The 57,671-nt window shown below is 68.3% G+C and carries 47 protein-coding genes (1 of these 47 running past the window's edge); 24 read left to right on the forward strand and 23 right to left on the reverse strand.

Annotated features, from left to right (window positions below; all coding sequences use genetic code 11):
* Window positions 1–309 precede the first annotated feature (309 nt).
* Window positions 310–2,715 carry a TonB-dependent receptor domain-containing protein gene (locus tag RT688_RS17745; RefSeq protein ID WP_313706176.1) on the forward strand — a complete coding sequence of 802 codons (2,406 nt, stop codon included), beginning with the start codon at window positions 310–312 and terminating at the stop codon, window positions 2,713–2,715.
* A gap of 180 nt (window positions 2,716–2,895) precedes the next feature.
* On the forward strand, window positions 2,896–5,706 hold the full coding sequence (locus RT688_RS17750) for a PAS domain-containing protein (protein WP_313706177.1): 2,811 nt from the start codon (window positions 2,896–2,898) through the stop codon (window positions 5,704–5,706).
* A 150-nt stretch (window positions 5,707–5,856) separates the two neighbouring features.
* Here the strand turns inward: RT688_RS17750 and RT688_RS17755 are convergent, their stop codons facing one another.
* A complete protein-coding gene (locus RT688_RS17755) occupies window positions 5,857–7,329 on the reverse strand; it encodes an alanine/glycine:cation symporter family protein (RefSeq protein ID WP_313706178.1) in 1,473 nt (490 codons plus the stop codon).
* 269 nt (window positions 7,330–7,598) lie between these two features.
* Here RT688_RS17755 and RT688_RS17760 point away from each other — a divergent pair, with 269 nt between their 5' ends.
* On the forward strand, window positions 7,599–8,549 hold the full coding sequence (locus tag RT688_RS17760) for an MYG1 family protein (protein ID WP_313706179.1): 951 nt from the start codon (window positions 7,599–7,601) through the stop codon (window positions 8,547–8,549).
* On the opposite strand, the gene RT688_RS17765 is transcribed toward RT688_RS17760, so the two are convergent.
* From RT688_RS17765 to RT688_RS17780, 4 genes are all read right to left on the reverse strand, one after another.
* The gene (locus RT688_RS17765; RefSeq protein WP_313706180.1) at window positions 8,546–9,397 is read right to left on the reverse strand and encodes an oxygenase MpaB family protein; all 852 of its coding nucleotides are present in this window, start codon (window positions 9,395–9,397) and stop codon (window positions 8,546–8,548) included. The two genes, RT688_RS17760 and RT688_RS17765, sit on opposite strands and share 4 nt — an antisense overlap.
* A gap of 11 nt (window positions 9,398–9,408) precedes the next feature.
* A complete protein-coding gene (locus tag RT688_RS17770; protein ID WP_313706181.1) occupies window positions 9,409–10,578 on the reverse strand; it encodes a TIGR03088 family PEP-CTERM/XrtA system glycosyltransferase in 1,170 nt (389 codons plus the stop codon).
* A 26-nt stretch (window positions 10,579–10,604) separates the two neighbouring features.
* On the reverse strand, window positions 10,605–11,810 hold the full coding sequence (locus tag RT688_RS17775) for a glycosyltransferase family 4 protein (RefSeq protein ID WP_313706182.1): 1,206 nt from the start codon (window positions 11,808–11,810) through the stop codon (window positions 10,605–10,607).
* A gap of 221 nt (window positions 11,811–12,031) precedes the next feature.
* Complete coding sequence (locus RT688_RS17780; RefSeq protein WP_313706183.1) at window positions 12,032–12,439, reverse strand: hypothetical protein; 408 nt, start codon at window positions 12,437–12,439, stop codon at window positions 12,032–12,034.
* Window positions 12,440–12,557: 118 nt separating this feature from the next.
* Here RT688_RS17780 and RT688_RS17785 point away from each other — a divergent pair, with 118 nt between their 5' ends.
* Window positions 12,558–12,758, forward strand: coding sequence for a hypothetical protein (locus RT688_RS17785; protein WP_312553338.1), 201 nt, complete (start codon window positions 12,558–12,560; stop codon window positions 12,756–12,758).
* 4 nt (window positions 12,759–12,762) lie between these two features.
* On the opposite strand, the gene RT688_RS17790 is transcribed toward RT688_RS17785, so the two are convergent.
* The 4 genes from RT688_RS17790 to RT688_RS17805 all read right to left on the reverse strand — a co-directional run bounded on the left by RT688_RS17790 (window position 12,763) and on the right by RT688_RS17805 (window position 17,140).
* Window positions 12,763–14,094 carry an ATP-binding protein gene (locus RT688_RS17790; protein ID WP_313706184.1) on the reverse strand — a complete coding sequence of 444 codons (1,332 nt, stop codon included), beginning with the start codon at window positions 14,092–14,094 and terminating at the stop codon, window positions 12,763–12,765.
* Window positions 14,091–14,753 (reverse strand): response regulator transcription factor, encoded by a 663-nt coding sequence (locus tag RT688_RS17795; RefSeq protein ID WP_313706185.1) that lies wholly within the window; start codon window positions 14,751–14,753, stop codon window positions 14,091–14,093. Before RT688_RS17795 ends, RT688_RS17790 begins: the two co-directional genes overlap by 4 nt.
* Window positions 14,754–14,799: 46 nt before the next feature.
* A complete protein-coding gene (locus RT688_RS17800) occupies window positions 14,800–16,323 on the reverse strand; it encodes a DegQ family serine endoprotease (protein ID WP_313706186.1) in 1,524 nt (507 codons plus the stop codon).
* Window positions 16,324–16,675: 352 nt separating this feature from the next.
* On the reverse strand, window positions 16,676–17,140 hold the full coding sequence (locus RT688_RS17805) for an Hsp20 family protein (RefSeq protein ID WP_313706187.1): 465 nt from the start codon (window positions 17,138–17,140) through the stop codon (window positions 16,676–16,678).
* Between the two features lie 227 nt (window positions 17,141–17,367).
* On the opposite strand from RT688_RS17805, the gene RT688_RS17810 reads away from it, so the two are divergent.
* Both RT688_RS17810 and RT688_RS17815 read left to right on the forward strand, forming a co-directional pair.
* Window positions 17,368–19,281: a peptidase M61 gene (locus tag RT688_RS17810; protein WP_313706188.1), complete on the forward strand. Its 1,914-nt coding sequence runs from the start codon at window positions 17,368–17,370 to the stop codon at window positions 19,279–19,281.
* Between the two features lie 26 nt (window positions 19,282–19,307).
* The gene (locus RT688_RS17815) at window positions 19,308–19,658 is read left to right on the forward strand and encodes a hypothetical protein (RefSeq protein ID WP_313706189.1); all 351 of its coding nucleotides are present in this window, start codon (window positions 19,308–19,310) and stop codon (window positions 19,656–19,658) included.
* A 183-nt stretch (window positions 19,659–19,841) separates the two neighbouring features.
* Here the strand turns inward: RT688_RS17815 and RT688_RS17820 are convergent, their stop codons facing one another.
* Genes RT688_RS17820 through RT688_RS17835 form a run of 4 tightly spaced genes read right to left on the reverse strand, consistent with a single transcriptional unit; the run spans window position 19,842 to window position 23,588 of the window.
* Window positions 19,842–20,606, reverse strand: a complete 765-nt coding sequence (locus tag RT688_RS17820) for an alpha/beta fold hydrolase (RefSeq protein ID WP_313706190.1) — start codon at window positions 20,604–20,606, stop codon at window positions 19,842–19,844.
* A 17-nt stretch (window positions 20,607–20,623) separates the two neighbouring features.
* Entirely contained in the window at window positions 20,624–20,941 is a 318-nt protein-coding gene (locus RT688_RS17825) for a metalloregulator ArsR/SmtB family transcription factor (protein WP_313706191.1), read from the reverse strand.
* A 37-nt stretch (window positions 20,942–20,978) separates the two neighbouring features.
* Window positions 20,979–22,190: an MFS transporter gene (locus RT688_RS17830; RefSeq protein ID WP_313706192.1), complete on the reverse strand. Its 1,212-nt coding sequence runs from the start codon at window positions 22,188–22,190 to the stop codon at window positions 20,979–20,981.
* Between the two features lie 54 nt (window positions 22,191–22,244).
* Window positions 22,245–23,588, reverse strand: a complete 1,344-nt coding sequence (locus RT688_RS17835) for an NAD(P)-binding protein (RefSeq protein WP_313706193.1) — start codon at window positions 23,586–23,588, stop codon at window positions 22,245–22,247.
* Between the two features lie 275 nt (window positions 23,589–23,863).
* Here RT688_RS17835 and RT688_RS17840 point away from each other — a divergent pair, with 275 nt between their 5' ends.
* From RT688_RS17840 to arsH, 4 genes are read left to right on the forward strand one after another with little or no spacing between them, the layout of a single operon-like run.
* Entirely contained in the window at window positions 23,864–24,199 is a 336-nt protein-coding gene (locus RT688_RS17840; protein WP_313706194.1) for a metalloregulator ArsR/SmtB family transcription factor, read from the forward strand.
* Window positions 24,200–24,242: 43 nt separating this feature from the next.
* Entirely contained in the window at window positions 24,243–24,740 is a 498-nt protein-coding gene (locus RT688_RS17845; protein WP_313706195.1) for an arsenate reductase ArsC, read from the forward strand.
* 9 nt (window positions 24,741–24,749) lie between these two features.
* Entirely contained in the window at window positions 24,750–26,030 is a 1,281-nt protein-coding gene (locus RT688_RS17850) for an arsenic transporter (protein ID WP_313706196.1), read from the forward strand.
* Between the two features lie 11 nt (window positions 26,031–26,041).
* Window positions 26,042–26,758 (forward strand): arsenical resistance protein ArsH, encoded by a 717-nt coding sequence (arsH, locus tag RT688_RS17855; protein WP_313706197.1) that lies wholly within the window; start codon window positions 26,042–26,044, stop codon window positions 26,756–26,758.
* Window positions 26,759–26,848: 90 nt separating this feature from the next.
* On the opposite strand, the gene pbpG is transcribed toward arsH, so the two are convergent.
* Window positions 26,849–27,766 carry a D-alanyl-D-alanine endopeptidase gene (gene pbpG / locus RT688_RS17860; RefSeq protein ID WP_313706198.1) on the reverse strand — a complete coding sequence of 306 codons (918 nt, stop codon included), beginning with the start codon at window positions 27,764–27,766 and terminating at the stop codon, window positions 26,849–26,851.
* A 371-nt stretch (window positions 27,767–28,137) separates the two neighbouring features.
* Here pbpG and RT688_RS17865 point away from each other — a divergent pair, with 371 nt between their 5' ends.
* Together RT688_RS17865 and RT688_RS17870 are read left to right on the forward strand one after the other, a co-directional pair.
* A complete protein-coding gene (locus RT688_RS17865) occupies window positions 28,138–28,800 on the forward strand; it encodes a response regulator transcription factor (protein WP_313706199.1) in 663 nt (220 codons plus the stop codon).
* The gene (locus tag RT688_RS17870; RefSeq protein WP_313706201.1) at window positions 28,776–30,125 is read left to right on the forward strand and encodes an ATP-binding protein; all 1,350 of its coding nucleotides are present in this window, start codon (window positions 28,776–28,778) and stop codon (window positions 30,123–30,125) included. Before RT688_RS17865 ends, RT688_RS17870 begins: the two co-directional genes overlap by 25 nt.
* A gap of 22 nt (window positions 30,126–30,147) precedes the next feature.
* Here the strand turns inward: RT688_RS17870 and RT688_RS17875 are convergent, their stop codons facing one another.
* Window positions 30,148–31,629: a DNA polymerase Y family protein gene (locus RT688_RS17875; protein WP_313706202.1), complete on the reverse strand. Its 1,482-nt coding sequence runs from the start codon at window positions 31,627–31,629 to the stop codon at window positions 30,148–30,150.
* On the reverse strand, window positions 31,559–32,266 hold the full coding sequence (gene imuA / locus RT688_RS17880) for a translesion DNA synthesis-associated protein ImuA (protein ID WP_313706203.1): 708 nt from the start codon (window positions 32,264–32,266) through the stop codon (window positions 31,559–31,561). The genes RT688_RS17875 and imuA overlap by 71 nt, the downstream gene beginning before the upstream one ends.
* 257 nt (window positions 32,267–32,523) lie before the next feature.
* Between imuA and RT688_RS17885 the strand changes: the two genes are divergently transcribed.
* From RT688_RS17885 to RT688_RS17905, 5 genes are all read left to right on the forward strand, one after another.
* A complete protein-coding gene (locus RT688_RS17885; RefSeq protein ID WP_313706204.1) occupies window positions 32,524–33,768 on the forward strand; it encodes a putative Na+/H+ antiporter in 1,245 nt (414 codons plus the stop codon).
* Between the two features lie 10 nt (window positions 33,769–33,778).
* Entirely contained in the window at window positions 33,779–34,210 is a 432-nt protein-coding gene (gene hepT / locus RT688_RS17890; protein WP_313706205.1) for a type VII toxin-antitoxin system HepT family RNase toxin, read from the forward strand.
* A gap of 161 nt (window positions 34,211–34,371) precedes the next feature.
* The gene (locus RT688_RS17895) at window positions 34,372–34,980 is read left to right on the forward strand and encodes a DUF2760 domain-containing protein (RefSeq protein WP_313706206.1); all 609 of its coding nucleotides are present in this window, start codon (window positions 34,372–34,374) and stop codon (window positions 34,978–34,980) included.
* Window positions 34,977–36,848, forward strand: a complete 1,872-nt coding sequence (locus tag RT688_RS17900; RefSeq protein ID WP_313706207.1) for an Hsp70 family protein — start codon at window positions 34,977–34,979, stop codon at window positions 36,846–36,848. Before RT688_RS17895 ends, RT688_RS17900 begins: the two co-directional genes overlap by 4 nt.
* Entirely contained in the window at window positions 36,845–39,697 is a 2,853-nt protein-coding gene (locus RT688_RS17905; protein ID WP_313706208.1) for an Hsp70 family protein, read from the forward strand. The genes RT688_RS17900 and RT688_RS17905 overlap by 4 nt, the downstream gene beginning before the upstream one ends.
* A gap of 141 nt (window positions 39,698–39,838) precedes the next feature.
* On the opposite strand, the gene RT688_RS17910 is transcribed toward RT688_RS17905, so the two are convergent.
* Entirely contained in the window at window positions 39,839–41,971 is a 2,133-nt protein-coding gene (locus RT688_RS17910; RefSeq protein WP_313706209.1) for an NHL repeat-containing protein, read from the reverse strand.
* Window positions 41,972–42,713: 742 nt separating this feature from the next.
* Between RT688_RS17910 and RT688_RS17915 the strand changes: the two genes are divergently transcribed.
* Window positions 42,714–43,331: a PRC-barrel domain-containing protein gene (locus tag RT688_RS17915; protein ID WP_313706210.1), complete on the forward strand. Its 618-nt coding sequence runs from the start codon at window positions 42,714–42,716 to the stop codon at window positions 43,329–43,331.
* Window positions 43,332–43,753: 422 nt separating this feature from the next.
* Here the strand turns inward: RT688_RS17915 and hrpA are convergent, their stop codons facing one another.
* On the reverse strand, window positions 43,754–47,980 hold the full coding sequence (gene hrpA / locus RT688_RS17920; protein WP_409521940.1) for an ATP-dependent RNA helicase HrpA: 4,227 nt from the start codon (window positions 47,978–47,980) through the stop codon (window positions 43,754–43,756).
* A gap of 162 nt (window positions 47,981–48,142) precedes the next feature.
* Between hrpA and argA the strand changes: the two genes are divergently transcribed.
* Window positions 48,143–49,456, forward strand: coding sequence for an amino-acid N-acetyltransferase (gene argA / locus RT688_RS17925; RefSeq protein WP_313706212.1), 1,314 nt, complete (start codon window positions 48,143–48,145; stop codon window positions 49,454–49,456).
* Window positions 49,457–49,492: 36 nt separating this feature from the next.
* Window positions 49,493–49,765: an oxidative damage protection protein gene (locus RT688_RS17930; RefSeq protein WP_313706213.1), complete on the forward strand. Its 273-nt coding sequence runs from the start codon at window positions 49,493–49,495 to the stop codon at window positions 49,763–49,765.
* Here the strand turns inward: RT688_RS17930 and RT688_RS17935 are convergent, their stop codons facing one another.
* The 4 genes from RT688_RS17935 to rpiA form a co-directional block, all read right to left on the reverse strand.
* The gene (locus tag RT688_RS17935) at window positions 49,766–50,320 is read right to left on the reverse strand and encodes a DUF488 domain-containing protein (protein WP_313706214.1); all 555 of its coding nucleotides are present in this window, start codon (window positions 50,318–50,320) and stop codon (window positions 49,766–49,768) included. It abuts the gene before it with no gap.
* 78 nt (window positions 50,321–50,398) lie between these two features.
* On the reverse strand, window positions 50,399–51,118 hold the full coding sequence (locus RT688_RS17940) for a hypothetical protein (protein ID WP_313706215.1): 720 nt from the start codon (window positions 51,116–51,118) through the stop codon (window positions 50,399–50,401).
* 163 nt (window positions 51,119–51,281) lie between these two features.
* On the reverse strand, window positions 51,282–51,608 hold the full coding sequence (locus tag RT688_RS17945; RefSeq protein WP_313706216.1) for a hypothetical protein: 327 nt from the start codon (window positions 51,606–51,608) through the stop codon (window positions 51,282–51,284).
* A 48-nt stretch (window positions 51,609–51,656) separates the two neighbouring features.
* Window positions 51,657–52,334, reverse strand: coding sequence for a ribose-5-phosphate isomerase RpiA (gene rpiA / locus RT688_RS17950; protein WP_313706223.1), 678 nt, complete (start codon window positions 52,332–52,334; stop codon window positions 51,657–51,659).
* Between the two features lie 518 nt (window positions 52,335–52,852).
* Between rpiA and RT688_RS17955 the strand changes: the two genes are divergently transcribed.
* Window positions 52,853–54,487, forward strand: a complete 1,635-nt coding sequence (locus tag RT688_RS17955; protein WP_313706217.1) for a methyl-accepting chemotaxis protein — start codon at window positions 52,853–52,855, stop codon at window positions 54,485–54,487.
* Window positions 54,488–54,498: 11 nt separating this feature from the next.
* Here the strand turns inward: RT688_RS17955 and RT688_RS17960 are convergent, their stop codons facing one another.
* Window positions 54,499–55,419, reverse strand: coding sequence for an alpha/beta hydrolase-fold protein (locus RT688_RS17960; RefSeq protein WP_313706218.1), 921 nt, complete (start codon window positions 55,417–55,419; stop codon window positions 54,499–54,501).
* A 150-nt stretch (window positions 55,420–55,569) separates the two neighbouring features.
* Between RT688_RS17960 and RT688_RS17965 the strand changes: the two genes are divergently transcribed.
* From RT688_RS17965 to ampC, 3 genes are all read left to right on the forward strand, one after another.
* Window positions 55,570–56,694, forward strand: a complete 1,125-nt coding sequence (locus tag RT688_RS17965) for a histidine kinase (RefSeq protein WP_313706219.1) — start codon at window positions 55,570–55,572, stop codon at window positions 56,692–56,694.
* Window positions 56,695–56,698: 4 nt separating this feature from the next.
* Entirely contained in the window at window positions 56,699–57,463 is a 765-nt protein-coding gene (locus RT688_RS17970; protein WP_313706220.1) for a LytTR family DNA-binding domain-containing protein, read from the forward strand.
* Window positions 57,464–57,557: 94 nt separating this feature from the next.
* Window positions 57,558–57,671 carry the start of a class C beta-lactamase gene (gene ampC, locus RT688_RS17975; protein ID WP_313706221.1) on the forward strand. The gene runs 1,065 nt beyond the window's last position, so only the first 114 of its 1,179 coding nucleotides appear in the window; the start codon lies at window positions 57,558–57,560; its stop codon lies off the right edge, out of view.

Here is a 57,671-nt window from a genome sequence, read left to right on the forward strand (position 1 = left end):
GGCTCTTCCGGCCTGACTCACACTAACCGGCCTCTACGAAAGCCGGGGCGGTTCAAAACCGCAGCATGGACACTCGTAGGGTGGGTTCTCGAACCCACCATCACAAGGTTTGACTATTCGCAATACACACCGCGAGACCGCCCAAATTCAAGCATCCACCCGATAAATCCCTTGATTTTCACGCATCCTGCATAGACAAGCTCACCATCACCCACCCCATTTTGGTGCATTCGTTGTGTTTCAGTCACACCCAGTAGTTGAGCCTGTAAATATTGATTAGCATGAAATTTTTCTCACTGGAGATGTTTCGTGGTTAATCCAACTCAGCTGCGCCGCGCGGTGCTGCTTGCCCTGTATGGCGGCGGCGCGCTGGCCGCTTTCGTTCCACCGGCCCTTGCCCAGACCGAAGCGCCCGCCACGCCCGCCACCGCCGAGGCAGCCGCGATGCAAAGCGTGCACGTGGTCGGCACGCGCCGCACCGGCGCCACCTCGACCACCGACACGCCGGTCCCGGTCGACGTCATCCCGATGACGCGCCTGGCGGAACAAGGCAGCCAGTTCGACCTGGCGCAGACGCTGACCAACATCTCCCCCTCGTTCAACTCGACGCGCCAGAGCGGCGCGGACGGCGCCGACCTGGTCGATTCGGCGGCCCTGCGCGGCCTCGGCTCGGACCAGACCCTGGTGCTGGTCAACGGCAAGCGCCGCCACACCACCGCGCTGGTCAACCTGTTCGGCGCGCGCAACCGCGGCAACACCGGCACCGACCTGAACGCGATCCCGATGATGGCGATCCGTAACGTGCAAGTGCTGCGCGACGGCGCCGCCGCCCAGTACGGCTCGGACGCGATCGCCGGCGTGATGAACATCGAACTCAAGAAGAACCTGGGCTGCGAAGCGGTCGCCGGCTGGGGCCAGTACACCGAAGGCGACGGCGACAACTACCTGGCATCGGCCTACTGCGGCATCGCGCTCGCCGGCGGCACGTTCGGCGTGACTGGCGAGTACCTGAACCGCGGCCGCTCGAACCGCGCCGAGGAAGGCAACCCGCGCATCATCGGCGACAGCAAGACCGAAAACCAGACCGTGTACATCAACGGCGACTTCGCCCTCGGCGGCGGCAAGGCGTATCTGACCGCCGGCGTCCAGCGCCGCGACGCCTCCTCGGCCGCGTTCGCGCGCGGCGGCATCGGCTCGGACGACATCCCGTCGCGCAACTCGGCCGCCATGTATCCGGACGGCTTCGTCCCCTTCATCAACGGCGACCTGAAGGACCGCTACGCTACCCTCGGCTACCGCACCAAATTCGGCGACTGGAGCGCCGACTTCTCGCAGACCTACGGCTACAACCGCCTCGACTACACGATCGCCAACACGCTCAACGCGTCGATCGCCCAGCTCGACTTCATCCGCGGCGGCCAGGGCATCAGCCCGAGCTCGTTCTCGGCCGGCGGCTTCGACTTCCGGCAACTGACCACCAACGCCGACTTCAGCCGCTACTACGGCGGCATCTTCAACGGCCTGAACGCGGCCTTCGGCTTCGAGTACCGCAAGGAGAACTACCGCATCTTCGCCGGCGAACCGGGCTCGTACATAGACGCCGACGGCGTCGGCGTTGGCGGCAATGCCGGCAGCCAGGGCTTCCCGGGCTTCCAGCCGGGCGACGCCACCGACCGCGGCCGCCACAGCAGCGCCGCCTACCTCGACCTCGAGGCCGACCTCACCGAGCGCCTGAAGCTGCAGGCCGCGCTGCGCCACGAGCGCTTCTCCGACTTCGGCTCGACCACCGACGGCAAGCTCGCCGCCGCGTATAAACTCGGCGGCGACGTGCTGCTGCGCGGTTCGCTCAGCACCGGTTTCCGCGCGCCCTCGCTGCAGCAGGTGTACTTCTCCTCGACCTTCACCGACTTCGTGGGCGGCCAGCCGCTCGACGTGGTGCTGGCGCCGAACGGCGGCGCGGTCGCCAACGCGGCCGGCATCCCGAAGCTGACCGAGGAAAAGTCGAAGAGCGCTACCTTCGGCGCCACCTGGACGCCGTCGCCATCGACCTCGGTCACGGCCGACCTGTACCGCATCGACATCGACGACCGCATCGTGCTCTCGGGCCGCTTCGACGCCGAGAACTACCCGGCGCTCGGCGCCACCCTGCAGGCCCTGGGCGTGGGCCAGGCCCAGTTCTTCGTCAACTCGGTCGACACCGAAACCAAAGGCCTGGACATCACGGCCTCGCACCGCATGCCCCTGGCCGCTGGCCGCCTGAACACCTTCCTGGCGCTGAACTTCAGCAAGACCGAAGTGACCGGCGTGCATGCGCCAAGCGCGCTGGCCGGCTTCGAGGACGTGCTGCTGTCCGAACGCGAGCGCCTGTTCATCGAACAGGGCGGCCCGCGCCGCAAGGCCACGCTCGGCTTCGAGTACACGCAAGGCAAGCTGGGCACGGATTTCCGCATCATCCACTTCGGCCCGCAGACCCTGGGCACCTTCTCGGGTCCGCCGGTGCCGAACGCCTACTACGAGCCGAAAACCTCGGCCGACCTGGCCTTCACCTGGTCGTTCAACGATAAGACCAAGCTGACCGTGGGCGGCACCAACATCTTCAACGTCAAGCCGACCGAACAGGATCCGAACGAGACCGACAACGGCTTCAAGTACGAGAGCGTGCAGTTCGGCCTGAACGGCGCGGCGTACTTTGCGCGCCTGTGGCACAAGTTCTGACGGACAGGCGCGGCAGCAGCCCGCGCCCGACCGCTTGACGGGCCTGCCTGCGCTGCGCGCGCAGGCAGGACCGTTCCCACCAGCAACCGGCAATGACGAAATTGATTTTTGCTGTTCAGCAGCAAACGCATTGATCGACCTATATAATCCAGGTTTATCGGAAATGCCGAAGGAGTTTTCATGCACGCCGGTCAGAACTCCTCGCAGCAAATGGCGCAGGAAGCTGTCGCCATCCTCGAAAGCATTTCGGACGGCTTTTACTCGGTCAACCGTGACTGGCAATTCACCTATGTGAACCGGGAGGCCGAACGGCTGCTCGGCGTGGCGCGCGAGCAGATCCTCGGCCGCTCGATCTGGGAGGCCTATCCTCCCCTGTGCGGCACCCCCTTCGAAACCGCCTACCGCAAGGCCATGCGCGAGCAGGCCGCCGCCCAGGTCACCTCGTATTACCCGGACCACCAGAAATGGTACGAGGTGCGGATCGCGCCCGTGGCCAGCGGCCTGACCTTCTACTTCCGCGACGTGAGCGCGCAGGTGAAAACGGAACAGGCGCTGCGCGAAAGCGAACGCAACTTCCGCCAGATGGCCGAATCGATTCCGCAGATCGTCTGGATCGTCGACGCGTCGGGCCGCGGCGTGTACTTCAACCACCAGTGGGAAGCCCATACCGGCGTTCCCATCGATTCGACCACGCCGGCGCACGTGGCCGAGGAGTTCGTCCACCCCGAGGACCGCGCCGCGACCATGGCGGCCTGGAACATCGCCTACGAGGAGCGCAGCGGCTTCCATGTCGAACACCGCATCCGCTCGGCCGCGGGCGACTACCGCTGGTTCCTGGTGCGCGCCGAGCCCTACCTGGGCGAGGACGGCAGGATCGAGCGCTGGTTCGGCACCTCGACCGACATCCACGAAGAAAAACTGGTCAAGATCGCGCTCCGGGAAAGCGAAGAGCGCCTGCGCTCGCTGCTCGAATCGGTACGCGCGGCGGACCGGCGCCACTCCTTCCAGCTGGCGCTGGCCGACCGCATCCGTCCCCTGCTCGATCCCGAGGAAGTGACGGCGGTGGCCAGCGAGCTGCTCGGGAAATCGGTCGGCTGCGGCCGCGTCGTCTATGGCGAGGCGGACCAGACGGTCGGGCACCTTTCCCTCAAGCGCGACTGGACCGACGGCAACCTGGTGTCGATGAGCGGCACGCGCCTGCACCTGGACGACTTCGGCTGCGCCATCGTCGACGTGCTGCGCGCCCGACGCAACGTCGTCATCGACGACATCCTGGCCGATCCGGTCGGCGCGCGCCATGCCGCGGCCTACCTGCCGGCCGGCATCCGTGCGGTCCTCGCCATTCCCCTGATGAAGAACGGCCGCCTGCGCGCCGTCCTGAGCCTGCACCATGCCGAGGCGCGCCGCTGGACGCCCGAACAGATCGCGATGGCGGAGGACATGGTCGACCGCACCTGGTCGGCCGTCGAGAGCGCGCATGCGCAGGCCGCACTGCGCGCCGAGCGCGACCAGAGCCGCCATATCTTCGACAGCATGACCGAAGGCTTCGCCCTGCTCGACAGCGACTGGACCGTCCTGCAGGTCAACGAGATCGGGGCCAGGCTGTCCTACATGACGCGCGCCGAACTGCTCGGCCGCAAGCTGTGGTCGGCGATGCCGGACCTGGCCGGCGGTCCGGTCGAAGCGCTCTACCGGCGCGTGCAGTCGAGCAGGCAGCCGGACAATCTCGAATACCTGCAGCTGATCCCGGACGGGGCGACCTGGCTCGACATCCGCGCCTATGCGCTGCCGGAAGGCCGGCTCGCAGTATTCTTCCGCGACATCAGCGAACGCAAGTCGGCCGAGGACAAGCTGCGCGACGCCGACCGCCGCAAGGACGAGTTCCTGGCGATGCTGGCGCACGAGCTGCGCAACCCGCTGGCGCCGATCGGCGCGGCGGCGCACCTGCTACGCATGGGCAAGCTGGACGAAGACCGGGTGCGCCACACCAGCCAGATCATCGGCCGCCAGGTCGATCACATGAGCCACCTGATCAACGACCTGCTCGACGTCTCGCGCGTCACGCGCGGCCTGGTCGAACTGGACAATGCGGCGGTCGACATCCGCCAGGTCGTGCACGAGGCGATCGAGCAGGTGGCGCCGCTGATCCAGGCACGGCGCCACCGCCTGCACGCGCAGATCGCGCCCGGGTCGTCCCTCGTCATGGGCGACAGGAAGCGGCTGGTGCAGGTCGTCAGCAACATCCTGAACAACGCCGCCAAGTACACCAGCGAGGGCGGCACCATCACGCTGAGCGCCGACATATCGGACGCCCTGGTGTGCATCGAGGTGGCCGACAACGGCATCGGCATGGCGCCCGACCTGGCGGCGCATGCCTTCGACCTGTTCTCGCAGGCCGAGCGCAGTTCGGACCGCTCGGCCGGCGGCCTGGGGCTGGGCCTGGCGCTCGTCAAGAGCCTGGTCGAGCTGCACGGCGGCAGCGTCACCTGCGCCAGCGCGGGGCTGGGCGAAGGCAGCGTGTTCCGTGTCTGCCTGCCGCGCCTGGCCGGCGACGCCGCGGCCGGCGGCCCGGACGGCAACGAGCGCGCGGCGGGACCGGCCGGCGGCGGCCTGCGGGTCCTGGTGGTCGACGACAATGCCGATGCGGCGGCGATGCTGGCCATGGTGCTGGAAAGTCTGGGCCACCGCGTCGCGGTCGAGCACAGTTCGCTCGCCGCGCTCGAGCGCGCGCGCCGCGAGCGGCTTGACGCGTGCGTGCTCGACATCGGCCTGCCCGACATCGACGGCTACGAGCTGGCGCGGCGCCTGCGCGCGCAGCCGGAATCGGCCGATGCGGTGCTGGTCGCCGTCACCGGCTACGGCCACGAGAGCGACCGCCGGCGCTCGCTCGCCGCCGGCTTCGCCCATCACCTGGTCAAGCCGGCCGACACCGGCCAGCTGATGGCGATCCTGGCGGAGGTCGGCAAGGCGCGGGAACTGCGCAACCAATAAAAAGTAGGGTGGGGTCTTCGAGGCCGGGGGCCTTGAAGACGAACGTGCCCACGCGTGAACGGTGAGCAGTGTTGGCCTGCTTTTCGCGCCAACACTACGCAAAGGTCACGCGTGGGCACGGGGCGCCCACCCTACTTTTTCTACCAGGCCTTAACCGACGACCTTCTCGGCCTCGCCGGCGGCGCGGTCCTTGCCCAGACGCTGCTCCCAGTAATGCGCATTCTTGATCCCCAGCGCCACCGGATCGAACTGCGGGTCCTTGCCCGCGGCCTTTTGCGCCTCGTAGTCGCGCAGGCACTTGAAGGCGACGTTGCGCATCAACAGGATCGCGACCAGGTTCAGCCAGGCCATCAGGCCGACGCCGATGTCGCCCAGGGCCCAGGCCACGTCGGCGGTCTTGACGGTGCCGTAGACGGTGGCGGCGATGATCGCGACCTTCAGCGCGAACTTCATCCACGGATGGCGCGCATGGCGGTCGATGTAGGCGATGTTGGTCTCGGCGATGTAGTAGTAGGCGACGATGGTGGTGAAGGCGAAGAACAGCAGCGCCACGGCCACGAAGATGGCGCCGAAGCCCGGCATCGTGTTCTCCAGCGCGGTCTGCACGTAGCCGGGGCCGCTGGCCACGCCCTGCACGCCGGTGTACATCGCGACGCCGTTCGGGCCCTCGACGTTGTACTGGCCGGTGATGAGCAGCATGAAGGCGGTGGCCGAGCACACGAACAGGGTGTCGACGTAGACCGAGAAGCCCTGCACCAGGCCCTGCTTGGCCGGGTGGCTGACTTCGGCGGCCGACGAGGCGTGCGGGCCGGTGCCCTGGCCGGCCTCGTTCGAGTACACGCCGCGCTTCACGCCCCACTGGATGGCCATGCCGATGATGGCGCCGAAGCCCGCGTCGAGGCCGAAGGCCGAGCTGAAGATCAGTTTCAGTACGCCGGGCAGCTGTTCGATGTGCAGGAAGATGATGACGCAGGCGACGATGATGTAGCCCAGCGCCATGAAGGGCACGATCAGTTCGGCGAAGGTGGCGATGCGCTTGACGCCGCCGAAGATAATGAAGCCCAAGGCGATCGCCAGCAGGGCCGCGGTGACGTTCGGGTCGATGCCGACGGCGGTCTTCAGGCCTTCGGCGATCGAGTTGGCCTGCACGCCCGGCAGCAGCAGGCCGGTGGCGAGGATGGTGGCGAAGGCGAAGGTCAGCGCGTACCACTTCATGCCCAGGCCCTTCTCGATGTAGAAGGCGGGGCCGCCGCGGTATTCCTTGGCGATCTGCTCCTTGTAGACCTGGCCCAGGGTCGATTCGACGAAGGCCGAGCTGGCGCCGAGGAAGGCCACCGCCCACATCCAGAACACGGCGCCGGGGCCGCCGAAGGTGATCGCGGTCGCCACGCCGGCGATGTTGCCGGTGCCGACACGGCCGGCCAGGGTCATGGTCAAGGCCTGGAAAGACGAGACGCCCTGCTCCGAACTCTTGCCCTCGAACATGATGCGTGTCATTTCACGGAAGTGGCGCAACTGGAGGAAGCGCGAGCGCAGCGAGAAATACAGGCCCGCGCCCAGGCAGAGCACGATCAGTGCCGGGCTCCAGATAATTCCATTGATGGTACTGACCAACTCATTCATCTACATGTTCCCCATTGCATGTGCGGCGACGCGGCTGTCGCCTGGATGTTGTCGTTCATGACCGGAAACGTTGCCCGATCTTCAAGAGCCACACGATACCTCAAGCTTTGGGCGATTCCTATTTTTTTGTTGCGATTGTTTCCGGCTGCACCGGCACAGGGCGTGCGGCGGCATGGGGAGCCGTTCGCCGCCCACCCGTGGGGCATTCGCGCACCAGTCTCAAAGCCAGTATCATTCGGGCCGAGAAATCGATAAAGAAGAGGAATTCCATGGTCATCGTGACCCACAATGGCAAGTTCCATGCGGATGACGCATGGGCTTGCGCCGTACTGAACATCCTGTATCCCGAAGCCGAACTGGTGCGCACGCGCGACACGGCCACCATCGCGGCGGCCGATTTCGCGGTCGACGTCGGCGGCATCTGGGACCCGGCCCGCGGCCGCTTCGACCACCACCAGAAAGGCTTCGACGGCGCCCGCGCGACCGGCGTCCCGTATGCCAGCGCCGGGCTGGTCTGGCGCGAGTACGGCGCGCGCTGCGTGGCCGCGCTGGCCGCCGCCCACCTCGGCTGCCAGCTGAAGGACAGCACCGCGCTCGAGATGGCGTATTCGATCGACGCCGACATCGTCCAATACCTCGACCTGTCGGACGTCGGCGCGGCGAAGAACGCGCCGGGCGGCTACGGCCTGTCGGCCATCGTCTCCGGCTTCAACCCGAACTGGCTGGACGAGGAGCGCATCGGCCACGGCGCGCCGACCGAAGCCTATCGCCTGCAGGAATTCCGCCGCGCGATGGCCCTGCTGACCGACATCATGGTCAATGCCGTCAAATACCGCGTCGGCGCCCTGCTCGCGGTGGAACAGGTGCGCGCCGCCGAGCCGCTGGACAACGGCCGCCTGCTCTACCTGCACAACAGCGCCCTGCCCTGGTCGAGCGTGGTGCGCAAGGAAATGCCGAAGGTCCTGTTCGTCGTCAGCCACAGCATCGGCGAAGGGCGCTACATGCTGCACACGGTCTCGGTCAGCCCCGAGAGCTTCGAGGCGCGCGCCGACCTGCCCGCGTCCTGGGCCGGCCTGCGCGACGCCGACCTGGCGGCGGTGACCGGCGTGCCGGATGCGACCTTCTGCCACAACGGCAGGTTCATCGCGGCGGCCAAATCCTACGAGGGGGCGCTGGCGATGGCGCGGCTGGCGCTGGACGCGGTCGACGGCGGCCGCTAGCCGGACCTTGCCAGCCGGCGCGCCGCCTGCTTCGCCGGCGTATCCCCCAGCGGCAGCAGCCAGGCCGAGCGCGCGAAGGCGCGCACCAGCGCCGCTTCGCCGCGGCGCAGGCCGCGCCCGCGCAGCTGCGGCAGCGAGCGCACCGGTTCCGGGCTCATCTCCACCGCGGCGCGCACCAGCAGGCGCTGCAGCGGCCGCAAGGGCGCGGGCACGATCGGCGCCCCGGCCATGATCGTCAAAAACTCGTCGAGGATGTGCGATCCTTCCAGGCCGGGCGCGGTCGCGGCGAGCAGCGCTTCCCACTGTGCCCATGTGTGCGGCAGGCCGGTCGCGCCATACAGCCGGGCGGCGGCCTGGCCTTCGGCAAAGGCGGCGTCCTTCTCCTGCGCGGACAAGGGCTGGACGTAGCGGTGCCAGGCCTCGGTGAAGCCGTAGACGGCGGTCGCCTGCACCCAGTCGAGCAGGCGCGGATCGTTGGCGCGGTAGGCCAGCCCCTCGGGCGTGGTCCCCGTCACCTGGTCGTGCAGGCGCACGACGCGCGCGATCATCCGCTCGGCCGCCGAGCGCGGGCCGTAGACCGTCATCATGGCGGCGAAGCCGGTGCGGCGCAGGCGCATGCCCGGGTCGCGCCGGAAACCTCCGTGGTCCCAGACGCCCGCGCGCACCGAGGGCTCGGCCAGCTCGAGCAGCACCGCCGCCACGCCGCCGACGAACAGGACGACCGGGTTGGCGAACACCCGCCAGGCGACGCCGTCCCTGGGGGCCAGCGCCGGCTCGCCGGGCGGTTGGCTGAAGTCGAATTCCATGCCCGCGGGCGGGCGCATCAGTTCCTGGATCGCCTGCAGCATCGTCGCTCTCCTCAGGCGCCGGCGCCGCCCGGCGCCAGGCGGCAGCCCTTGCGCGCCAGGTGCCGCGTGTAGAGCGCATCGTAGCCGGCCACCATCGCATCGACGCTGTAGCCGGCCTGGACGTGCGCGCGGCCGGCGGCGCCATGCGCCGCGCGCAGCCCGGCATCACCCACATAGGCCGCGATCGCGTCGGCGAACGCCTGCGGCTCGGACGGATCGGCCAGGAAGCCGGTGCGCCCCTCCAGCACCAGTTGCGGCACGCCGCCGACGCGGCTGGCCACCACCGGCAGGCCGCTCGCCATCGCTTCCAGGATCACCACCGGCGTCGCCTCGGACAGCGAGGGCAGCACGAACACCGACCAGGCGCGCAGGATGGCGGCCACGTCGCCGCGCGCGCCCGGCAGCCATACGCGCTCGCTCCAGCCCGCGGCCGCGACGCGTTCGCGCAGGGGTTCCAGCAGGGGCCCGTCGCCGACGATGACAAGGCGCAGGTCGAAGCGCGGCGGCGGGAAGCGCGCCAGCAGCAGCGCGAAAACGTCGAGCAGCCCGGCGTGGTTCTTGATGCGGTCGGCGCGCCCGACGGTGCCGATCCAGATCGGCTGCGGCGCGGCCACGGCAGGGGCAGCGGCGGGCGCCGGCGCGTAGCGCGCCGTGTCCACCCCGTTGGCGACCATCGCGATCTTTGCGCCGGGGATGCCGATCGTGTGGCGCAGCCAGCCGGCCAGGTCGCCCGAGACCGGCACGTAGGCGTCGATCGCCGGCGCCAGCAGGCGCCGCAGCAGGTTGTAGCGGCGGTGCCTGCCGTCGATCTCGACGCTGTCGCGGCCATGCTCGGCATGGATGCGCACCGGCACGCCCGCCAGCAAGGCGGTGGCGTTGTATTCGATGGCGCCGACGTTGTAGGTATGCAGGATCGCCGGGCGCAGGCGGCGCAGCAGGCGCCACAGTTGCAAATGGGTGGCCGGGCTCTTCCCCGGCGGCTTGTGCAGGTCGTGGAAGGCGACGTCCGCGCGCTCGATGCGCTGCGCGCCATCCCGGGTGGGGGTGAGGCAGATGACGGCGTGGCGATAGTGCTGCGCGGGGATGCGGTTGATGCATTCGGCCAGCAGGGTCTGCAGGCCGCCGCAGCCGAAGCTGTAGACGAGGTGGGCGACCAGCGGGACCTCGTCCGGCATGGGCATGGCTGCCGTAGGTTCCAGGTCCGCCATCAATGGCGCAGCACGGGAGCGTGCGCCGGGACGCCCTGGGCCGCCTGCTGGAATAGCCGGATCTGGCCCTGGATCGTCTCGTCCCAGCCGAAATGCTCGGCGTAGGCGCGGGTCGCCGCGTGATCCGGATAATGGGCCATCAGCCGCCGCACGCCGTCGACGATGTGGGCGGGCGTCGCGCTCGGCATCAGCACCCCGGCCGGCGGACTGCCCACGACCTCGGCCGTCCCGCCGACGTCGCTGGCGACCACCGGCGTGCCGCAGGCCATCGCTTCCAGCAGGACGTTGGCCCAGCCCTCGCGGCAGGAGGCCAGCACCAGCGCATCGGCCGCGCCGTAGTAGTCGCGCAGCCGTTCCTGGGGCAAGGGGCCGAGGAAGGCGACCCGGTCGGCCACGCCGACGGCCGCTGCCAGCGCCTCGAGCTTCTTGCGGTCGGGCCCGCTGCCGGCGATCATCAGGCCAACGCCGGGCAGCTCGGCCAGGGCGGCAATGATGTGGTGGTGACCCTTGAGCTGCTCCAGGTGCCCCACCGACAGCAGGGTGAAGCCCTCCATGCCCAGCTGCCGGCGCATGGCTGCGCGCTCGACCGGCCGGAACAGCGCGAGGTCGACGCCGTTGCGCAGCGGAATGATCCGCTCGCCGTCCATCCCGAACGCGACCATCCGGGTCTTCAGCGCCTGGCACACGGTGATCATCGCGGCCGCATGCTGGGCGGCCCAGAGCATCATCGGGCGGGCCACCGGATCCTGCAGGATCAGGTTGATGTCCGAGCCGAGCGCCGAGATCACGACCGGCTTGTGGAAGTATTTGCCGAGCAGGACGGCGGCAACGCCGTCGGGATAGAAATAATGGGCGTCGATCAGGTCGAAGTCGTAGCCTTCGTCCAGCAGGCGGCCGATGATGGCCTTGGCGAAATATGCCATGCTAAAGGGCGCGACATACATGTTCATCCTGGGTATCGCCATGTAGCGCGGATGAAACACGTCGACGCCGACCCGGGTCTCGACCCGCGGCGCCCGGGCAAAGACGCCGTAGGCCCCGAACACGTCGTGGGGAAATGGAAACCAGGGAATCGGGGCGACCACCTTGGCCTCGACCTCGCCGGTGGCGAGCTGATGCCGCAGCGTCGTTTCGGTGAAAATGCCATGGTGGGGCTTGGCGGCATTCGGAAACAGCGTACTGAAGGTGAGCACTCTCGTAGGCATGGTCCTGGCGACAGCAAGCGCAAGTAGTGTGTTGCCGCGTATGCTCTCATCGCTTCGGCTTTATCGCAAGCGAGAAGACGATCAAAAAAGACACTTTTTTCGCAGTCCGGTGGCCGATGTTGGCAAGGTGCTTATCACACTTTCTTACAGGTATACCTACCAAAAGAAACAGCCCCGGCATGCCGGGGCTGTTTCCAACAAATCTTCTGACGGCCGATCGATTACTTCGAGGCGTCCTGGATCTTTTCGCCGGCGCGTTCGACGGCACGGCCGGTGGCCGCGGTGGCGTTGGACGCGCCTTCCTTGACGTCCTGGGCGGCTTCGCGCGATTCCTGGCGCACTTCGGCGCCCGCTTCGCGCATCTTTTCGCCGGCACGGTCGGTCGCCTGGTCGATGTTTTCGCCGGCGCGGTCGGCGGCGTTCTCGATGCGTTCGCCGGCGCGGTCGGTGGCGGCGTCGACGCGCTCGGCGGCTTCACGGGATTCGGCGGCGGCCTTGGCGCCGGCGTTGTCGATGGCGGCGCCGGCTTCCTGGGCCGGGCCCATGTTCGGGTTGTCGTCGGCTTTCTTGCAGCCGGTGGCGACCATGGCAACAGCAAGCATCAGGGCAGGAATGGTGATCTTTTTCATGGTGGGCTCCTTTGTTTAAAAGTTGTAATTTAGATTACATCTTTCCGCAGAAGCACGTCACACAATTGGTGTAACGGGTGTTGCGAAATGTAAGCGGGCGCCGTGTTAGGATTTGTGCATGGACCGCCGCACCGACTACAAGACCGCCCTGCTCATCCACACCATCGTCAACGCGCCGCTGGCGCTGGGCCAGCCTTCCCCTGCGCGCGAACTGGCGCGCCTCGGCGTGCCCTTCGACGTGGCGCGCCGCGTGCTCACCAAGCCTGCCGAGCGGCGCCACCAGTTTCCGTCGCGCGAGTTGCCGACGGACCTGCGCTGAGCCTTCACGCTTTTCCCAGCGGGAAACGCACCAGCGCCGCCAGCCCGCCCAGCCGTTCCGACTTGTCGAGCTTGAGCGTCGCCCCGTGGCGCTCGGCGATGGCCTTGATGATCGCCAGGCCCAGGCCGCTGCCGGCGGCCTCGCTGCCGGCGACGCGGTAGAAGCGGTCGAACACGCGCTCGCGCTCGTCGGGCGGGATGCCCGGGCCGCTGTCCTCGACCGTGATCTCGGCCGCATCCTTTTGCAGGCGCACCGCGATGTCGACCGTGCCGCCGCCCGGCGTGTACTTCACCGCGTTCTCGACCAGGTTGCGCAGCAGGATGTGCAGGGCGTCGGGCTGGCCCGCGATGCTGACCTCGTCGGCGTGCTGCAGGCCGAGGTCGATTCCCTTGGCCTGGGCCAGGCCGGCCAGGTCGCCGATGGTGCGGCGCGCCAGCTCGGCCAGGTCGACCGGCTTTGCCGCCGCGCCGTCGCCGGCCGAGGCTTCCTGGCGCGCCAGCACCAGCAATTGCTCGACCAGGCGCGTGGCGCGGTCGATGCCGGCGGTCAGGCGCGCCACCGCCAGCTTGCGCGCCTCGACGGTCTCGGCGCGGTCCAGGCTTTGCGCCTGCAGGCGCAGCGCGGCCAGCGGCGTGCGCAGTTCGTGGGCGGCGTCGGCGACGAAATGCTGCTGGGCGTCGAACGCCGTCCGCACGCGGTCGAACAGCAGATTCAGTTCGTGCACCAGCGGGCGCACCTCGTCCGGCAAACCGGCTTCCGACACCGGCGACAGGTCGTCGGCCTGGCGCGCCGCCACCTGCTTGCGCACCCGCGCCACCGGTTCGAGCGAGCCGCTCACCACCCACCAGACGACCAGCATCAGGATCGGCATCATGACCGCGATCGGGCCCAGGGTGCGCAGCGCCAGGTTGCCGGCCATGTTGCGGCGCACGGCCAGGTCCTGGGCCACCTGCACGGTCTGGCCGGCGGTCTGGATCGAGAACACGCGGTAGGTGGTGCCGTTGGCGCGCACGTTGGAAAAGCCGAGCACCGCGCGCTGCGGCAGGCGCGCGCGCGAGACGCTGTGGAAGACCTGCACGCCGTCCGGGGACCACATCTGCACCACCAGGTCGTCGTTGCCCGGCGCGTCCTCGATGCGCTCGCGCGCCTCGGTGTTCGACAGCGGGGTACCCGAGCGCAGCGAGAGCGCCATCTGCTGCATGTGGTAGTCGAAGATCTGGTCGGCGTCGGACAGCGCCGTGTTGTAGGCGATCGAGGCTTGCGCCAGCGCCGCCAACGTGATTGCCGCCAGCAGGAACCAGAGCAGGCGCCCGCGCAGCGAATGTGTCACCTTCATGCCTTGGGTACCATGTAGCCCACGCCGCGCACGTTCTGGATCAGGTCGCTGCCGAGCTTCTTGCGCAGGCCGTGGATGTAGACCTCGACCGCGTTGCTGCTCACCTCGTCGCGCCAGCTGTAGAGCTTTTCTTCGAGTTGAGCACGCGAGAGCACGGCGCCCGGACGGGCGACCAGCGCTTCCAGCACCGCCCATTCGCGCGCCGACAGCGAGACCGGTTCGCCGTCGACCAGGGTTTCGCGGGTGGCGGGATTGACCGAGATGTTCTTGTATTCGAAGACGGGTTCGGCGCGCCCGGCGGCGCGCCGCAGCAGCGCGCGGATGCGCGCCAGCAGTTCGTCGAGATCGTAGGGTTTCAGGACGTAGTCGTCGGCGCCGGCGTCCAGCCCGGCGATGCGCTGGGCGACCGAATCGCGCGCGGTGGCGACCAGCACCGGGGTGCGGTCCTTGCGGTTGCGCATCGAGCGCAGGACGTCGAGCCCGTCCTTCCTCGGCAGCCCGAGGTCGAGCAGGACCAGGTCGTAGTTCTGGTTCTGCACCAGGGCCGTGTCGGCCATTTCGCCGTCCTTGACCCAATCGACGGCGTAGTGCTCGGCCCGCAGCAGGTCGAGCACCACCTCACCGATCATCGTATCGTCTTCCACCAGCAGCAGCCGCATGTTTGCACCTTTTTGAGTGTTACCCGGCTGCGCTGGCGAAGCTGTTTCAGCCAATCCGCACCGGAATGAAGATTCTGTCATTCCCGCGCTGGATCAGCAAGGCGACCGACTTGGTGGACTTGCCGACCACGTCGCGCACCTGCTCGACGCTGGTGACGGGCTTGCCGTTCACCGACAGCAGCACGTCGCCCGGCGCCACGCCGGCCAGCTCGGCGGCGCCGCGCGCGTCCTCGATCACGAGGCCGGAGGCGATGCCGCTCTGGCGGCGCTCGACAGGGTCGAGCGGACGCAGGACCAGGCCCAGCTTGGCGCCCTTGTCGGCAGCGGCCAGCTCTTCGCGCTCGCTCGGCATGGCCCGGTCGGCCGCATTGCCCAGGGTTGCGTTCAGGCGCACGATCTTGCCGTCGCGCCAGACGTCGAGCGCGACCTTGTCGCCCGGCTTGGCCACCGCCAGCGAGCCCGGCAGGTCGCCCGAGCCGATGATCGGCTGGCCGTTCACCTTGCGCACGATGTCGCCCGCCTTCAGGCCGGCCTTTTCGGCCGGGCTGCCGCGTTCGACGTTGGCGATCAGCGCGCCTTCCGGCGAATCGAGGTTGAAGGAATCGGCAAAGCCCTGGTTCACGTCCTGGATCGAGACACCCAGCTTGGCATGCTCCACCTTACCGGTGGCCATGATCTGGTCCTTGATGCGCGAGGCGACGTCGATCGGGATCGCGAACGACAGGCCCTGGTAGCCGCCGGTCTGGCTGTAGATCTGCGAGTTGATGCCGACCACCTCGCCGCGCGTGTTGAACAGCGGACCGCCCGAGTTGCCCGGGTTGACCGCGACGTCGGTCTGGATGAACTGCACGTTGCCGTCGCTCGGCAGGCTGCGCCCGGTGGCGCTGACCACGCCGGCGGTGACGGTCGACTCCAGTCCATAGGGCGAACCGATCGCCAGCACCCATTCGCCGGTCTGCAGGTTGCGCGCATTGCCCAGCGGGACGGTCGGCAGGTTCTTGGCGTCGATCTTCAGCACGGCGACGTCGGTGGCCGAGTCGGAACCGAGCACCTTGGCGCGGTATTCGCGGCGGTCGGCCAGCTTGACCGTGACTTCGCTCGCGCCTTTTACCACGTGGGCGTTCGTCAGGATGACGCCGTCCGGGCTTACGATAAAGCCCGATCCGGCGCCGAAAACGGGAGTGTCGCGTTGCGGACCGCGCGGGTCCTGGAACTGGCGGAAGAACTCGTAGAACGGATGGCGCGGGTCCATCTGCGGCATGGCGTTCGTACTGGTCTTGGTGGTGCCCATGACGCGGATGTTCACCACCGCCTTGCCGTTCTGCTTGGCGATGCGGGTGAAGTCCGGCAGGGTGACGGTGGCGGCGGGAGCGCCTGCCGCCACCGCGGGGGCCTGGGCCGGCGCGGCCGGAGCCGCAGCCGTGGCAGCGGCCGGCGGCGTGGCCTGGGCGGTAGCGTTGTTGTGGTTGACTGCAACCGCACCGACCGCGCCGCCAATAACGCCCGCCGCGCACAGCGCCAGCGTGAGACGTTTTGCGGTGATGGCAGTGATTGCACCTTCGTTTTGCATGGACGTGCTCCTGGATGTTGGTGTTGGCCGATGACGGATCATCGATGGTTGTAGTGTCGCCGATCTGTCTTAGAACATGCTTAAAGCTCATCCTTGGGGGCGGTACGGCAACGTGAGCGATGCCCCTACGGTTCGCACGGGACGTAGGGTGGGCACCCCGTGCCCACGCGTGAACGATGCACATTGTTGACCTGGTATACGCGCCAACAACATGCAAGCGTCACGCGTGGGCACGTCATCGATGCCCCCAGCATCAATGACCCCACCCTACTCCCTACCGGACAATTCTGTCCGCCCCGGGACGTAAAAAAGGGCGCCCGATGGGCACCCTCTTTCGCTACTGCCTGATACCTTAGGCTGCCTGACGCTGTTCCAGTTGCTGGACGTTGTCGATGGTGCCGTTTGCGTCGCCAATCGCGATCTTGCGCGGCTTGAGGGCCTCGGGCACTTCGCGCACCAGCTCGATGGTCAGCATGCCGTTGTCGAACGAGGCGGTGGTGACCTTCACGTGGTTCGCCAGCTGGAAGCGCTGTTCGAAGTCGCGGGCGGCGATGCCGCGGTGCAGGTAGGTACGCTGGGTCTCGTCCTTCTGCTTGCGACCGGTCACGTGCAGGGTGTCGCGCTCGGCGACGATTTCCACTTCGTCGCGGGTGAAGCCGGCAAGGGCCATCACGATGCGGTATTTGTCCTCGGCGACCAGCTCGATGTTGTACGGCGGGTAGCTCGGCTGCGACTCGGCGCGTTGCTCGAGCAGGCTGGCCAGGCGGTCAAAACCGATGGCGGAACGGTACAGGGGAGTCAGATCGAAAGTACGCATGATAAATATCCTTTTCAAAGTTAAGCGATATGTTGACGGACCTCATCGTGAGCATCCGTTGAGACCAATCTAATGCCACCCCAAGCCGTTTTCAAGATATACGAAATACGGATTTTTAGGCTATTTTGCAAATTTTATTTGAAATGATGTTTCAGAGTATTTCGTCGGATTTCCCTCTGGGCCGCGTGCTACACTCGTCCGGTTTTGTCACCCGAACACACCGAAAGATGAGCGCTCACGCACCGTTTTCCTTCGCCACCAAGGCGGCCTCCACCCTCGCCCTGGCGCTCGCGCTGGCCTTCCCCGCACAGGCCGCCGTGCCGGCGCCCGTCGACCAGCCCTACCCCGGCACCATCGTCCTGAAGGTCGATGCGACCAACCTCTCGCAGCAGATCTTCCGCATGCGCATGACGGTGCCGGTCAAGCCCGGCCCGATGACCTTCCTGTACCCGCAATGGCTGCCGGCGAACCACGGCCCGAGCGGCCCGCTGACGCAACTGGCGGGCCTGAAGTTCACGGCCAACGGCAAGCCGGTCGAATGGACGCGCGACCCGGTCGAGGTGTTCGCCTTCCACGTCACCGTGCCCGAGGGCGCGTCGACCCTGGACGTCGAATACCAGTTCCTGTCGCCGCTCGACCCTGGCCAGGGCCGCATCGTCATGACCGACGACATCATCGGCCTGCAATGGCCGTCGGTGACGCTCTACCCGGCCGGCTACGTGGCGCGCCGCATCACGGTCCAGCCTTCGCTCACGCTGCCCGCCGGCTGGCAGTACGGCACCGCGCTGGAGACGGCCGAACGCCAGGGCGACGAGATCCGCTTCAAGCCGCACGACCTGGAAACGCTGATCGATTCGCCGCTGTTCGCCGGCCGCCACTTCAAGCAGTACGACCTCGACCCGGGCGCCAAGGTGCGCGTGTCGCTGAACGTGGTCGCCGACAATCCGGAAAGCCTGGAAGCCAGGCCCGAGCAGATCGCCGCCCACCGCGCGATGGTCCAGCAATCGCTCAAGCTGTTCGGCTCGCACCACTACAACCACTACGACTTCCTGCTGGCGCTGTCGGACGAATTCGGCGGCATCGGCCGCGAGCACCACCAGTCGAGCGAGAACGGCGTCAAGCCGGGCTACTTCACCGACTGGGCGCGCGGCGAGGCCGGCCGCGACCTGCTGCCGCACGAGTACACCCACTCCTGGAACGGCAAGTTCCGCCGCCCGGCCGGCCAGGACGTCCCGAACTTCAACACCCCGCTGCAGAACAGCCTGCTGTGGGTCTACGAGGGCCAGACCCAGTACTGGGGCGGCATCATCGCCGCGCGTTCAGGCCTGGTGTCGAAAGCCGGCGCGCGCGACGCGCTGGCCGCCACCGCGGCGCGCTACGACAATACGCAGGGCCGCGCCTGGCGCGCGATGCAGGACACGGTGAACGACCCGATCATCGCCGGCCGCCGCGCGCTGGCCTGGAGCAACTGGCAGCGCAGCGAGGACTACTACTCGGAAGGCGCGCTGGTCTGGCTCGACGTCGACACCAAGATCCGCGAGCTGTCCGGCGACAAGCGCTCGCTCGACGATTTCGCGCGCGCCTTCTATGGCATCGACAACGGCAGCTTCCTGCCGGCCTTCTACACCTTCGAGGACGTCGTCGCCACGCTGAACAAGGTACAGAAATTCGACTGGGCGCCCTTCCTGCGTGCGCGCGTCGACGGCCACGGCCCGGGCGCGCCGCTCGACGGCTTGCAACGCGCGGGCTGGAAGCTGGTCTACACCGACACCCCGACCGACGCCGTCAAGGCTTCCGAGGAGCGCAGCAAGTCGGCCGACTTCAGCTACTCGCTGGGCTTCTCGGTGCGCGCCGACGGCAGCGTGAGCAACGTGATCTGGGACGGCGTCGGTTTCCGCGCCGGCCTCGCCGGCAACGCGACCATCGTGGCCGTGAACAACCGCGTGTACAAGCCGGACGTGCTGAAGGCGGCGGTAAAGGCGGCCAAGGGCACGAAAGCGCCGATCGAACTGCTGGTCCGCAAGGGCAACAACCTGCGCACCATCTCGCTCGACTACCACGACGGCCTGCGCTACCCGCGCCTGGAACGCATCCCGGGCACGCCGGACCGCCTGGAAGCGATCTACAAGGCGCTGAAGTAAATCGGGGTCGGTGGTATGCTGGCTGTATGACTACCGACTCTTCAGACATTGAACTGTCCGGGCCTTTCAAGGCCGCGGACGGTAACGGCCAAACCCACGACGTCAAGGCGATCCGCATTTTCGACGAGGGTTATGGGATCATCGACGTGTACGTGGACTTCGCCAAGCCCATCGATGCGGGGCTCTACAAGGACAAGGTCCTGGTGAAGCAGATCATCGACCGCCTGCGCGCGCTCGGTTACAAAGGGCCGGACTTCGGCCACAGCGATCCGGGCCTGCAGGACCGCAAGCTGATCGTGCTCGAAGCGCCCGAGGAGTTCGCGGCGTTTGCCAAGAGCCGCGGCTGGAAGAACCTGGCGGAAGACTTCGACGAATAACGCGTAGGGTGGGCGGCTCCACCCGAATGTGGACATTTCCGCGCCTTCGTCGCCGCCCACGCGGTGATCGTTATCGGCTCCGCCACCGGGCTCGATGACCTTGCCGCCAACCACCACCGCGTGGGCGGCGCACACGCGGGTGAGGAACAAACATCCGGGTAGAGCCACCCACCCTACGGGACATCACACCTTCTCGGCATACCGCGCGCTCCACGCCGCGATCATTGCCGCCACCTGCGCGGCATCGTCCCTCCCCGTCACCAGGTGATCCATCCCGTCGAGCGAGACGAAGCTCTTCGGATACTGCGCCAACTCGAAAATGCGCTGGCCATTGGCGATATCGACGGTATCGTCCTGCGGCGCATGCATCACGAGCAGCGCGCGGCCGAGTCCCGCGATCCGCTCACTCAATGCGTGCTGCGTCGCATCCTCGACGAACTGCTGGCGAATCCAGAAATCGCGTCCCGCCAGCTTGACCCGCGCCTCGCCCGACCGGGCCAGCGTGTCGAGGTGTTCGGAGAACAGCTTGTCGACGACGTAGTGCGGATCGCTCGGCGAGGCGATCGTCACCACGGCTTTCGATTCCGGAATGCGGGCCGCCGCGGCCAGCACCGCCGTGCCGCCCATGCTGTGGCCGACCAGCAGGCGCGGCGCCTCGAAATGTTCGCGCAGGAACGCGGCGGCTGCGACCAGGTCTTCCACGTTCGACGAAAAATTGGTGTCGGCAAAATTGCCGGCGCTGGCGCCGAGGCCGGCGAAATCGAAGCGCAGCATCGCCACGCCGCGCTCGGCCAGGCCATGGCAGATGCGGTTCGCCGCCAGCACGTCCTTGCTGCAGGTGAAGCAATGGGCGAAGACGCCGTAGGCGCGCGGTGCGCCGTCGGGCATGTCCAGCTTGGCCGCCAGCTTGCCGTGCGGGCCCTGGAACTCGACGCGTTCTGTGAGCATATATCCTTCCTGTGTTTCTACAGCGCCGCGGTCATGCGCTTGAACTGCCGCAGCCGGTCCTGGTTGACGCAGTAGCAGACCCGCTGCACGTCCGACGAGCCCTCGATCAGCCCGGCCTCTTTCAGGATCGAGACGTGCTGGGAGATCGTCGACGGCGCCAGCGGCAGCACGTCGGCCAGGCTGCCGAAATAGCAGTCGCCATGCGCGATCAGGTGCCGTAGCAGTTGCAGGCGCGCGGGATGCGCAAGGGCCTTGCACATGCGCGCCAGGTCCTCGGCGTCGATCTCGTCGGCGGGAGCGCGGGAGGTGGATGGAGGGCAGCAGGATGTGGACATGGCAGGCATTCGTCGTTTGGCGAACGAAGAATAGCCGTCAGGCGGTGCGCTTGTCAAAAGCCTCGCCCGGCTCCGGTGCGCAGGCGGACGAGACCGCCCGCAGGTAGAAGGCGAAGGAGACGACCGACAGCGCCAACAGCGCCCACACGAGCAGCGCCGGATCGTCGTCATGACCGAGGAGCGCCGCCGCCACCAGGGGGCCGGCCGCCTTTGCCAGCAGCGACGGGCCGGCCATGGCGCCGGCGATGGCGCCGTAGTGCGCGCGCCCGAACAGAGCCTGGGGCAGCGAACCGCGCAGGATGGTGAGGATGCCGTTGCTCAGGCCATACAGCACGCAGAACAGCGCGGCCGCCCAGCCCTGGCCGCCGGCCAGGACCAGGACGAGCAGGGCCGCCGGCAACATCGCGAAGCTGAGCTTGCCGACGGTGTGCGGCGCCGTGTCGCGCGCCAGCGTCATTTCCCCGACGCGTCCCGCCACCTGCATCGGGCCGATCAGCGCGGCCAGCAGCAGCGCCGCCGCCGGCGCCTGCCCCAGGCGTCCGAGCAGCGCGATCAGGTGCACCGCCATGGCCGAGAAGATGAAGGTATTGGCCGAGAAGGCCAGTGCCAGCGCCCAGAATGCCCGATGGCGCAGCGCTTCGCCCAGGGTATGGCTGCGCCGCGCGCCGCCGGCGCCGGTCCTTGCGCGGGGCGGATCGCCACCGAGCCACAGATGCAGCGGCAGGCACACGATGAGCTGCGCGAGCCCGTACCACAGGTAGGTGCCGCGCCAGCCGAGCAGCGCATGGAGCTGCGCGGTCAGCGGCCAGAACAGGGTGCTGGCGAAGCCGCCGAACAGGGTCAGCGTCGAGATCGACCGTCGCGAGCCGATAGCGAGCTTGCGGTTGATGGTGGCGAAGGCGGCTTCGTAGAGCGTCATGGCCATCGCCAGCCCGACCAGGGTCCAGGCGAGATAGTAGGAGACGATCCCGTCGCAGCGGCCGAGCCAGGCCAGCCCGAGGAAGCACAGGAGGGAGCCGGCCGCCATCACGTAACGCCCGCCGTGGCGGTCCAGCAGCACCCCGACCGGGGTTGCGGCCAGCCCCGCGACGAGCAGGGCCCAGGAGAAGGCGCCAAACACCTCCGCCGGCGCCAGGCCCAGCTCACGCCCGATGTCGGGCGCCAGGATGGCGAAGGCGTAGTACAGCGAGCCCCAGGAAACGATCTGGGTGACGGCCAGGATGCCGATGGTTTTCGATGGCTGGTGCACGGGAACTCCGGAAAGTGGCGTCCGCCGCCTGCGCCGGCGGCGGGATCGTGCCGTTCAGGCGCAGCAGGAAGCAGGCGCCGCGGCGGGAACGCCGCAGCACGGTGCCGCCGCGGCCGGCGCTTCCTGGTAGGCCAGGCGCGTATTGCAGACGCCCGTTTCCGGCAGGTCGAGCTGGACCTCGTCGGCCGCCGCCAGGTCGCCGGCCAGGGCGGCCGCCACGGAACGCACCTGCTCGTAGCCGGTCGCCAGCAGGAAGTTCGGAGCGCGGCCATAGCTCTTGGCGCCCACGGCGTAGTAGCCGGGTTCCGGGTGCGCCAGTTCGCGGTGCCCATGCGGGCGGACGGTGCCGCAGCTATGCTCGTTCGGATCGATCAGCGGCGCCAGCGCATCGGTGCTCTCGAGCCAGGGATCGTGGCGCACGCGCAGCTCCCGCGTCAACGCGAGGTCGGGGCGCGCCCCGGTGGCGCAGACGATGCGGTCGATACCGTCGATCACGGGCGCCACGACGTCGCGCGCTTCCCCGGTCACGCGCAGGCGGCCTTCGATCTCGGCCACCTCCTCGATGCGGAAGTCCTGGCGCAGCGCCAGGGCGCCCGAATCGCGCAAGGCTTTCAGCCGCATTCCCAGCTCGCCGCGCGCCGGCAGGCCATCGGCTGCGCCGCCGCCGAAAACGCGGGCCAGCTGGCTGCCGCGGGTCGCCCACACGATGCTGGTTCCTGGATGAACCTGGGCCAGTTGGGCCAGCGCGAGCAAGGTGCCGGCAGCGGAGTGCCCGGCGCCGACGACCAGCACCCTGCGGCCCGCGAAATGCGCGCGGGCGGCGCCGAGCACGTCGGGCATGCCGTAGTCGATGCGCGCGGCCAGCGCCGCTTCGCCGAGGGCTGCGATGCCGTCCGCGCCCAACGGATTCGGATGCGACCAGGTGCCGGTGGCATCGATCACGGCGCTGGCCAGGTACTGGCGCGGTCCCTCGGCCGTTTCCGCGCGGATGAGGAAGGGAGCGCCGTCGCGGCCTCGGGTCCTGACCTTGTCGAAGCCGAGGCGGGTAATGGCGGTGACGCGGTGGCCGAGCCGCAGGTTGGCGCCGATCGCGGCCAGTCCCGCGAGCGGCACGAGATAATCGTCGAGCAGTTCGCCGGCAGTCGGCAGGCCGTCGGCGGCTGGCGCCTTCCATGCCTGGGCCTGCAGCAGGCGCCGCGCCGCCTTGTCGATGTTGTAGCGCCATGGCGAGAACAGGCGCACGTGGCGGTAGGCGGCGAGGTTGGCGCCCACGGCGGCGCCTGCTTCCAGCACCAGCGGAGCCAGGCCGCGTTCGATCAGGTGCGCCGCCGCGGCCAGCCCGACCGGCCCCGCGCCCAATACCGCGACCGGCAATGCTTGTCCATCCTGCGTTTTCATCTCGTTCTCCTCGTGTAGACCGGCGTCCGCCGGGCATGCGTGTCCGGCTGCACGGCGCAGCCATTCTTAATTCGTCGAATTACGAACAACACACAACGACGACGTTGAAAAAGGCAGCACCAGCGGCGCTTATTCGTTGTTCGACGAATACAGAATATTTGCAGCGCTATCGCTCTGTCAAGACATTTCGATAATTGTGGAATCGTCGTATTGAACTTGTCGAGAGGGACTCGATTCGACTATACTCGAAATATCGAATCAACTCGGAAGCAGGCATGGACAACAAGGATGCAGTATCGGCCCTGGCCGCCCTCGCACAGGAGTCGCGGCTGGCGGTGTTCCGGCTGCTGGTGCAGGCCGGCCCCGAAGGCCTGGCCGCGAGCAGGATTGCGCAGGCGCTCGGCATGCCGCCCTCCTCGCTCTCGTTCCACCTGAAAGAGCTGTCCAACGCGCATCTCATCGTGCCGCGCCAGGAGGGCCGCTTCGTCATCTATGCCGCGCAGTTCGACACGATGAACGCCTTGCTTGGCTTCCTGACCGAGAACTGCTGCGGCGGCAGTCCGTGTTCGCCAACCGGCGGCTCCGCGTGCGACGCGGGAGCGTCCGCCTGAGGCTTCCGGGCGGCCACCGATCACCGTTGTCCCGAGACCCGACATGAACGTACTTTTTCTCTGCACCGGCAATTCCTGCCGCTCGCTCATCGGCGAAGCCGTCTTCAACCACCTGGCGCCAAACGGCTGGCATGCCATCAGCGCCGGCAGCCAGCCCACCGGCAAGCTGAACGAACGGGCGCTGGCCCTGCTGGCCGGCAAAGGCATCGCCACAGGCGGCTACCACAGCAAGTCCTGGGACGATTTGCCGGTCACGCCGGACATCGTGGTGACGGTCTGCGCCAGCGCCGCCGGCGAAACCTGCCCGGCCTATCTCGGCCCGGTGCTGCGCACGCACTGGGGCGTCGACGACCCCAGCCATGTCGTGGGAACCGAGGAAGAAATCCAGGCCGCCTTCGAGACCGCCTATGCCATCCTGCGCGCGCGCATCGAGGCCTTCCTGGCCCTGCCGCTGGACGAACTGGCGGGCGAGCGCGCCAGGCTCAAGGCCGAACTCGATCGTATCGGCCGTATTGGCCGTATTGGCCAGCTCGCAGCCTGAAGGGTTCCCGTGCTGACCGCCGTTCTCATTTTCCTGGTAACGCTCACCTTCGTCGTCTGGCAGCCGCGCGGGCTGGGCATCGGCTGGAGCGCCTCGATCGGCGCGCTGGCCGCCCTGCTCGCAGGCGTCATCCAGCCGGGCGACATCCCCGTCGTCTGGCACATCGTCTGGAACGCCACCGGCGCCTTCGTCGCCGTGATCGTCATCAGCCTGCTGCTCGACAAGGCCGGCTTCTTCGAGTGGGCGGCGCTGCACGTGGCGCGCTGGGGCGGTGGCAATGGCCGGCGCCTGTTCGTGCTGCTGGTCCTGCTCGGCGCGGCGGTGGCGGCGCTGTTCGCGAACGACGGCGCCGCGCTGATCCTCACGCCCATCGTGATCGCCATGCTGGCCGCCCTGCGTTTTCCGCCGAAGGCCACGCTGGCTTTCGTGATGGCGGCCGGCTTCATCGCCGACACCGCCAGCCTGCCGCTGGTCGTGTCGAACCTGGTAAACATCGTCTCGGCCGATTATTTCGGCATCGGTTTCGCGCGCTATGCCTCGGTGATGGTGCCGGTGAACCTGGCATCGGTGGCCGCCACGCTGGCGGCCCTGGCCTGGTTCTTCCGCAGGGATATCCCGGCCGACTACGACCTGGCCTCCTTGAGGAGGCCGGAGCAGGCCATCCATGACCGCGCCACCTTCGTCGCCGGCTGGTGGGTGCTGGCGCTGCTGCTGGCCGGCTTCTTCTGGCTGGACGACGTGGGCGTCCCGATCAGCGTGGTGGCCGCCGCCGGCGCCGCCGTGCTGCTCGCGGTGGCGGCGCGCGGCCACCGGATCTCGACGCGCGCGGTGCTGCGCGGGGCGCCCTGGCAGGTGGTCGTGTTCTCGCTGGGGATGTACCTGGTGGTCTACGGCTTGCGCAATGCGGGGCTGACCGATGCGCTGACCGCCGTGTTCGAGCGCTGCGCCGGCTACGGCGTCTGGGGCGCGGCGCTCGGCACCGGCTTCGTCACCGCCCTCCTGTCCTCGGTCATGAACAACATGCCGACGGTGCTGGTGGGCGCCCTGGCGATCGATGCCACCGCCACCGAGGGCGTGGTGCGCGAGGCGATGGTGTACGCGAACGTCATCGGCGCCGACCTCGGCCCGAAGATCACGCCGATCGGCAGCCTGGCGACCCTGCTCTGGCTGCACGTGCTGGCGGCGAAGGATATCCGCATCTCCTGGGGCTATTACTTCCGCGTCGGCATCGTGCTGACCCTGCCCATCCTCCTGGTCACCCTGAGCGCGCTCGCCGTGCGATTGAGCTAAAAAGGAAACACATGGACAAGATCCCGAACCTGCCCAACATCCGCCCCGCGCTGCTGGACCTGCCGACGCCGGACAAGCTCGCCCCTGTGGGCGACATGCGCCACCCGCCGCGCATCCTGCTGCTCTACGGCTCGCTGCGCGAACGCTCGTTCAGCCGCTTCCTCACCGAGGAGGCGGCGCGCATCCTGGAGCACTTCGGCGCCGACGTGAAAATCTTCGATCCGACCGAGCTGCCGATGGTCGGCAGCGTGCCCGAGACCCACCCGAAGGTGGTCGAGCTGCGCGAGCTGTGCCTGTGGTCGGAAGGCCAGGTCTGGTGCAGCCCCGAGCGCCACGGCGCGATCACCGCGGTGATGAAGAACCAGATCGACTGGATCCCGCTGGAGATGGGCGCGATCCGCCCGAGCCAGGGCCGCACGCTGGCGGTCATGCAGGTCTGCGGCGGCTCGCAGTCCTTCAACGTGGTCAATACCCTGCGCCTGCTGGGCCGCTGGATGCGCATGTTCACGATCCCGAACCAGTCCTCGGTGCCGATGGCCTACAAGGAATTCGACGAGGCGGGCCGCATGCGCCCATCAAGCTATTACGACCGCGTGGTCGACGTGATGGAAGAGCTGTTCAAGATGACGCTCCTGATGCGTGGGCGGACGGACTACCTGACGGACCGCTACAGCGAACGCAACGAGCGGGCGCAGAAGGCGATCGACCGGCAGATCGAGAAGCTGTGAAACGGCTTGCGGCATGGCGGGGGCAACGCTGCTCCTGCCTAGACCGGGGCCCGGCCGCCGCCGCTTTCATTGTCGATGTCATTGTCGGTGTCATTGCCGGCGCCAGGGATTGAAGGCCGTCAGCCAGGCGCGCACGCGGTTGGCGTCCGCCACGCGCGACAAGGTCCCTTGCGAGTCCAGGAAGATCATGACCGTGGCCCGGCCCTTGACGGCCGCGTGCAGCACCATGCAGCGGCCGGCTTCCGAGATATACCCCGTCTTCTGCAGGCGGATCTTCCAGCTCGGGCTCGCCGTCAGCCGGTTGGAGTTGCGGTAGACGGTCTGCTGGCGGCCCTGCCTGATCGTGAAGCGGCGGTCGGTCGAATAACGCCGGATGAGCGGCTGCTTTTCGGCGGCGACCACCAGCTTCGCCAGGTCTTCCGGGGTCGAGACGTTGGCGCTCGACAGGCCGGTCGGCTCCACATAACGGGTGTTGCGCATGCCCAGCGCCTTCGCTTTCGCGTTCATCTTCGCGACGAACGCCCGCCTGCCGCCGGGATAATGGCGCCCGAGCGCGGACGCCGCCCGGTTCTCCGAGCTCATCAGGGCAAGGTGCAGCATGGTCGAGCGCGGCAGCTTGGTGCCCACCTGCAGGCGCGAGGAGGAATACTTGAGGCGGTCGATGTCCGCGCTGCCGACGGTCAGCATTTCCTTCATGTCCTGCCGCGCCTCCAGCACGACCAGCGCCGTCATCAGCTTGGTGAGCGAGGCGATCGGCATCACCGCGTCCGCATTTTTCTGGTACAGCACCTTGCTCGTCTTCGGGTCGAGGATCAGGACTGCGCTCGAGCGCAGCGCGGCCGGATGCGCGGCAAGGGCGCGATGGCGCTGCTCCGCGTTCGACAGCCGCGCCTTTTTCGCGGCTTTCGCCTTGGCTGTCGCCGCCGCGCCCTCCCCCTTGGCCTGGACGGAAGACAAGGGCCCCAACAGGGAGGCCAGGAACAGAAGAGCAGGAACAAGTATTTTCATCGTCGTCGAAGCGGCAAAGCCCGCCCTGTCCCGGCATGGACGGCGGCGCATAGGAACCCGGCCATCGTACTCAGCAAGAATTAGCAAACACTTAGCGATGGGCAACATCAACAACACCGCCGCCATGCGGCCTGCCGTGCCGCGCGCTAAGTGTTTGCTAAGTGTTTCCTCCTAACATGACGCGCTCGCGCCGTTCCCGCCCAGGCGTGGCGCACGCGCACGCATACGCGACGGCCCAGGCGCTGCCCGCTGGTAAGCTTGGGCCGCGGCGCATCGATGGCGAAATACATGAGGAAGCAAGCAATGACAGGAGCGACGAGGGGCCCGGCCGGCGCGATGGATGGCCGGCGGCCGGCGCGGAGAGCCGCGCGATGAGGGTGTTACTGGTCGAGGACGATCCGATGATCGGCAGCGTGGTCCAGCATGCGCTGCGCGACGCCAGCTACGCGGCCGACTGGGTGCGCGACGGCGAAGCCGCGCTGACGGCGCTGCAGGCCCTGGAATACGGACTGGTCCTGCTCGACCTGAACCTGCCGCGCCTGGACGGCATGGCCGTGCTGGCTGCGATCCGCAAGGCGCGCAACGACGTGCCGGTGCTGGTGCTCACGGCGCGCGAAGCCACCGAGGACCGCGTGGCCGGGCTCGACGGCGGCGCGGACGATTACCTGGTCAAGCCGTTCGCGATGAGCGAACTGCTGGCGCGCATGCGCGCGCTGACGCGGCGCAAGGAGGGCACGGCCAGCCCGGTGCTCGGCAACGGCATCGTCGAACTCGACCCGGCGACCCACGAGGCGCGCGCCGGCGCCGTCACGGTGCGCCTGACCGCACGCGAGTTTCCGCTGCTGCAGGCGCTGCTGGTGCGCCCGGGCGCCATCCTGTCGCGCGCGGAGCTGGAGCACCGCGTCTACGGCTGGGACGAGGAAGTCGAGAGCAATGCGATCGAATTCCTGATCCATTCGCTGCGCAAAAAACTGGGCAGCGACATCATCAAGAACGTGCGGGGAGTCGGATGGATGGTCGCGAAGGGCCAATAGCGGCATCGCTGCGTTTCAGGCTGTCGCTGTGGATTTCGACGGCGATCCTGGTGGGGGCGGCGATTGCCGGCCTGTACTCGTACGTCGACGCCACCGACGATGCCCATCACGACCAGGACACGCAACTGCGCCAGGTCGGCTACCTGATCAGCAGGCTCGATGCCGTCCCGACCGCGCCGCTGGCGCGCGAGAAGGTCGGCGACGTCGACTTCGATGCGCGCCTGGTGGTGCGCTTCATCGACGCGCCCGGCGCCCCCTTGCCGCAACCGGAGCGGCCACCCCACTTTCCGCCTTCCCTGCCCGACGGCCTGCAGACGGTCGCCAGCGGCAGCGAGACCTGGCGCGTCTTCATCCGCACCAATGCCAAGGGCGTGCGCGTCGCGGTGGCCCAGCAGACCGACGTGCGCGACGCGGCGGCGCGCGCGGATGCCTGGCGCACGGTGACGCCGATCCTGTTCCTGGGGCCGGTGCTGGTGCTGATGGTGACGCTGCTGGTGCGCGCGATGTTCCAGCCGCTGCAGAAGCTTGCGCTGCAGCTGCGCGAGCGCAGGGAGCAAGACCTCGGGGAACTGGACCGCACCGCGCTGCCCTCGGAAGTCTGGCCTTTCGTCGCCGAGATCAACAAGCTGATCGGCCGCACGGTGCGCGCGCTGGCGCGGCAACGGCGCTTCATCGCCGACGCGGCCCACGAACTGCGCTCGCCGATGACCGCCATGTCGCTGCAGGCGGAGCGGCTGGCGGCGAGCGACATGCAGCTCGAGGCGCGCGAGCGGCTGGGCGCGCTGTCGGCGGGCCTGGCGCGCACCCGGATCCTGCTCGACCAGCTGCTGACGCTGGCGCGCACCCAGGAGTCCGGCGGCGACGGACTGACCCAAGTGCCGCTCAAGAAAACGATCCAGGACTGCCTCGAAGACCTGGTGCCGCTGGCCGAGGCCAAGGCGATCGACCTGGGCGTGGTGGGCGATGCCGATCCGGTGGTCGCCGGCCGCCCGGTGGACATCGCCATCCTGGTGAAAAACCTGGTCGACAACGCCATCCGCTATACGCCCCCCGGCGGCCGCATCGACATCAGCGTGGCCGACGACGGCGGCAGCGTGGTGCTCGACATCGACGACACCGGCCCCGGCATCCCGGAGGAAGAGCGCGAACGCGTCTTCGACCCGTTCTACCGCGTGCTCGGCAACGGCGAGATCGGCTCGGGCCTCGGGCTCGCCATCACGTCCTCGATCGCGCACCAGGTCGGCGCGAGCATTGCGCTGCTGGACAAGCCCGACGGCACGCAAGGCCTGCGGGCGCGGGTGAGGTTTCCGGCCAGCGGCGCCTGAGGCCAGCGGGGCCGGCGCGCGCTCACCCAAACAAGCCATGCAGGAACCACCTCGGCTCCGCATCCTCCCCCGCCCCCACGATGCGCTCCCGGTACACCCAGTACAGCGCATGGTCCTGCCCCTCGGCGATGAAATAATCGCGCGTCTGGGTCTGGCTCCACCACCCGGCCTCGATGCGCTCCGGCGTCGAGGCCATCTTCAAAGGTGATCCATAGAACGGCCGGTGGTTGCGCATCAGCAGCGCGAGCGGCTTGGCCAGTATCCAGGTCGGGCGCGGCAGGCTTTCCACGTCGGGCGGCATCTGCGATGAGCGCTCCTTCTCGCGCACTTTCTGCTGCACCGGGACCCAGCTGTTCGCCACCTCGGGCCGGTAGTCGGCCTGCGGCAGCGCCTGCAGCACGTTCTCGGGGCCGAGGCGCGCGACCAGCAGTTCCAGCATGCGCAGGCGGTCCTCCTCGCTGCCGCCGGGCTCGGGGAACAATGACTCGCTCGGCGGCGCCATGGCCTGCACCTGGCTGGCGTCGAGCGCCAACGCAATGACCGGGGCGTCGAGCACCAGCTTGGCCAGGCGCTCGCGCAAGAGGCGCACCAGGTGCTCGTCGCGCCAGGTGGGCTCGGCCAGCGCGATCTCGACCGGCGTCGGCGCACGCGCCACCCTGCCCCGTTCGTGTTCGAGCAGGAGCGTGATGCGCTCCACGGCGAGCTGGTGGGCGCACAGCCAGCCGGTCAATTGCTGCACCAGGCGTTCGGCCCCAAGCAGGCACTCCTCGGCGTTCTCGATCCGGTCGAACAGTTCGATCTTCGCGTGGAAACTCGTCGGCGCCTCGACCCATTCGAACAGCTCGGGCGCCATGCCGTAGGCGGCGTCGAGCATGTCGAGCAGCGCGCGTCCGCAGCGCCGCTGCAGGCCGGGGCGCGGCAGGCGCCGCATGGCGCCGAGGTCGAAGCAGCCGATGCCTTCGAACCAGGCGGTGTAGGGGCGCGCCGGCGGCGGCAGGCTGCTCGGCAAGGCGTCGAGCCGGCGCGTGAGCGAAGCGATGGTCATGACCCGTCCCGCGCGCCGGCGCGCCAGCATCCATGCGCCGCGCGCGGTGGGGGCGCAACTGAGCACGCCCGAAAAGCCGAGGGCGCGCAGGCTGGCGCGCACGCGCCGGCACAGCGCGCGCACGCCGCCGAACAGGCGCAGGCTGGCGCCGATGTCGATGAGCAAAGTCGATTCCTCGGCAACCGTGACCAGCGGCGTGTACTGCAAGAGCGCCAGCGCCGCCGCGTGCAGGGCCTCGGCCTCGCGCTCCGGCGCGCGCACGTGCAGGCGCGCCTCGGGCATCAGCATCAATACCCCGCCGCGGCGCATGCCGTGGCTTACCCCGGCGGCGCGCGCAGCCGGCGACGCCGCCAGCACGCGCTCCTGCTCGAGCACGACGCTGCCGGCGTCACCCGACCAGTTCGGGCTGAAGACCTCGAGCGGTAACTGGGGCAGGTGCAGGCCGATCCACAAACGCATGTCGTTGGAGCAAAGAAGGAGTAAGTGGAAGGAACAGGGGCGCGTCGCGCTGCGGCCCCCGGCGCTTGACGAAGCCGACGTCGAGCCCGCCGGCGGCGGGCCGCAGCGACAGGCGCAGCGGCGCTGGCGAGGAATCCTGGGCGGCGGCGAGCGGGCGCATCATGAAAAACAGGGTCTCGCCGCTTTGCGCGGCCAGGTGCAGCCGGCGCAGGCTGTCGCCGCGTACGTGGTTGGCCCAGAACAGCAACGCGCCGCAACTGCCGCTGCGCAATACCTGCTCGGCCGCCCACAGGGCGTCGCTGGTGCGGCTGGCGCGCAGCCAGATCAGCTGCGAGGGCGGCACGCCGAGCGCGGCCAGCGCCAGCGCCTGCGGCGGATGGGGCGGCTGCAGCAGCACGATGCGGCGCGCCGCGACTTCCGCCAGTGCCGGGCGCAGCAGGCGCATTTCGCCGATGCCGCTCTGTTGCAGCAGCAGGTCGACCAGGGTGCCGACCGGCCAGCCGCCGCCTGGCAGCTGCTTCGACAGCACGGCGTGGCCGGTGTCGACGCAGCGGGTGCCGGCGCGCGCCAACTGCGAGGCGCGCCATAGGGATGGATGCAATTCTTCCGGTGATGAAATTTCTTGTAAGGAAGACATAATAGGGACAAATGCAAAAGTACTGGATGGATATACAGTACTCGCTCGTTCACCATTTGGCAAGATGTGTATATTCTGTCCATGCAGGATTTCACCTTGTGCCGATGCGCGTCCAGGCCTACGCCTTCCCTATGGTTCGTTTCCTGTCATCCGATCCGCATCAAAAGATGAAATAATGGCGTTTCACTGATTATTCACATGACAATGTCCGTAGACCTCTTTTACTCGCAGCACACCGTGGCAACCTGGGGCCAGCCATGACGACGATCCAGCTGGTCGGCGCCATCCTCTTCGCCTGCGCACTCGTCCATACCTTCGCCGCCAAGGGTTTCGAGATCCTGGCCGACCGCCATCCGCGCCACGCCGGCCTGTTCCACCTGCTGGGCGAAGTCGAGGTCGTGTTCGGCTTCTGGGCCTTCGTCCTGATCGCGGCGATGGCCTTCCTTTCCGGGCCCGACGCGGCCATCGACTATGCCGAGTCGCGCCACTACACCGAGCCGCTGTTCGTCTTCACCGTCATGGTGATCGCCGCCTCGCGGCCCGTGCTCGACGCCGTGCGCGCGCTGCTGCGCACCACGGCGCGCCTGGCGCCGCTGCGCACCGAGGTCATGCTGGCCTGGCTCGGCCTGGCCCTGGTGCCGCTGGCCGGCTCCCTGATCACGGAACCGGCGGCGATGACGCTGGCGGCGCTGATGCTCGCGCCCCAGGTGTTCCGTCCCGGCGTGCCGGAAGCGCTGAAGTACGGCGCGCTGGGCGTGTTGTTCGTGAATGTATCGATCGGCGGCACCCTGACCTCCTACGCCGCGCCGCCGGTGCTGATGGTGGCCGGCACCTGGGGCTGGGACAGCGCCTACATGTTCACCCACTTCGGCTGGCGCGCCGCGGTGGCCGTGTTCATCAACGCCACCGTCATCACCCTGCTGCTGCGCAAGCACCTGGCCCCGGCCCCCGCCCCGGCCGAGGGCGAGCAGGTCGTGCCGCTCAAGGTCTCGTTGATCCACCTGGGCTTCCTGGCCGCGGTGGTGCTGCTGGCCCATCATCCGGTGCTGTTCCTTGGCCTGTTCATGCTGTTCCTGGGTTTCACCAGGGCCTACGAACGGCACCAGGATCCGCTGATCCTGAAGGAAGGACTGCTGGTCGGCTTCTTCCTGGCCGGCCTGGTGGTACTCGGCGGCATGCAGCAATGGTGGCTGCAGCCCATCGTCTCGAGCCTGGGACCGACCGCGCTGTTCTTCGGCGCGCTGGGCCTGACCGCGATCACCGACAATGCCGCCCTCACCTACCTTGGTTCGCTGATCGCGGGCCTGTCCGAACACTCTCAGTACATGCTGGTGGCGGGCGCAGTGGCCGGCGGCGGCCTGACCGTCATCGCGAACGCCCCGAACCCGGCCGGCGCCGCGCTGCTGCGCAATGGCTTCAACGACGAATCGATCAACGCGCTCGGCCTGCTGGCCGGCGCGCTGGGGCCGACCGCCGTCGCGGCGCTGCTTTTCCTCATCTGAAGGAGCACACATGGACGACACCGTATTGATCGGCAAGACCGGCACCATCGAACGCTGCTGCCGGCGCGCCCGCGAGGAGTACGAGAAGGACCCGACCACGTTCGTCGGCGACATCACGCGCCAGGACGCGGCCACGCTCAACGTGATCCGCGCCTGGGAGGCGGCGGTGGAAATGGGCGACTACGTGATCGCCGAAGCCGGCCTGGGCGAACCGGAGGATGAGCGCGAAGTCATCGCCATCCTCGCCGACCGCGGCTGGATCGACGCCGCGCTGGCCGAAGACCTGAAGCGCACCGGCGAATTCTGCCGCGCCGAATGGGATCACCAGACCGCGCCGCTGCCGGCCCTGGTGACCATCATCAAGCGCGGGCTGGACGATTTCGGGGCCTACAGCCAGGCGCTGGTGAGCAGGGCCGGCAGCGGCGGCGCTGCCGGGCAGTAACAAGCTTTCGCCCAGCCCCGCCGGCCGGGCTTCTATGGCCGCGCCCGTGCGCCACTCGTAGTTGCATTGCGCCTTGAACTGCTATTATTCGCGTTTTCCGGACCTGGGCTCCCGGCGCTGTCCGACAGCGCGCCCGTCCCTCACCCTACAGAACACCAAGAATGAATACACCGAACCAATTGCCCGGCTTCTGGAGCCGGCTGTCCCTCGCCTTCGGCAGCTTCTTCAAGACCGTCGGCGACGCCGAATTTGCCGCGCGCGTGCGCGATGACCAGGTCGGCCCCGTGGCCGCGCCGCCCGCACCCGCACCCGCACCCGCACCCGCACCCGCCCCGATGCCCACCCCGGCGCCCGCCGCTCCGGCGCCGGCCCCGACCGTGCTGCGCGAAACGACGCCGGAAGCCGCCCTGCAGCTGCTGACCCTGCTGCAGCGCGAAGCGCGCCTGATCGACTTCGCCAACGAGAACCTGGCCGCCTACGCCGACGCCGACATCGGCGCCGCCGCCCGCGTCGTGCACGAAGGCTGTGCCCGCGTGCTGAAGGAACACTTCACGATCCAGCCCGTCCGCGCCGAAGCGGAAGGTTCGCGCGTCACGCTGGAAGAAGGCTTCGATGCCGCCAGCGTGCGCCTGACCGGCAACGTGGTCGGCAAGGCGCCGTTCAAGGGCACGCTGTCGCACCGCGGCTGGCGCGCCACCGACGTACGCCTGCCGCAACTGGCGAAAGAGCACGACGCCAGCATCATCGCTCCGGCGGAGGTGGAACTGTGAGCGCCCGTTACGCCATCGGCATCGACCTGGGCACGACCCACAGCGCCCTGTCCTGGGTCGACCTGGAACAGAGCGACGGCGAGAAGACCGCGCACGGCGTGCTGCCGGTGCCGCAGTTGACCGCGCCCGGCACCGTCGACGCGCTGCCGCTGCTGCCGTCCTTCCTCTACCTGCCGCACCCGGACGAACTGGCGCCGGGCGAGCTGGCCCTGCCGTGGAGTAATGAAGACCCCGGCAATGGCGGTGTCGCGAGCGACAACGCCATTGCCGGCGAGATGGCGCGCAGCCGCGGCGCCACCACACCGATCCGCCTGGTGTCCTCGGCCAAGAGCTGGCTCTCGCATCCTAGCGTGGACCGCCGCGCCGCCATCCTGCCGAGCGACGCGCCGGAAGAAGTCACGCGCGTCTCGCCACTGGAGGCGTCGACCCGCTACCTGCAGCACCTGCGCCGCGCCTGGGACCAGGCGCATCCGGAAGCGCCGTTCGACCAGCAGCAGGTCACCGTCACCATTCCGGCCTCGTTCGACCCGGGCGCGCGCGAACTGACCGCCGAAGCCGCACGTAACGCCGGCTATACCTCCGCCACGCTGCTGGAAGAGCCGCAGGCCGCGCTGTACAGCTGGATCCAGGGCAGCAACGGCGCCTGGCGCAAGCAGGTGAAAGCCGGCGACATCGTGCTGGTCGTCGACGTCGGCGGCGGCACCAGCGACTTTTCGCTGATCGCCATCCTCGAACGCGAGGGCAAGCTGGAACCGCACCGCGTGGCCGTGGGCGACCACATCCTGCTCGGCGGCGACAACATGGACCTGGCGCTGGCCCACCTGGTCGCGCGCAAGCTGGCCGCGAACGGCACCCAACTGGATGCCTGGCAGATGCGCGCCCTCACCTACGGCTGCCGCGGCGCCAAGGAACACCTGCTGGCCGACGCGAATGCCACCACTTGGCCGATCGTGGTGCCGAGCCGCGGCTCGAAGCTCATCGGCGGCTCGATCCGCACCGAACTGACGCGCGAGGAAGTCACGGCCTTCATCACCGACGGCTTCTTCCCGCGCGTGGAAGCGAGCGCGCGCCCGGCCGTCCGCACCCGCGCCGGCCTGACCCAGCTGGGCCTGCCGTATGCGCAGGACGCAGCGATCACCAAGCACCTGGCGGCCTTCCTGGCGCGCCAGGCCGGTGCCACCGCCGAGCTGGAAGGCTTCGCCGGCAATGTCAACGCCGACCATAGCTTCCTGCATCCGAGCGCGGTGCTGTTCAACGGCGGCGTGTTCAAGTCCGGCATCCTGGCCCAACGCGTGATGGACACCATCAACGACTGGCTCTACATGGAAGGCGCGGAACCGGCGCGCATGCTGGAAGGCGCCGACCTCGACCTGGCCGTCGCCCGCGGCGCGGCCTACTACAGCTACGCGCGGCGCGGCGGCGGCGTGCGCATCCGCGGCGGCACGGCCCGTTCCTACTACGTCGGCGTGGAATCCTCGATGCCGGCGATCCCCGGCATGGAGCCGCCGATCCAGGCCCTGTGCGTGGCGCCCTTCGGCATGGAAGAAGGCAGCGAACTGGAACTGCCGGGCCAGGAATTCGGCCTGGTGGTGGGCGAGCCTGTCCATTTCCGCTTCTTCGGCTCGACCACGCGCCGCCAGGACCAGATCGGCGAGGTGCTCGACTTCTGGGGTCCGGACGAGCTGCAGGAGCTGAACGAGATCCAGGCCACGCTGCCGGCCGATGGCCGTACTCCGGGCGACGTGGTGCAGGTGAAGCTGCACGCGCTGGCGACCGAAGCGGGCACGCTGGAGCTGGCGGCGCTGTCGCCTGACGGCCAGCGCTGGAAGGTCGAGTTCGACGTCCGCACCGCACCCGAGGCCCAGTGACGCCATACCTGGTCAGCATCGACCTCGGCACCACCAACACGGTGCTGGCCTACGCCGCACCGGGCGCCCAAGAGGTGCAACTGTTCACCATCGAGCAGTTGGTGGCGCCCGGCGAAGTGGCCGGGCAGCCGCTGCTGCCCTCGAACCGCTACCACCCGGCCGAGGGCGAACTGGCGCCGGGAGAATTGCAGCTGCCCTGGCTGCTGCCCGACGTGGCGGGCGTGGCTCAGGTGGCCGTCGGCCGCCTGGCGCGTAATCTCGGCGCCGCGACGCCGGGCCGGCTGGTGGCCAGCGCCAAGAGCTGGCTCTCGCATCCCGGCGTGGACCGCATGGCGCCGATCCTGCCCTGGGGCGCCGAAGCAGATGTGCCGAAGGTGTCGCCGGTGGCGGCCAGCGCCAGCTACCTGGCCCACCTGCGCGCCAACTGGAACATCCGCTTCCCCACCCATCCGCTGGAGCGGCAGGAGCTGGTGCTCACCGTGCCGGCTTCCTTCGACGAAGGCGCGCGCGCCCTCACGCTGGAAGCGGCGAAGCTGGCCGGCCTGCCGCAACTGCGCCTGCTGGAGGAACCGCAGGCCGCCCTCTACGACTGGCTGTACCGCCACCGCGCCGGCCTGGCGCAGGACCTGGCCGGCACGCGCCTGGTGCTGGTGGCCGACGTCGGCGGCGGCACCACCGACTTCAGCCTGGTCAAGGTCGAACTCGTCGACGGCGAACCGGCGCTGACCCGCATCGGCGTCGGCAACCACCTGATCCTCGGCGGCGACAACATGGACCTGGCCCTGGCCCACCTGGTCGAGGCGCGCATGAACGGGGCGGCCGGCGAGGCGGCTGGCAATGCAGCCCCGCGCGAACGCCTGTCGGCGGCGCGCCTGGCGCAATTGACCGAGCGCTGCCGCGCTGCCAAGGAACAGCTGCTGGCGCCCGATGCGCCGGAGGCGATCACCGTCACCCTGCTCGGCGCCGGCTCGCGCCTGATCGGCGGCAGCCGCAAGGCGGACTTGCGGCGCGAAGACATCGAGCGCGTCGTGCTGGACGGCTTCTTCCCGCTCAACGAGGCGCAGGAAGAAGCGAAGCGCGCCCGTGCCGGCATCGTCGAATTCGGCCTGCCCTACGCCAGCGACCCGGCCGTCACGCGCCACCTGGCGAGCTTCCTGCGCCAGCACGCGCAAGCGGCGCGCGAAGCGCTCGGCCTGCCTGACGACGACACCTCCCTGCCGGTACCCGACGCCCTGCTGCTCAACGGCGGCGTGTTCCGCGGCGCCGCGCTGGCCGAGCGCCTGGCCGCCGTGCTGGGACGCTGGCGCGGCCAGCCCCTGCGCGTCCTGCACAACGACGACCCCGACGTCGCCGTGGCGCGCGGCGGCGTCGCCTATTCGCTGGCGCGCCAGGGGCAGGCGCCCGCCATCGAAAGCGGCGCGGCGCGCAGCTACTACCTGCTGCTCGAAGGCGAGCGCGGGACGAATGCTGCCTTGCGCGCCGTCTGCCTACTGCCGCGCGGTACGCCGGCCGCTACCGAAGTGCAGCTGGCCGATCGCAGCTTCGCGCTGCGCCTGGGGCGCCCGGTGCGCTTCCACCTGGTCTCGACGATTGCCGACGCCGGCCAGGCGCCGCAGCCGGGCGCGCTGGTCGACCTGGCGCCGGGCGACGTCGTGCGCCTGCCGCCGATCGCCACCGTGCTGCGCGCGGCGCCCGGTGCGGCGGCGCGCAGCGACGTCCCGGTGCGGCTGGTGACGACGCTGAGCGAAGTCGGTTCCCTGGAGGTGCATTGCGTGGCCGACGATGGCCAGCGCTGGCAGCTTGCCTTCGAATTGCGCGAAGCCGAGGGCGCCGAGGCAAGCGAGGCCCCGGAAGCGGAAGCGATGCCGCCCAACCTCGATGCCGCCATCGAGAAGATCGACCGCATCTTCGGCACCCGCTCGAAGCAGGTCGATCCGAAGGAGGTGCGCCAGCTGCGCGCCAGCCTCGAACACCTGCTGGGCCGGCGCGAAAGCTGGACCACGCCGCTGCTGCGGCGCCTGTTCGACGCCCTGATGGAGCGCGCCAAGGGCCGGCGCAGGTCGGCGGAACACGAACGCGCCTGGCTGAACCTGGCCGGCTACAGCCTGCGTCCCGGCTTCGGCCATCCGCTCGACGGCTGGCGCATCGAGCAGCTGTGGGCGATGTTCGAGAACGGCGTCCAGTACCACAAGGACGGCCAGGTGCGCGCCGAATGGTGGACGCTGTGGCGCCGCGTCGCCGGCGGCCTCGACACCGAAGCCCAGCTGCGCCTGCTCGACGACTTCGCCTTCAACCTGCAAGCCGACGCCTCCGAGCGCGGCAAGCGCCCGATCACCCTGGTCGACGGCAGCGAGGACGACATGCTGCGCCTGGGCGCCTCGCTGGAGCGCATCCCGTCGGCCTACAAGGCCGAGATCGGCAACTGGATGATGGAGAGAATCATGGCCATCCCAAGCGCGGGCGCGAAGCTCGATGCGAAGACGGCGGCGACCTATACGCGCTATCTATGGGCCCTGGGCCGCGTCGGCGCGCGCCAGTCCTTCCACGGCAGCGCGCACGAAGTCGCGCCCGCCGAGGTGGCCGAGGAATGGCTGGGCCAGCTCTTGCTGCTGGACTGGAAGAAGGTCGAACCGGCCGGCTTCGCCGCCGCCCACATCGCGCGCATGACGGGCGACCGCTCGCGTGACATCGCGGAGCCGGTGCGCGAGCAGGTGCTGCGCCGCCTGGCGTCCACCGGCGCGCCGTCCACCTGGACAGCGATGGTGCGCGAGGTGGTGGAGCTGGACCAGGCGAGCGAGACGCGGATGCTGGGCGAGGCGCTGCCGCCGGGGCTGAAGCTGCTGCGCTGAGCTTGCCCTTGAGCGGACGTCGCCTGGACCCGTAGGGTGGGCGGCTTTGCCGCCCACGCGTTCAAGCAGCTTCCGCTCAGCTCTCAGGTTTTCAAGCGTCCGTTGAACGCGTGGGCAGAGGATCTGCCCACCCTACCGGTCTTACTCGACCGTCACCGGCAGATCCCGCCCCTCGGTCGCCACCAGGCCCGCGTAATCGGCCGCATGGATGCGCAGGATGTAGTCGCCCGGCGCCAGATTAGCCACTTTCCAGCTCCCCGGCAGCGCCTGCCCGTCCTGCAGCGTATTGCTGACCGCATAGGCGAAGCGCGTCACCTTGCTGCCGTAGACCGTGATGCCGCTGCTGTCGGCGTACACCAGCTTCACCGCTTCGCGCTCGCGCGGCAGGCGGTCGTAGACCTGGGTGATCAAGGGCGCCTCGAAACCCGCCACCGGCCGGCCGTCGGCGTGCAGCACCTGGTAGCCCAGTTTGTAGAGGCCGAGGCGGCGGCGCGCCAGGTTGCCGTCCATCTGGTCGTAGGCGTCGACCACGATGTTGACCTCTCCTTCGGCGCGCGCGACGCGCAGCGGCTGGCGCTTGCGTGCGGGGCGGATGCGCTTGCCCGCGTCGTCGTACAGGGCGATGCCCTGGATGGTCGGGGGAATGGTGTCGCGCAGGCCGACGAAAGGCAGCGTCAGGGGATTCACCACGGCGCCACCGGGGTAGTAATCCATGTGCACGTGGGCCATCGGGTTGATGGTGCCGAGCGCCTCGCCCACGGCGAAGCGGGTGCCGCGCCTTACCCGCACGCGTTCCGGTTTGCCGTTCGGGCCGGCCAGCAGCTGGAAGCGCTCGTCGAGCGCCTTGCCGTTGGCCTCGCGCCCCACCCGCATGTGGATGTACGAGAATGGCCCGAGGCTCATGCCTTCGCCGAGCGAGCCGAAGCCCCAGTTCGGATACGGGTCGCTGATCTTCGAGGGCAGCACCGCCAGCACGCGCGAGCCGATGTCGGCGCGGATGTCCAGGCCGGCGTGGAAGTGGTGGCGGCTTTCGCCGTCGTAGCTGCCGCGCACCTCGCCCATCACGCCCACCACTTCGTGCACTTCCTGCTGCGGGCCGACCGGCCAGGGCATGGGTTCGCTGCGCGTGAACGCGGCAGCCCGTATCGGTGCCGCAGGCTCGCCCTGTTTCGGTTCGGCCAGGGAGAACACGCGCAGCGCCTGGCCGTCGGCCACGACCAGCCTGCCGTCGCGGCGCACCGCGATGCCGCGCGGCGCGTACAGGCGCACCGTGCCGTCGCTGCCGTAGCTGGCCTCGGGCGGGCGGTCGATGTCCGTCAGTGCGTGCGCCGTGCCGTCGGGCGCGATCTGGACGATGCGCCCGCCCGCGCCGCTGCTCACGTACAGGTAGCCGTCGCCGGTCAGCGCCAGCCCGCCCGGGCGGCGCAGCACCGGCTGCGGATCGTTCTCGAGCGGCCTGGCGATGGTCGCGACCATGCCGTCCGTGTCGATGCGGCGCACCGCGTCGTTGCCGGTGTCGGCGACGTAGAGCACGCCCTTCTTGTCGACCGCGATGGCGGTCGGGGTGTCGAAGCCGGCCACCGCGGCCATGCCGTCGCCTGCGCCCGGCAGGCCGTTGCCGGCCACGGTGGTGACGGTCCCGTCCGGGGCGATGCGGCGGATGCGGTCGTTGTAGGTGTCGGCGACAAAGACGTTGCCTTCCTTGTCGACCGCCAGGCCCACCGGGCCGTTGAAGCGCGCGGCGCGCCCGATGCCGTCCTGGTAGCCGGGCTGGCCGTCGCCGGCGAGCGTGCTCACGCTGCCGTCCGGGGCAATTCTGCGGATCGCGTGGTTGCCGGTGTCGGCCACGTAGAGGTTGCCCTTGCGGTCCAGCGCCAGCGCCGACGGGGTGTGGAAGGCGGCGGCCGCGCCCAGGCCGTCGGCGAAGCCCTCGCGCCCGCCGGCGAAGGTCGAGACCACGCCGTCAGGAGCGATGCGGCGGATGCGGTTGCTGTCGCCGCCGTCGGCGATGTAGACGTTGCCTTGCAGGTCGAGCGCCACGCCGAAGGGGTCGCTGAAGCGGCTGCCGGCGGCGGCGCCGTCGACGACGCCGTTGCCGCCGTCGCCGGCCAGCGGCGTCACGCGCGCGGTCCAGGACGGTTTGGTCGGTGCCTCGGCAGCCAGCCAGAGTGCGCGCCGCGGGGCGCCTTCCTGGCCGCCGCCGAAGTACAGGGCCGCGCCGCCGGCCAGGATGCCGGCGCCAACCAGCGCCGCGATGATCGTTATTCGTTTCACTGTCACTACCTGGATTTGCTCAGCCCGGGAGTCTAACCGATCGGCCGGGTTCGCATCGGCGCGGCGCTTCAACCGTATGCCGCCCGCCGGCGGAAACGCCAGCCGCGCGGATGCGACGGCACCGGGCCCCGTCCTGGACGCCGCTGCGGGGGTCGGGCGGGCAGACCCAGGCAAACCTGGGGAAATCCGGGGAGGATGCGCCGCTGGGCCAGCCGGCCGGACTGGCGCTGGCCTTCGCGACGCCGGCGGCGGACCCGTCGCACGCCACGACCGGTCGGGCCTACGGCGTGGTGGGAGGAGTGGGAGATTCCTGGGCGGAAGCAGGTCAGGCCGCGCGGGGCCAAGGGTCCTGGCGCGGCGTCTTCACGCTGGCGGCGCTGCGATCAGCGCCGGCGCAGCAGGCGTGCGAACAGCGACGGGATCGAACGGGTCGGGATCAGTTTGCCCAGTGGGCCAGCGTAGTTGCAACGGGATGTGACAGTCATTTAATGGCCTCCGAAACATTGCTTAACAGAATAACCATACGGCTGAGTTCTTTCTGTGCGCCAGCTCGCATAGCGCGACCATAGAGTCCCATACACGCATGACACCGCCGTGACAAGCGCGCGCGCTGTGGCGCGATTGAGTCATATCATGGGTTCTGCAAGCCCGACTCCTATGCTTTCGGAGGAAGCTTGCAGGGGAATGTCAACACACATACAGGGAGAACGAGATGGGCTACGCAGATCGTGACAAGTATGGGATGTACAAAGACACCGGCAGCGCCGGTCCCGGACCGGCACTGATGGGGGCCGACACCCTGATCGGCGACAACGTCGTCAACGGCGCCGAGGAAGATCTCGGCGATATCAAGGAAATCATGCTCGACATGAACACCGGCCAGGTGGCCTACGCCGTGCTGGCGTTCGGCGGCTTCCTCGGCATGGGCGAAAAACTGTTCGCCGTGCCCTGGCAGGCCCTGCACCTGGACACCGTCAACAAGCGCTTCGTGCTGAACGTCGAGAAGGAGCGCCTGAAAACCGCGCCCGGCTTCAACAAGGATTCCTGGCCCGACATGAGCGACATGAACTGGGCCAACCAGATCCACAGCTTCTACGGCACCGATCCCGCGCGCGGCGGCGCCCCGACCATGGGCCCGGGCGTGGTGATGAGCGGTACGGTCGGCGGCCTGGGCGGATCGGCCGCCAGCATGGGCGCCGGCGGCGGCCTGGGCGCGGGCCATGCCGGCAGCAGCGCGACGACTGGCGGCGCGGGCTCCGCGCTGGGCTCCGGCGCCGGGGGCGGCAGCGTCGATCCGCGTCCGGGCAACCTGGGCGACGACAAGGACCTGAGCAAGATCAGGGGCAGCAATATCGGCTGACAATGGCCGGACGATTCGCCACCGGTTGCGGTGGCGAATCTCTTCTCAGGTCGGCGGCCATCACTGTGGGATGGGCGCGGCCAGCGTAGGCACGCTGTGCCCACGCGAAATATGACCTATGTTGGCTACTGACGTTGACGCAGCCGCATCACACTCATCAGCATCCAAAAGCGTCACGTTAGCGCCGACAATATACGCATCCGCTTCGGAGCAACGCATCCACGCCACGGACGTTGGAAGAGTGCGTAACGCGTGGGCACAGGGCGCCCACCCTACGGAACTTAGCCGACCGAGACGTGCGTAACGCGTGGGCACAGAGTGCCCACCCTACGGAACTTAGCCGACCGAGACGTGCGTAACGCGTGGGCACAGGGTGCCCACCCTACGGAACTGCGCATCATCGCCTTCAAATCGCACGATCCTTAGCGGATCATCGACTCCCACACCTTCTGCAGCCGCTTGGCCGACACCGGCATCGGCGTACGCAGCTCCTGCGCGAACAGCGACACCCGCAATTCCTCCAGCATCCAGCGGAACTCCGTCATGCGCGGGTCGTTGTTCTTGCCCGGCTGTTTCGAAATACGCTGGTACTGGCTGGCGGCGTTCTGCCATTCCGCCATCAATTGCGCGTCGCGCGACGGGTTGCCGCGCAGCTTTTCCAGGCGTACGTTCATCGCCTTCAGGTAGCGCGGGAAGTGGGCCAGCTGGCTGTACTCGTTGTCGGCGACGAAGCGCTTGTGCACCAGGCCCTGCAATTGCGCCTGCATGTCGGCCGCCACCGCCTGCGGCAAGCCGTTCAGCCGCTTCGGCATGCCGTGGAATTCGGCCAGGATGGAACCGACCAGGCGCGCGATCTCGTTGATGAGCAAGCCGATGCGGCCCTTGCCCTCGTCCTTGCGCTTGTTGAACGAGGCGGCGTCATGCGGCAGCGGGTCCTGCAGGCAGGCGATGTCGATCGCCTTCTGGATGATCTGGTCGCGCAGCTCTTCCTGCGAGCCGACCGCCATGAACTGCATACCCATTTGCTGCAGGCCGGGGATGTTCTTCTCGGCGAACTTCAATTGATCCTTCAACTGCAGCGCGAACAGGCGGCGCAGGCCGATGCGGTGGGTGCGCGCCGCCACGTTCGGGTCGTCGAAGACCTCGATGTCGCAATGCGTGCCCTTGTCGACCAGGGCCGGGAAGCCGATCAGGGTCAGCTTGCCCTGCTTGATCTCGAGCAGCTCCGGCAGCTCGCCGAAGCTCCAGCTGGTCAAACCGGTATGCTGGCTCACCGCCGGCGCTGCGACAGGCGCAGCCGCAGGCGCCTGACCGCTCTTCTTGCCCTGCGCCGCAGGCGCGGCCGCGGCGGGCGTCGTCGGCGTGGACGGCGTCTTGCCCTTGCCCCAGGCAGCCGGCGTGGCGACCGTGGGCCGCATGCCACCCATCGCCGCCGGTGCGGTTTCCGCCATCTTCTGGAAGCTCTCGCGCGCCTGGGCGCCCAGCTCGGCCTGCAAGGCTGCCAGGTTGCGGCCCATGTCGAGCTGGCGGCCATGCTCGTCGATCACCTTGAAGTTCATGAACAGGTGGGCCGGCAGGGTCTCGAGCTTGAAGTCGCCCGTCAGCACGTTGACGCCGGTCTCGGCGCGTACGTCCGCGATCAGGACGTCGATCAGGTCGCCGCGGCCGAACACGCCCGCCGCGTTGATGCGGTCGACGAAGCGCGCCGCGTAGTCGGGCAGCGGCACGCAGTGGCGGCGCAGCTTCTGCGGCAGGGATTTCAGCAGCAGGTGCACTTTTTCCTTGAGCATGCCTGGCACCAGCCAGGCCGCGCGCTCGAGCGGGATCTGGTTCAGCGCGAACAGCGGCACCGCCAGCGTGACGCCGTCGCGCAGGCTGCCCGGCTCGAAGTGGTACGACAGGCCCATCTCGATGCCGGTGACGTTCATCGTCTTCGGGAACAGCTCGGTGGTGACGCCGGCCGCCTCGTGCCGCATCAACTCCTCGCGGTTCAGGTAGAGCAGCTTCGGGTTGTCGCGCGCCGCGTCCTTGTACCACTTCTCGAAGCCGGCGCCGTTCACCACGTCCTTCGGGATCCCGGCGTCGTAGAAGGCCGCGATCAGCTGGTCGTCGACCAGCACGTCCTGGCGGCGCGACTTGTGCTCGAGGTTCTCGATCTCCCGCACCAGCTTGTGGTTGTGCGCGTAGAACGGCAGGCGGGTCTCGTAGTCGCCCGCCACCAGCGCGTCGCGGATGAAGATCTCGCGCGCCTCGTACGGGTTGTGCAGCGCGTAGTTGATGCGCCGGCCGCTGTAGACCACGATGCCGTACAGGGTCGCGCGTTCCAGCGCCGACACCTGCGCCGGCTTTTTCTCCCAGCGCGGCTCGCCCCAGGACTTCTTCAGCAGGTGCCCGCCGATCTTCTCGATCCACTCGGGCTGGATCTGGGCCACGGTGCGCGCGTACAGGCGCGTGGTCTCGACCAGTTCGGCCGCCATGATCCAGCGCCCCGCCTTCTTCGTCAGCGAGGAACCGGGCCAGATGTGGAACTTGATGCCGCGCGCGCCGAGATACCCCGCGCCGGGTTCGTCCTCGCCCTTGAAGCCGATGTTCCCCAACAGGCCGGTCAAGAGCGCCATGTGCAGCTGCTCGTAGGTCGCGGCCGCCCCGTTCAGGCGCCAGCCCTGCTCGCGCACGATGGTCAGGAGTTGCGAATGCACGTCGCGCCACTCGCGCAGGCGCAGCTGCGACAGGAAGTTGGCGCGGCAGTTTTCCTGCAGCAGGCGGTTCGATTTCTTGTGTGCGATCGCGTCTTCGAACCAGGCCCAAATCTTCAGGTAGCTGTTGAATTCGGACTTCTCGTCGGCGAACTTCTTGTGCTTCTCGTCGGCCTGCTGCTGGTATTCCATCGGCCGGTCGCGCGGGTCCTGCACCGACAGGGCCGAGGCGATGATCAGCATCTCGGTCAGGCAGTCGTTGTCCACGGCCGCCAGGATCATGCGGCCCACGCGCGGGTCGAGCGGCAGGCGCGCCAGCTTGCGGCCCAGCGGCGTGAGCTCGTTGGTCTCGTCGACCGCGCCCACTTCCTGCAGCAATTGATAGCCGTCGGCGATCGCGCGGCCCTGCGGCGGCTCGATGAAGGGGAAGGTCTCGACGTCCGTCAGGTGCAGCGACTTCATGCGCAGGATGACGGCGGCGAGGGACGAGCGCAGGATTTCGGGGTCGGTGAACTTCGGGCGCTGGTTGAAATCCTCTTCCTCGTACAGGCGGATGCAGACGCCGTCGGCCACGCGGCCGCAACGGCCGGCGCGCTGGTTCGCCGCCGACTGCGCGATCGGTTCCACCTGCAGCTGCTCGACCTTGTTGCGGAAGCTGTAGCGTTTCACGCGCGCGAGGCCCGCGTCGACCACGTAGCGGATGCCCGGCACGGTCAGCGAGGTCTCGGCCACGTTCGTCGCCAGCACGATGCGGCGCGCGTTCGTGGTACGGAACACGCGGTCCTGTTCTTCCACCGAGAGACGCGCGAACAGCGGCAGGATCTCGACGTGCGGCGGATGGTGCTTCCTCAGCGCCTCGGCGCAGTCGCGGATCTCGCGCTCGCCCGGCAGGAACACCAGCACGTCGCCCGGACCGATGCGGCACAGTTCGTCCACGCCGTCGACCACGGCGTCGATCAGGTCGCGCTTCTCGCGCGCCTGTTGTGCTGGTTTTTTCCCACCTTGGGCGGGCTTGTTGTCCACGCCCCCGCCGGCCAGCACTGGATCGCGCTCGACCGGGCGGTAACGCACCTCGACCTTGTACAGGCGGCCCGAGACCTCGATCACCGGCACCGCCGGCTTGCCTTCCTGCGCGAAGTGGCGCGCGAAGCGCTCGGCGTCGATCGTCGCCGAGGTGATGATCACCTTCAGGTCAGGACGGCGCGGCAGCAGCTGCTTCAGGTAGCCGAGCAGGAAGTCGATGTTCAGGCTGCGCTCGTGCGCCTCGTCGATGATGATGGTGTCGTAGGCCATCAAGAGCGGATCGGTCTGGGTTTCGGCCAGCAGGATACCGTCGGTCATCAGCTTGACCGAGGCCCCGGCCTGCAGGGTGTCGTTGAAACGCACCTTGTAGCCGACGTGTTCGCCGAGCGGCGAACCGAGTTCCTGGGCGATGCGCTTCGCGGTCGAGGATGCGGCGATGCGGCGCGGCTGGGTGTGGCCGATCAGGCCCTTCTCGCCGCGGCCCAGCTCCAGGCAGATCTTCGGCAGCTGGGTGGTTTTACCGGAACCGGTCTCGCCAGAGACGATGACGACCTGGTGCGCCATCAGCGCCTTGGCGATCTCGGCGCGGCGGCCGGATACCGGCAGGTCCTCGGGATAGGTGATCGGCGGCAGCGGATTGCGCACGCGCGGCGCCTGCGCACCTTCGCGCGGCGCGCGTTCGCGGCGTTCGCGGCGTTCTCCTTGCCCGCGCTGGCCGTCCTGCGCCGGCTTGTCCTGTGCCCGGGGTTCGCCCTGCTGCGGACGCTGGCCGCGCTGCGCGTTCGCGCCCTGGTCGGCTTGCGGCCTGGGCGCGCGCTGCGCGCCACGCTGGCCCGCTTGTTGGCCAGCCTGCTGTCCCTGCGCCCCGCCCTCGCCCGGATGACGGCGCTCGCCTTTGGTCTGCAAACGCCCTTCCGGCGCCTGCGTCATGGGCGCGCGCAATTCGCCCGCGCCACGCTCGCGGCGCGGGGTCGATTCAGGCTGGGAAGATACTGCGCGCGCCGCGTCCGGCGAAGGCTTGTTACTCTGTTCAGACATTGTTTTTACGAGGTATTTGGTGCGCAAGTCGCGCAGCGAATTATAATGCGGCAAATGGAAAACCCTACCCAATTCGTCCAGTGGCTGCGCTCTGTCGCGCCGTATATTCACGCCTTTGGCGGCAAGACCTTTGTCGTTGCATTTCCCGGTGAACTGGTGGCCGCCGGCGCCCTGCCGGTGCTGGCCCAGGACCTGTCCCTGCTGGTGGCGCTCGGCATCCGTATCGTGATCGTGCACGGCTCGCGCCCCCAGGTCGCCGAGCAGCTCGCGCTGCGCAACGTCGAGGGCCGCTTCCACAACGGCGTGCGCATCACCGACACCGCCGCCATGGAATGCGCCAAGGAAGCCGCGGGCGAATTGCGTCTCGATATCGAGGCGGCCTTCAGCCAGGGCCTGCCGAACACGCCGATGTCGAATGCCCAGATCAGCATCGTGTCGGGCAACTTCGTCGTCGCCCGCCCCCTGGGCGTGATCGACGGCGTCGACTTCGAACTGACCGGCGTGACGCGCAAGATCGCCGCCGACAAGATCGCCCCCATCCTGCAGACCGAGGACAACCTGGTGCTGCTGTCGCCGCTGGGCTTCTCGCCGACCGGCGAGGTGTTCAATCTCACCATGGAAGACGTGGCCGCCTCGGCCGCGGTCGCCCTGCACGCCGACAAGCTGATCTACATCACCGAAACGCCGATGATGGTCGACGCCGCCGGCGCAGAGATCCGCGAACTGTCCTCGCACCAGGCCGAGGCCGTACTGCAGGCCGGCTTCCTGCCGCAGGACGCGTCCTTCTACCTGCGCCACGCGGTCAAGGCCTGCAACAGCGGCGTCGACCGCGCCCACATCGTGCCGTTCGAGATGGACGGCTCGGCCCTGCTCGAACTGTTCACCCACGACGGCGTGGGCACCATGATCAGCCACGAGAACCTGGAGAGCCTGCGCCAGGCCACAATTGAGGACGTCGGCGGAATTATCAAGCTGATCGAGCCGCTGGAAGCGGACGGCACCCTGGTCTACCGCGGCCGCGAGCTGATCGAGCGCGAGATCGAGCAGTTCTCGGTCATCGAGCACGACGGCGTGATCTTCGGCTGCGCCGCCCTCTACCCCTTCCCGGAAGCGAAGATGGGCGAGATGGCCTGCCTCACCGTCAGTCCCGACGCCCAGACCCAGGGCGACGGCGAGCGCATCCTCAAGCACATGGAGAACCGCGCCCGCGCCGCCGGCCTGACCAAGCTGTTCGTGCTGACCACGCGCACCGCGCACTGGTTCAAGAAGCGCGGCTTCCAGCCGGCCACCGTGGACGACCTGCCGAAGGACCGCGCCCACATGTACAACTGGCAGCGCAAGTCCCAGATTTTCATCAAGACTTTATAATCGCGGTTTCACCACACGAATATCAGGAGCAGAACCATGGCCCGCACCGTCAATTGCATCAAACTCAAGAAGGAAGCCGAAGGGCTGGACTTCCCGCCCGTACCTGGCGAAATGGGCAAGAAGATCTACATGCAGGTGTCGAAGGAAGCCTGGCAGGCCTGGCTCAAGCACCAGACCATGCTGATCAACGAGAACCGCCTGAACCTGGCCGACGACCGCGCCCGCAAGTACCTGGCCACCCAGATGGAAAAGCACTTCTTCGGCGAAGGCGCCGACCAGGCCGTCGGCTACGTGCCGCCGACCGCGTAATCAGTCTAACTCCAGTCCCAGTTGCTCCCCGCCTTCAGGGGGGTAACTGATGCGGGTGCCCTCCACCCGCGCGAACGGCGTCAGCTTGTGCGGACGCCGTTTTTGTTTGCCGATGATGTCCTCGACCTCGACCCCGCGCACGAGCAGTGCGTCGCCCACCAGCGAGCGGTGGCAGCGCCAGGGCACGGCTTCGGCGCACATCAGGGCGCAGCGCTGCGTCTGCGCCAGTTCGATCACCAGGTCCACGTTCTTGCCGAATTCCGGCGTCTGCATGTAGTCGGCGTAGCCCCGAAACGAGGTATTGCGCCAGGCGCCGTTGGGCGAATCCGGGCGCGGACGGCGCAGGCCGCCCAAGCCGGGGATCTGGCGATACGCAATGCCGGCCTCGGCCAGCGAGCCCGGCAGCTGGTCCTGGCCGAACTGCGGATTGTGGCGCGACTTGGGAACGGTGCGGATGTCGAGCACGCAGTCGACCTCGTTCAGCCGCAGCAGCGCGATGAATTCCTCGATCGATTGATTCGAATGGCCGATGGTGCAGACGGTGTGCGTGCTCACTGGACTCCTCCGCGACAATGAGAGGCTTCATTGTCGCGCAGCGAGGAAAAACGCGGCGCAGCCAAGCGCCGCCAGCGGCTAGTCGACGGTTTCGGGCTCGCGCTGCGGCGCCTTTGCCGATGCCGGCACCGGAACCGGAGCCGGCACCGGCGCCTTGTAGCGCAACACGATGCCCTGCGCGGTCACCATCGCCATGTAGCCGACGAGTTCGGCCATTTCCTCGAACACCAGCGAATGGCCGAAGAAACGACGCACCAGTTCGGGCACGTGCCCTTCACCGATGGTCGAACCCAGCGCCGCGCCCAGCACGAGCAGTACGCAGCCCCAGGGAAAGCGGCCGCTGGTCACGACTTCCAGGAGGAAGCGGTGCAGGCGGTGGCGCCAGGCGAGATAGAAGGACGCGGCCAGCATCAGGCCCGCAAATGGCGGCACCAGCGGGCGGTACCAGAGGACGCGGGAACGGTAGATCGGGCCGTCGTCCCCGAATCCCGATGGGTCGAGGAAGACCGAACCCCAGCTCAGCTCGCGTCCGACCAGCAGCAGCCAGACCGGCACCACGCACAGGGCGAGGGTTGCTGCCTTGCCCTTTGGGCCTTGCCGCCATGCATGGGCAGCAAAGACCAGGCCGGCCAGCAATACGAGCACCTGGGCGTTCTCGACCACGCCGTTTTCCCAACCCCACTCCACCGGCACGATGCGCGACAGCGGGTAGCAGAGAAACAGGCTCAGCAGCAGTAAACGCTGCAGCGCGACGCGGTTCGGATCGACCCGGTCGAAGTAGGTGGACAGTGCATTCATGGATGTAGGCAATCGACGTACCGACTGGCGCAGCGCAAGACGAACCTCGCACCGAAGTAATGACTAGCCAGTCAGTTAAAGGCGACAATATACATGATAGGCAGAAAATGTGCCTATGCAACTACCAGAATGCCCGGGATGGGTGGACTTCGTGGAGAGCCCGCTACATCTTGCGGCACTGGCGCAACTCGCAACGCGCCATGAAAACTTTTCCATCCGCACATTGCATGCGATAGACCTCGACCGGGCCCTCCTCGGTCAGCAGGCCCGCGCCTTGCGGGCTGGTGCAGGCATGCTGCCGGGCCAGGCTCTCAACGGTACTGGACGACACGCCGACGCGATGGGGAGCACGCTCGATCGGCACGACGTCAAGGCCGTCCGGCGCCCCCGACTGCCGCGGCGACTCGGCGGCGAGCGGCGCCGGCGCCGACCCGACCATCCCACACCCGCCCAGCAGGACGGGAACCAGTAGCGCCAGCAGTCGTTTCATCGCGTCTCCGGACGAATCAGTACAGGATCAAGAACGATCGGAACAGGATCAGAAAGCGAGGGTCTTCACGCCTTCGGCGGTGCCGAGCAGGCAGACGTTGGCGCCGCGCGCGGCGAACAGGCCCACGGCGATCACGCCGACGATCCCGTTGATCTGCGTTTCCAGCGCCACCGGGTCGGCGATCTGCAGGCCGGCGACGTCGATGATCTCGCCGCCGTTGTCGGTGATGAAGGCTTCATCGCCGCCGGCCTTGGTGCGCAGGCGCGGCTGGCCGCCCAGGGCCGCCAGCTGGCGCATCACGGCCGCGCGCGCCATCGGGATGACTTCCACCGGCAACGGGAACTTGCCCAGGGTTGGCACCAGCTTCGAGCCGTCGGCGATGCACACGAACTGCTGCGACACGGAAGCGACGATCTTTTCGCGCGTGAGCGCCGCGCCGCCACCCTTGATCATCGCGCCTTCGTCGTTGATCTCGTCGGCGCCATCGATGTAGACGGCGATCGATTCGACCTCGTTCAGGTCGAACACCGGGATGCCGTGGCCGCGCAGGCGCGCCGCGGTCGCTTCCGAGGAGGCGACGGTGCCCTTGATGCGGTCCTTGATCTTCGCCAGCTCGTCGATGAAGAAGTTGGCCGTCGAGCCGGTGCCCACGCCGATGATTTCGCCCTCGACCACGTAGTCGATGGCGGCGCGTGCAACAGCTTGCTTGAGTTCGTCCTGAGTCATGATGTAAAGAAGATGGGTGAGAAATGGCGACATTCTAGCGGATTGGCCCTCCCCGTTCCCGCCTTTCGGCATGGCCTTTCGCCAACGCGCCACGCTCCGGCCGGCATGCATGCCCATCAGGCATTGCTGAAAAAACAAAAAATCTGGCACTGCCTGGCTTGACCGTAGCGCCTCTCGAACGGCGCCGGCCCGGCGCCGACCTTGCTTGCATCCCTCCACCGCTTCCCTATGATGAAGATTCGTCAACGAACCAATGCGGAGGACGGAAATGAATACCGTAGGGGTAAGCGAGGTCTGCGGACATACGAACTGCAATTATTAGGCCCTTGTTATTAGAGCGTTGTTTCTAAACATCTTTTACTTATTAAAATGCTCACTTTCTCGCTGTAATGACATGTTTCTTTATGACACTGAGGCAGCCTGAACTATATTGATCAAACCATGCCGACTGTAGGGTTATGCAGCGCCGTTACGCATTGACATCTGACAGCCTTTTTATTGTTTTGATCAAAGAACATATGAAATTCAACGACTTCAGAATCGGCGCCCGTCTCGGCGGCGCCTTTGCCGCCGTCCTCGTCCTGATGGGCGCCATGCTCGTTACCGCCCTCTGGCAGCTCGAACGAATTGCCGAAGCCAAAACTGAAATGGCCGAAACCAGCCACAAGGCCAGGCTGGCCAAGGAGTGGCTCGAGGGCATTGCCACCAATGGCGTGCGCACCCTGGCAAAGGCCAAGAGCATCAATCCGGCCGATGAGCAGCAATACGACAACGAGATGAAAGCCGTCAGCGCCAGGGTCAGCACGGTGCAGAAGGAACTGGCGTCGCTTGTCAGGAGCGAACAAGGCAAGTCGCTGCTGGCCACCGTGGCGGAGCAGCGCAAGCGCTACACGGCGATCCGCGACGATGCTTTCCGGCGCAAGGCCGAACTGGGCATGGACGGCGCTTTCAAGGCCGTCGTCGCCGACAGGCTCATGCCGGCGATGCAGGATTACGTCGCGTCGGTACAAGCCGTGGCTGACTACCAGGACACGCTCTTCGCCGCTGCCAGCACCCACATCGACACCGTGTACGCGAACGCGAAACGGCTCCTGCTCGGCATGGGCCTGCTGGCCCTGGCCTGCGGCACCGTGTTCGCCACGCTCCTGACGCGCAGCATTACACGTCCCCTGGCGCACGCGGTCGGGCTGGCGCAACAGGTCGCGTCCGGCGACCTCACGGCACGGATCGATGTGTCCTCGCGCGACGAGGTCGGCCAGCTGCTGGGGGCGCTCAGGCACATGAACGACAGCCTGCTGAGGACCGTCACCGAAGTGCGTAATGGCACCGAGACCATCGTCACCGCTTCCCGGCAGATCGCCAGCGGCAACCTCGATCTCTCCTCCCGTACCGAGGAGCAGGCCAGCTCGCTGGAGGAAACCGCATCGTCGATGGAAGAACTGACCGGCACCGTACGCCAGAACGCGGACCACGCGCGCCAGGCCAATACGCTGGCGCAGAGCGCCTCGGCGCTGGCCGCGCGCGGCGGCGAAGTCGTCTCGCAGGTGGTCACGACCATGGCGTCGATTAACGCGTCGTCGAAAAAAATCGGCGACATCATCGCCGTCATCGACGGGATCGCCTTCCAGACGAACATCCTGGCGCTGAATGCCGCGGTCGAGGCGGCACGCGCCGGGGAGCAGGGACGCGGCTTCGCGGTCGTCGCCGGCGAAGTGCGCAACCTGGCGCAACGCTCGGCCGCCGCGGCCAAGGAAATCCGCGGCCTGATCGGCGACTCGGTCGCCAAGGTCGACATGGGCGGGCAACTGGTCGAGCAGGCGGGATCGACGATGCTGGAGATCGTCCAGGGCATCACACGCGTTACCGATATCATGTCCGAGATCGCGTCGGCCAGCGCCGAACAGACGATGGGCATCGAGCAGGTCAATGCCGCGATCACCCAGATGGACGACGTCACCCAGCAGAATGCCGCCCTGGTGGAACAGGCGACCGCCGCGGCCGCGTCGCTCGAGGAGCAGGCCAACGCGCTGGCGCGCCTGGTGAGCACCTTCAAGGTCGAGGGAAGCGGCCAGGGCACGGCGGGCAAAACCGATGCCCTGTCCCGTCACCACGCCAGCATGCCGGTCCGGCCCATGCTTGCCGGCCTGGCCTGAGGCGTTCGACGCTAGCGGCCCGACTCCTTGCCCAGCCAGGCGCGCAGTCCGCGCGTGAAAAGCACGGGGAAGACGCTCGCGTGGTCCTCGCCGGGGAAGACCTCGAGCCGTGTCTGCAGGCCGCGATAGCGGCGGCCGTTCAGGGCGGCGTCGAACTCCTTCAGGTCGGCGACCATGTCGGCCTCTTCCTCGATGCGCGAACGCCGCTTGCCGGGCGCGAGCGTCTCGCGCGCGCCGATGCCGAAATAGACCGAGGCCGGCAGGTCGCGCCGCGTCCGCGCGGTTGCCTGCTCGCGCTCGAACATCACGCCGCGGTCGAACCACAATGACGGGCTGCCGAGGATGTAGTGCTCGAAGGTGGCGGGACGGGTCAGCAGCACTTCCAGCCCCAGCAGGCTGCCGTAGGAATGGCCGACGAAGGCCTTGCGGCCCATGTCGGCGCGGTACTGGGCGGCGACCAGCGGGAACACCTCGTCGGCGATGAAGCGGCCGTAGGCGCCGGCTTCGCCGAAGGCCGGCGCGCGGCCCGGCATGTCGCCCCGGTAGCCGGACCCGCGCGGGGTGCTCGGCGTGTAGTCGCGGCGGCGGCTATGGACCGCGCTGTCGCCCTTGGCGTAGGACAGGCCGACGACGATGACCTCCTCCATGCCGGCGTGTTTCGCCATGCGCTGGGCGATCGACCGCACCACCGGGAAGGCGTAGTTGGCGTCGGTGACGAACAGCACCGGGTAGCGCCGGGTCGTGTTGTGATTCGTGGTGCGATAGGATTCGGGCAGCGCGACCAGCAGCTGGTAATCGCGCTTCAGTGCGCGCGCGTGGATGTCGCGCACTTCGGTGCCGTCGAGCTGGTAGGGCGCCGGCGCGGCAACGGCGGCAGCGGCGCCGCAGGCCAGGCAGAGGACCAGGGCCAGGGCGGAGAGTCGTGGTTTCAAGCGTGCTCCTTGGTGTGCTCGGGTGAATGCGCCGATTCTGCGGCGTGCCGCGCGCGCCGGCAGCAGGAAGGTGACGAAACACCGGTTCCGCGGGATGGACAGGGGCGCGGCGACGGCCCGGCGATAGTTGTCACTGATATACTTTTGTCGATGAAGCACCGCTTCCCTTTCCCTCCTCCTTTCCGTCTCTTTGCGCTCCCGCCGGCAGCCAGGACGATCGCCCTCGCCTTCCTCGCGTGGACGGCCATCAGCGCACTGGGCGCCCTGCAGACCTACAGCGACAACCTGCGCGGCGGCGTCGACAGCCACTATCCGGCCCTGTTCGTGACCTGGTTCGCCGAGTACGCGCTGCCGCTGTTCGTCCTCAGCGTCGGCCTGAGCCGGGTCCTGGCGCGCTGGCCCGGCCTGGTCGAGCGTCCGCGCAACGTGCTGCTGCTGTTCGTCGGCCTGGTCCTGGTGTTCCAGCCCGCGCAATGGACCTGGATGGCCTGGCTGCGCGGCTACCTCGACGCCGCCAGCCTCGGCGAACCCTGGCAGCTGCTGCGCAAGATGCTGCTGGTCGGCTGGTTCTCGACCACCGGCACCTTTGCCGCCATCCTCGCCCTGCACTACTGGCGCCGCGCGCGCGAGCGCGAACTGGCCTGGCGGCGAGCGCAGACCGACATGCTCAACCTGCGCCTGGCGCTCGAGGAGCAGCGCACCCTCGCCCTGCGCGCCCAGCTCGAGCCGCACTTCCTGTTCAATGCCCTGAACGCGATCAGCGCGCTGGTGCGCGACGGCGACAAGGCGCTGGCCCTGGGCGGCATTGGCCGGCTGAGCGACCTGCTGCGCTACGCGCTGTCGGCCAGCGCGCGCAGCAGCACCACGGTCGCGGCCGAACTCGATTTCGTGCGCGACTACCTCGACCTGCAGCGCCTGCGCTACGGCGAGCGCCTGCGCGTGCACGTCGAGGGCGCGGACGACCTGCTGCACGATGTCGAATGTCCGCCGCTGCTGCTGCAGCCGCTGGTCGAGAACGCCCTGCGCCACGACCTCGACTGCCGCGCCGGACCGGGCGACATCCGCCTGTGTTTCGCACGCGAAGACGACGCGCTGGCGATCCGCGTCACCAATCCCGCCGGCGGCGGCGTGTCGCCGAATCCCGGCGCCGGCCTCGGACTGGCCAACACGCGCGCGCGCCTGCGCCTGATGCATCCGGGCGCCTCGCTGCACGCCGGCCCGGTGGGCGAGCGCTTCGTGGCCGAGGTCCGGCTGCCGCTGGCGGACCTGGACTAGGACGATGGCGCTGCGCTACCTGATCGTCGACGACGAAGCGCCGGGCCGCGCCAACCTGCGCCTGGCGATGGTCGCCCATCCGGACTGGGTGCTGGTGGCCGCATGCGAGGGCACGGCGGCCGCGCGCGCCGTCCTCGCCGGGCAGGACGTCGACCTGGTCTTCCTCGACATCCAGATGCCGGGCGAGTCGGGCCTGGTGCTGGCGCGCGAACTCAGCCGGCTGCGCGAGCCGCCGCTGGTCGTCTTCGTGTCGGCCCACAGCGAGCACGCGATCGAGGCCTTCGAAGTGCATGCGCTGGACTACCTGCTCAAGCCGCTGAGCGACGCCCGGCTGGCCCAGGCCGTCGAGCGCAGCGCGGCGATGCTGCGCCAGCGCCAGCGCGAGGCCTACGGCGCGGCCCTGCGCGACTATGTCGATGCCGGCAATGCCGCCGGCGCAGCCAGGCGTTTCGATCACGTCAACGTGCGCTCGGTCGGGCGCATCGAGCGCATCGGGATCGAGGATGTCCTCTGGGTCGGCTCGGCCGCCAATTACGTCGAGCTGCACCTGGCGGGGCGCAGTGTCCTGCACCGCATTACCCTGAACCGCATGGAAGCGCTGCTCCCGCCCGGGGACTTCCTGCGCGTGCACCGCGGCGCCATCGTGCGGCGCGACCAGCTCGCGCGCCTGGACAGCGGCGGCGACGCCACCTGGCGCCTGACGCTGCGCTGCGGCGCCGTGGTGCCGGTCAGCGAACGCTACCTGGAGGCCGTGAAATCGGCCATGTGACGACATGCCGGATCGGCGGGACGGCTGCCCTGTTCCGGCCTGGGCCGGCGTGCCTATACTGCCTGCCGACACCACATGCAAACAGGAGAACACCATGATCGTCCGCCGTCCCTTCCATCGCCTGGCCATGGCCTTGGCCTGCGCGTTGGCCTGCACCTGCGCCGCGGCCGCCGACGCCACGGCCATCCGCGCCATCGTCGACGGGGCG

The organism is Massilia sp. (assembly GCF_032106685.1).
Taxonomy (GTDB): domain Bacteria; phylum Pseudomonadota; class Gammaproteobacteria; order Burkholderiales; family Burkholderiaceae_D; genus Telluria.

What these genes read in the sequence shown, in the direction of transcription:
- RT688_RS17750 (WP_313706177.1), top strand. Translation starts at nt 2,896, where the DNA reads ATGCACGCCGGTCAGAACTCCTCGCAGCAAATGGCGCAGGAAGCTGTC.
- RT688_RS17755 (WP_313706178.1), bottom strand. Translation starts at nt 7,329, where the DNA reads ATGAATGAGTTGGTCAGTACCATCAATGGAATTATCTGGAGCCCGGCA.
- RT688_RS17760 (WP_313706179.1), top strand. Translation starts at nt 7,599, where the DNA reads ATGGTCATCGTGACCCACAATGGCAAGTTCCATGCGGATGACGCATGG.
- RT688_RS17765 (WP_313706180.1), bottom strand. Translation starts at nt 9,397, where the DNA reads ATGCTGCAGGCGATCCAGGAACTGATGCGCCCGCCCGCGGGCATGGAA.
- RT688_RS17770 (WP_313706181.1), bottom strand. Translation starts at nt 10,578, where the DNA reads ATGCCCATGCCGGACGAGGTCCCGCTGGTCGCCCACCTCGTCTACAGC.
- RT688_RS17775 (WP_313706182.1), bottom strand. Translation starts at nt 11,810, where the DNA reads ATGCCTACGAGAGTGCTCACCTTCAGTACGCTGTTTCCGAATGCCGCC.
- RT688_RS17780 (WP_313706183.1), bottom strand. Translation starts at nt 12,439, where the DNA reads ATGAAAAAGATCACCATTCCTGCCCTGATGCTTGCTGTTGCCATGGTC.
- RT688_RS17785 (WP_312553338.1), top strand. Translation starts at nt 12,558, where the DNA reads ATGGACCGCCGCACCGACTACAAGACCGCCCTGCTCATCCACACCATC.
- RT688_RS17790 (WP_313706184.1), bottom strand. Translation starts at nt 14,094, where the DNA reads ATGAAGGTGACACATTCGCTGCGCGGGCGCCTGCTCTGGTTCCTGCTG.
- RT688_RS17795 (WP_313706185.1), bottom strand. Translation starts at nt 14,753, where the DNA reads ATGCGGCTGCTGCTGGTGGAAGACGATACGATGATCGGTGAGGTGGTG.
- RT688_RS17800 (WP_313706186.1), bottom strand. Translation starts at nt 16,323, where the DNA reads ATGCAAAACGAAGGTGCAATCACTGCCATCACCGCAAAACGTCTCACG.
- RT688_RS17805 (WP_313706187.1), bottom strand. Translation starts at nt 17,140, where the DNA reads ATGCGTACTTTCGATCTGACTCCCCTGTACCGTTCCGCCATCGGTTTT.
- RT688_RS17810 (WP_313706188.1), top strand. Translation starts at nt 17,368, where the DNA reads ATGAGCGCTCACGCACCGTTTTCCTTCGCCACCAAGGCGGCCTCCACC.
- RT688_RS17815 (WP_313706189.1), top strand. Translation starts at nt 19,308, where the DNA reads ATGACTACCGACTCTTCAGACATTGAACTGTCCGGGCCTTTCAAGGCC.
- RT688_RS17820 (WP_313706190.1), bottom strand. Translation starts at nt 20,606, where the DNA reads ATGCTCACAGAACGCGTCGAGTTCCAGGGCCCGCACGGCAAGCTGGCG.
- RT688_RS17825 (WP_313706191.1), bottom strand. Translation starts at nt 20,941, where the DNA reads ATGTCCACATCCTGCTGCCCTCCATCCACCTCCCGCGCTCCCGCCGAC.
- RT688_RS17835 (WP_313706193.1), bottom strand. Translation starts at nt 23,588, where the DNA reads ATGAAAACGCAGGATGGACAAGCATTGCCGGTCGCGGTATTGGGCGCG.
- RT688_RS17840 (WP_313706194.1), top strand. Translation starts at nt 23,864, where the DNA reads ATGGACAACAAGGATGCAGTATCGGCCCTGGCCGCCCTCGCACAGGAG.
- RT688_RS17845 (WP_313706195.1), top strand. Translation starts at nt 24,243, where the DNA reads ATGAACGTACTTTTTCTCTGCACCGGCAATTCCTGCCGCTCGCTCATC.
- arsH (WP_313706197.1), top strand. Translation starts at nt 26,042, where the DNA reads ATGGACAAGATCCCGAACCTGCCCAACATCCGCCCCGCGCTGCTGGAC.
- pbpG (WP_313706198.1), bottom strand. Translation starts at nt 27,766, where the DNA reads ATGAAAATACTTGTTCCTGCTCTTCTGTTCCTGGCCTCCCTGTTGGGG.
- RT688_RS17865 (WP_313706199.1), top strand. Translation starts at nt 28,138, where the DNA reads ATGAGGGTGTTACTGGTCGAGGACGATCCGATGATCGGCAGCGTGGTC.
- RT688_RS17870 (WP_313706201.1), top strand. Translation starts at nt 28,776, where the DNA reads ATGGATGGTCGCGAAGGGCCAATAGCGGCATCGCTGCGTTTCAGGCTG.
- RT688_RS17875 (WP_313706202.1), bottom strand. Translation starts at nt 31,629, where the DNA reads ATGCGTTTGTGGATCGGCCTGCACCTGCCCCAGTTACCGCTCGAGGTC.
- imuA (WP_313706203.1), bottom strand. Translation starts at nt 32,266, where the DNA reads ATGTCTTCCTTACAAGAAATTTCATCACCGGAAGAATTGCATCCATCC.
- RT688_RS17885 (WP_313706204.1), top strand. Translation starts at nt 32,524, where the DNA reads ATGACGACGATCCAGCTGGTCGGCGCCATCCTCTTCGCCTGCGCACTC.
- hepT (WP_313706205.1), top strand. Translation starts at nt 33,779, where the DNA reads ATGGACGACACCGTATTGATCGGCAAGACCGGCACCATCGAACGCTGC.
- RT688_RS17895 (WP_313706206.1), top strand. Translation starts at nt 34,372, where the DNA reads ATGAATACACCGAACCAATTGCCCGGCTTCTGGAGCCGGCTGTCCCTC.
- RT688_RS17915 (WP_313706210.1), top strand. Translation starts at nt 42,714, where the DNA reads ATGTACAAAGACACCGGCAGCGCCGGTCCCGGACCGGCACTGATGGGG.
- hrpA (WP_409521940.1), bottom strand. Translation starts at nt 47,980, where the DNA reads ATGACGCAGGCGCCGGAAGGGCGTTTGCAGACCAAAGGCGAGCGCCGT.
- argA (WP_313706212.1), top strand. Translation starts at nt 48,143, where the DNA reads ATGGAAAACCCTACCCAATTCGTCCAGTGGCTGCGCTCTGTCGCGCCG.
- RT688_RS17930 (WP_313706213.1), top strand. Translation starts at nt 49,493, where the DNA reads ATGGCCCGCACCGTCAATTGCATCAAACTCAAGAAGGAAGCCGAAGGG.
- RT688_RS17940 (WP_313706215.1), bottom strand. Translation starts at nt 51,118, where the DNA reads ATGAATGCACTGTCCACCTACTTCGACCGGGTCGATCCGAACCGCGTC.
- RT688_RS17945 (WP_313706216.1), bottom strand. Translation starts at nt 51,608, where the DNA reads ATGAAACGACTGCTGGCGCTACTGGTTCCCGTCCTGCTGGGCGGGTGT.
- rpiA (WP_313706223.1), bottom strand. Translation starts at nt 52,334, where the DNA reads ATGACTCAGGACGAACTCAAGCAAGCTGTTGCACGCGCCGCCATCGAC.
- RT688_RS17955 (WP_313706217.1), top strand. Translation starts at nt 52,853, where the DNA reads ATGAAATTCAACGACTTCAGAATCGGCGCCCGTCTCGGCGGCGCCTTT.
- RT688_RS17965 (WP_313706219.1), top strand. Translation starts at nt 55,570, where the DNA reads ATGAAGCACCGCTTCCCTTTCCCTCCTCCTTTCCGTCTCTTTGCGCTC.
- RT688_RS17970 (WP_313706220.1), top strand. Translation starts at nt 56,699, where the DNA reads ATGGCGCTGCGCTACCTGATCGTCGACGACGAAGCGCCGGGCCGCGCC.